The organism is Desulfoferrobacter suflitae (genome assembly GCF_022603395.1).
Classification (GTDB): Bacteria; Desulfobacterota; Syntrophobacteria; order Syntrophobacterales; family Syntrophobacteraceae; genus Desulfoferrobacter; species Desulfoferrobacter suflitae.
In genome coordinates, this window is the sequence record NZ_JAIBKA010000004.1 from 1 (window position 1) to 57,671 (window position 57,671).

Here is a 57,671-nt window from a genome sequence, read left to right on the forward strand (position 1 = left end):
AAATATCAAGGGTATTTTCGCAGCCGGTGCAGATTTCCGCAAACCCGATCAGCAAACCTCAAAAAGCTCCCGTCTCCTTTACATTGTGTAAAAAATACTGACAGAACCAGCGCCCGCCCGGTGCTCCGCACACGCTCGCAAATTTTCTTAAATTCTTTTGTTTTCATTCGGTTAGTTGGGGCAAACAGTTTTTTCCAGGTTTGGCACAGCCTTTGCCCACTCGAAGAGTTCGAACTCTTTCAAGAGAAGGATTAATGGACGGCACATTTCAAATTCTCATTGCAGATCGAAATCGCCACGTGCGGGAATTTCTTCGGCGCGAGCTCGTTTCGGAAGGCTATCGAGTGCTGTTGGCCAAGGACGACAAGGAACTGCTTGGCATCATCGACGGACAAGTGCCGGATGTGCTCATCCTTGATCTTGAGATTCCTCATGGCGGAGGCCTCGCCGTGCTGCAGTGGATCAGGGACCGCAATCTCTCGCTGCCGGTGGTGATTCACACCTTTCTGACGGAATACGCGAGTCACCCCGCTGTTCAAGGCCGCGCCTCGGTTGTGGAGAAAATGGCCAATACCGGCATATTGAAGGCAGCGATTCAGGACATCCTCAAGAAGAACTACCCTTGCAGATTCGAGTCGGCTGAACGACTGCGTGACGCCGAGGTGGAAAAAGAAAGCTAGAAGGGTGTGCCATGGACAGTCAAACGGATTTTTATAAATCGCTCACCAGGAATATGATGCTCCTCATCGCACTGGTTTCATTTACTCCCCTGGTGCTGGTGAGCGGCATTCTCGGGTATGAATTTCACACCTCCTACCAGGAGAAGGTCATTGCTCACCTGCAGGAGCTTGTACAGAAACAGAGGCAGAACATCGACGTTTTTCTGACCGAAAAACTCGCCAACATTCGGGTGCTGGCGGAAACCTTCAGCTACCAGCAACTGCAAGACGAGCTTTTCCTTAAGAGAAAGCTGGCGCTCTTTCAGGAAAACTACGGCGGCGCATTTGTTGACCTGGGTCTGGTCGATCAAAACGGGATTCAGATGTCTTATGCGGGGCCGTTTCAGTTGATGAAGGCGAATTATTCTCAGGCACAATGGTTCAAGGAAGCCATGGAAAATCCCTATTTCATCAGCGACGTGTTCCTTGGATTACGCGGTTTGCCCCACTTCATCGTGGCCGTGCAAAAGGAATCGCATGGAATGAAATACATCCTGCGATCCACCATCGACTTCGTGGCCTTTAACGATTTGGTGGAAAATATCCATATCGGCAAGACCGGTCTCGCTTTCATCGTCAATCAAAAGGGTGAATTCCAAACCAAGCCGCGCCTGGAAGCACCGATGAACAAAGAGTTTTTTCAGTCGCTCATGACGAATGTTCACAAGCAGTTCCTAGCGGTAGGCGAGGCCATCGTGGAGGTGAGTGATCACCAATGGAGGTCGTACCAATCGGAAGGCGAGGTGACGATCGTGCGCGCCCTGGATAATGCAGGTGTGCCGTTTCTGTATGTGATGACGCCCCTCAAGAACGGGGACTGGTTCCTGGTCTATCAGCAGGAAGAGAGAGATGCCTTTGCGGATCTTTACCGGGCCAGAAAAATTGCGCTCACCATCATTTTACTGGGCGGCCTGGCCATCATTTTTACCTCATACGTTCTATCCCGCAGGATGGTCCGCCACTTTGCGCAGGCGGAGCGCGAGAAGGAAATGATGAATGAACAGGTGATCGAGGCCGGCAAACTGGCTTCAGTGGGTGAGTTGGCGGCCGGGATCGCGCATGAAATCAACAATCCCGTGGCCATCATGGTGGAGGAAGCCGGATGGATTGAAGATTTGCTGGACGAGGAGGATCTGCGCGAGAGTGAGAATTTGCAGGAGTTCCAGCGAGCTCTCAAGCAGATCAAGACCCAGGGAGTCCGGTGCAAGGAAATCACCCATAAGTTGTTGAGCTTTGCAAGAAAGACCGATCCAAAGTTGAAGATGGTCTCGCTGAACGACTTGATCAACGAGGTTGTGGGGCTGTCGGAACAATCCGCCAAGTACAGCAATGTCAAAATCGTCAAGCATCTGACCCCGGACATCCCGGTCATTTCCGTGTCGCCCTCCGAGATGCAGCAGGTGCTCTTGAATTTGATCAACAACGCCATCGACGCCATGGATAGCAAGGGAGGCACACTCGAGATCACCACCCGCATGGAACAGGACATGGTGGTGATCGATGTGGCCGATACCGGTCAGGGGATCCCCAAAGCCAATCTGCAGAAAATTTTCGATCCCTTTTATACGACCAAGCCGGTCGGCAAGGGAACCGGCCTGGGGCTTTCCATCTGCTACGGCATCATCAAGAAGATGGGAGGCGAGATCACCGTCAACAGCGCTGTGGGAATCGGGACTACTTTCCACGTCATGCTGCCCGCTCCGGAGGAAGAGACGGTCGGAGAAGAGGATTTGTGAGGGGTATTTCTCTGGAAGAGGCCTGAACGGGACCTCATGCAGAACCGACCTTGAGCCATTGGTGGAAACGGTTGCAATCATCAGAGAAAAGTTTAACTGGTAAGTAAATCAGAAACTTGGAAGGAGAGGACATGACTTCAGCAGTGATTCTTTTAGTCGATGACGAAGTTCCATTCGTAGAGGCCATGATGAGACGGCTCAAAAAGAGAAATCTCAATGTTCAGGCGGCTTTCAGCGGTCATGAAGGGCTCGATAGGTTGGCTAAGGACAACGACATCGACGTGGTGGTCCTGGATGTCAAAATGCCCGGCATGGACGGAATCGAGACGCTGAGGGAGATCAAGAAGAAGTTTCCCCTGGTGGAGGTGATCATGCTGACCGGACACGCCACCGTGGAAACGGCCATCGAGGGCATGAAGCTGGGTGCCTTCGACTACCTCATGAAGCCGTGCGACATGGACGAGCTTCTGGGCAAGGTGGCGGAAGCCAAGGCAAAGAAAAGCAGACACGAGCAAAAAATAGTCGAGGCGCGGGTCAAGGAGATCGCTCTGCGCCGCGGCGACTAGGAAGCCTGCCATGACCGTTGGAGAAAAATTTTTCAAGGAGCCCAAGCGGCTGCTCCTGGTGGATGACGAGAAGGGCTACGTGGCTGTGTTGGCCAAGCGCATGGCCAAAAGAAACATACAGGTCACTCCGGCCTATTCAGGCTCCCAGGCAATTCAGGCGCTGCGCAAGCAGGACTTTGACGCAGCGGTTCTGGACCTGAAGATGGAAGACATGGACGGGATTGAAGTGCTCAAAATTTTTCAAAAAATGGTTCCGAGTATGCCGGTGATCATGCTCACGGGTCATGGTTCTGAAAAGGCCGCCAGAGAAGGAATGGAGTTTGGTGCGTTCGATTATCTGACCAAGCCGTGCGACCTGGAGGAGCTGATCGAAAAGATACGGCAGGCTTGCGAGGTCAGGAGGTGATGCAGGTGGATGCATTCAGCGTCCTTTTGGTGGATGACGAACCGGAGTTCTTGGAAACCCTTGTGAAGAGGCTGAAGAAAAGGAAGCTCACGGTTCACGGGGTGAAGAGCGGTGAAGAGGCTTTGCAGTGGTTGACCAAAGAGTCCGTCGATGTGGTGGTGCTGGATGTCAAGATGCCCGGCATGGACGGCATAGAAGCTCTGCGGCAGATCAAGCAAAACCATCCGTTGGTGGAGGTGATCATGCTCACGGGCCATGCCAGTATGGAGGTTGCCATCGAGGGCATGGAGCTCGGGGCCTTCGACTACTTGATGAAGCCAATGGACATCGATGAGCTCCTATACAAGTTGCAGGATGCTTACCAGAAACAGTCGCTGCGGCGGCAAAAGATCAAGAAGATGAAGGAGGTGGTTGAAGCGGGTGATGCCGGTAACTGAGAGGGCCGAATGAATGAGGATTTCGCGCTGACAAGGGCGGTGGATTGTTGCATTCAGACATTGGCGATTTTCCAATGAAGAGACAGGTAGGAGGTAGAATTAGATGAGCAAAATGAGGCGACTTTACAATATGTTTTTGCTGGCCTCCGTGGCCCATGCCAAATGGGACTACGAGACCTCGATGAACATCATAAACGACAAGAAGCGGCTGCGCATTCTGGGGTTGATGCTGGCCCCCGTTGTCCTGGTTTCCATAGCTCTGGCAGCCGGCGAATCAGCCGGAGAACTGCCCGCTATTCTGGGCGGCAAGCATGCCTACAGCCCTGCTTATTACACCGGATTCATTTTTGCGGTCTCCATCGCCATCGGTCTGTGTGCGGGCCTGATCACGGGAGCCATCGGGGCCGGCGGTGGATTCATCATCACACCGGCACTCATGAGCGCCGGCATTAAGGGGATTCTGGCGGTCGGCACCGATTTGTTTCACATCTTTGCCAAAGCCATCATGGGAACCGTGGTCCACAAGAAGCTGGGCAACGTGTCGGTGGGACTGGCGGTGGCCTTCCTGGTGGGTTCCGGCCTGGGGGTGACCGGTGGCGGTGTGATCAACCGAACTCTGTATGAGAGCAATCCCATATTGAGCGATACATTCATCAGCGTTGTGTACGTGGTTTTGCTTGGCTTCCTGGGTATTTATGCCATGGTTGATTTTCTTCGGCTGAGCCGGTCGGGGGAGGATGTCGGGGCCCATGCCGGTGAAAGCGCCCACGGGGCTGAAGCCGCTTCCGGCGAAAAGGGACTTCCCGCCAAGCTGCAGTCTGCCAAGCTGCCCCCGCTGATCGCCTTTGACGAAGACCTGGTGCCCGGCGGGAAGAAAATTTCCGGCGTATTCGTGGCCCTGTGCGGCGCCGTCGTCGGCTTTGTGGCTGCCATCATGGGCGTGGGCGGCGGGTTTTTGACCTTCCCCATGTTTGTCTACATTCTCGGCGTTTCCTCCTTCACTACGGTTGGAACGGACATTCTCCAGATCATCTTCACCGCCGGTTACGCCGCCATCGCCCAATACGCCATCTATGGATTCATATTTTATACTCTGGCGATGGGAATGCTGTTGGGCTCCCTCATTGGGATTCAGGTGGGGGCGCTCACCACCAAGGTGGTCAAAGGCATTTACATTAGAGGATTCTATGCCATGGCGGTGTTGGCCGGCTTCATCAACCGGCTGTTTGCCCTGCCCGGCAAGCTGGGTGAATTGGAAGTGATCAGCATTTCCAAACCGGTCGCGTCGACCCTGACCATGCTTGGAAACTGGGCTTTTTTTATTGTGGTCGGCGTGTTTGCGGTCTGGGTGATCGGCAAATTCTTCGGCAATATGAAAGTGTTGCGAGGGGAGGTATAAGTCAATGATGATTGTGGATAAAAAAGAATTTAGGAATGGTGCGCTGCTGGGCGTCAGTTTTTTTGTGGTGCTGGCGATCATGTTCATGCCCGTTTTTGGCGGGAGGAATGCGTTTGAAGCATCCGACCGGCTGTTCAATTCCATTGCCAAGGGCTCGACTTATTATATTCCCCAGGTGATGAAGCAAAATGAGGAATTTAAGGGGCGGCAGATTGACGTAGCGATCCAACTGGACAGCCCGGAGCTCATTTCCAGGGTGAGCCGCCTGTTTTTTGACGCCGGTGCGTCAGTCAGCACCGAGGGTACCCAGTTGAAGGTGCAGGGGGACCTCGGCAGGATTCTGGAGCTCACCCTCCAGCATGCGGATACCGTGTTCCACAACCGCGGCGATGAGCTGGTGCAAAAGTACGGCTTCCATCAAAAAGAAGTGCTGTATGACTGGTACAAGTCGCTGAAAGCGGTCGGCAAGAGCTTGACCCGGCAGGAGAACTTCAAGGAGGCTGCGTGGATAGATGAGGTGCTCAAGAGGGCCGTGGAGGTCTCTTACAATTTCTTCAAGATCGAGCCTCGGTCGGCGGCGTCGGCGGCGGGGATACTGACTTTTGCGCTGGTTTTCTATGTTATCTATACCATGTGGTGGGGCTACTCCATCCTTTTCATGTTTGAGGGCATGGGCCTGCAAATGAAGTCGGGCAAGAAGAAGGAAGTGTAGCTTATCCGGTCAACCTTCTTTGGGTCAAGGAGGGGGTAGGGTGAGGGTCCTAATAAACACTTTGCGGATCCTCGCCCACCACCCCGGACTTGTTATGCCTATTATCGGCTGGTAGGGCTGAGCAATGCTAAGCTTTCTCAGGAAGATCTTTGCAAGAGGAGACCACGAAGCGATTCCTCCCATGGATGTCGAGGAGCTTCGGACCACCTTCAAGGTCCGCTATCATCACTTCAAACTCCTCTTGAACGCAAACAATAAAGCTCTTGAGATGATGACCGAGATGGAGCACGCCCTGCACGGCAATCGGCCGTTCGGGATGGCATTCATCAAGGCCGCCTGCACGGCCATTTCCGCCAACGTGTTTCATATCGTCAAGAATTTGAACGAGTTGGCCCCGGGGAAATATGAAGAACTGTATGACCGGTTTAAAGAGATACAGGAAAATATAAGTCGCGAATTGTCCGTGCGTGAACACAGGATAGGGGATAAACTGGTCATCCCTCTGGCCGAAGCGGACAAGGACATGGCGGACCAGGTGGGCAGCAAGATGGCCAATCTGGGAGAAGTGCGCAATCGAATTCACTTGCCGGTACCTCCCGGTTTTGCCGTCAGTTCCCTGGGATATCATCGTTTTATGGAGCACAATAAGCTGCAGGTGGAAATCGATCGGCGTATTCAGGCTACGGTGGCCGAGCGTATGGACGAGTTGTTCAGACTGAGCGCCGACATTCAGCAGCTGATTATCCGCTCGGAAGTGCCCGCTGATCTCGAGGAGGCCATTATGGAAGCCTATCGAGAAATTGAAAAACAGGCGGGAGCGGGTGTCAGGGTTTCGCTGCGCAGCAGTGCGCTGGGGGAGGATATGGCGGGCACCTCTTTTGCCGGTCAGTATCGCTCTGAACTGAATGTCAGTGCCGAACATATCCTGCACGCCTATAAGGAAATACTGGCCAGCAAGTACAGCTTGGCCGCCATGAGCTACCGCCTCAACCGGGGTATCCGCGATGAGGATGTTTCCATGAGTGTAGGCTGCATGGCCATGGTCAACGCCGTTGCCGGCGGCGTCATGTACTCGCGCAATCCGATGGACATCAGGGATACTTCAATCCTGATCAATTCAGTGTGGGGACTGCCCAAATCGGTTGTGGACGGCAGCGTAACCCCCGATGCGTTCACGGTCTCGCGCGATGACCCCGGGGAAATTCTATCCAGGGACGTGCGCGTCAAGGATCGCAAGTTTGTGTGTTACCCGGATGAAGGTGTGTGCCGGCTGGATTTGACCGGGGAGAGCAGCGAGCTGCCTTCGATTACCGACGAACAGGCACTTGAATTGGCCAGGATGGCCGTCAGACTGGAAGAATATTATGGGGGCCCGCAGGACATCGAATGGGCTGTCGGAGACGACGGGATTATTTACCTGCTGCAATGCAGACCGTTGCAGCAGATGGAATCGACACGCCCCCCTGGCGAACAGCCTCCCGCCGGCTCGGACGACAGCGCCGCCATCATCCTCGCCGGCGGAATGACCGCCAGTCCGGGCGTCGGGTGCGGTCCCGTCTACATCGTCAGGAAGGACATGGATGCGCTGCAGTTTCCTGAAGGGGCCGTGCTGGTGGCATCCCAGTCGCTGCCCCGATGGGCTTCCATGCTGAGTCGAGCGGCCGCCGTCGTTACCGAGCAGGGCAGCGTGGCGGGACATCTTGCCAATGTGGCGCGCGAATTTTCAGTGCCTGCACTGTTCGGCGTGCTTCATGCCACACAACAATTGAAGCAGGGCGATTTGGTGACGGTCGATGCCGATGGGCTGAAAGTCTACGAGGGGCGGATCGATGCGCTGTTGGCTGCCAGATCCGAACCCAAAAAGAATCTTATGGCCGGAAGCCCGGTCTATGAGATGCTCGAAAAAGTCGCCGAACACATCGTCCCATTGAATCTTCTCGACCCCGATTCCACTGAGTTCAGGGCCAGGAATTGCACCACTTTTCATGACATCACCCGGTTTTGTCACGAAAAATCGGTTCAGGAGGTTTTCAGTTTTGGTAAGGAGCATCATTTTTCGGAGCGATCCAGCAAGCAGTTGTTTTGCAAGGTTCCCATGCAGTTCTGGATCATCAATCTGGATGACGGCTTCAAGGGGGAGGCGGGGAGAAAGTATGTCCAACTGGACAATATCGCCTCGATTCCCATGCTGGCGCTGTGGGAAGGAATGACCGCCGTTCCCTGGGGAGGACCGCCGCCGGTGGATACCAAAGGCTTCATGGCGGTGTTGATGCAGGCGACGACCAACCCTGCTTTGGATCCGACCATGAAGTCCGATTACGCGGCCCGCAACTATTTCATGATTTCCAGGAATTTCTGCAACCTGAGCTCAAGGTTCGGATTCCATTTTTCAACCGTCGAGGCTCTGGTGGGAGAGCGGCCAAGCGAAAACTACATCAGCTTCCAGTTCAAGGGCGGTGCGGCGGACTATCCGAGGAGGGTGCGGCGCGCCGTTTTTGTCAGCAGCATTTTGCAAGACTACGGCTTTCGCACCGAAGTGAAGGAAGACGCCGCCTTTGCCCGCATAGAAGGGCACGAAGAAAAATTCATGCGCGAGAGGCTGGCCATTTTAGGTTACCTGATCATCCACACTCGGCAGCTGGATATGATCATGTCGAGTAACGCAGCGGTGAATAACCACAAGAGCAAGATTGTAAGCGATATCGAATCGATTTTGCGCGGTGAATACACGGGCAAAAAATGCCCGACTGGTTCGAATTAGCTGCTATCCTGGGCGCCGTTCCCTTGTGGGAGAGGGACGGGGGTGAGTGTGTAGCACACCACCCAGCCGACCTCTCTCCCACGGAACGAGGGGAACTGCGGGAGGCGCCCGATAGAAGTGAATCAGGCATACACAACAAAGAAGAGCTGCATGCTTGTCAACAGTCGATACATCTCTGTCAAAGTCAACGAGCCTCAGTTGCGGGACCGTAACGAGGCGTTGTTCATATTGCTTGACATCAGCAACTTCCTGTCCACTCCCCACGACTTGCAGGAGATTCTCGACGGCGCCCTGAGCAAGGTTCTGGAGTTCTTTCACCTGGACGCAGGGCGCATCTATTTGATGGACGATGCGGGCGAGTCGCTCTCTCTGGCGGCCTTCAAGGGGCTTGATACGCAGGGGCTGGAGCGCGTTAAAATTAATGAAGGATTCACCGGTAGAGCCGCGCGAACCCGTTCTTTTATCGCTCAGCGCACGTCCGAGCTGGAGGACCCGGAGCGGACCCGTCTGCTGGTAGGGAAGGGATTCAAAGTGGTGATCTGTGTTCCCCTGATTGCCATGAGAAACGTCGTGGGCGTGATGAATCTGGCTGCCGGAAGCATGATCGAGTTGGACCAGGCAAAAATCGATCTGCTCATTTCGGTGGGGAATCTGATCGCTGTGGCGGCCAACAATGCAAAACTGTATGCCGATTTGAAACAATCATTGAAAGAATTGAAAACCCAGAAAGAAGCCATCGAATTTTTTGCCCACTCCATCTCGCACGACCTCAAGAGTCCGGCTGTCGGAATTCATGGGCTGACGGCACGACTGGCAAGAGACTACCATGACCGGTTGGACGACAAAGGCCGGCTCTACTGCCGGCAAATTCTGCGGGCGTCCGAGCAGATAGCCGGCCTGGTGGACAAGATCAATGCGTACATTGTGGCCAAAGAGGCACCTTTGGACTATGTATCGATCGATGTTGGAGAAGTTCTGCAAATGCTCAGAAGTGAAATAGCGGATGAGCTTGCCCGGCGCAGGATCAGATGGGTGGAGCCGGCGGAGATGCCCGAGATTGTGGCGGACAAGATTTCCTTGGTGCGGATTCTGCGCAACCTCATCGGAAACGCCCTCAAACACGGCGGTGAAGGTCTGAGTGAAATCAAGGTGGAATACCAGGACGGCGAGAAACACCACATTCTGCGCGTCAGCGACGATGGTGTGGCGTTGAGTAGAGAGGATGCCGAGAAACTCTTCCAGCTCTTTTATCGCCATGAACGTTCTCAAGGGGTGGAAGGCGCCGGACTGGGGCTTGCCATTGTCAAGGAGCTTGCCGAACGCCACGGCGGCAGGGTGTGGATAGACCTCGAGGCGAAAAAGGGCATGACTTTTTGTGTCTCGCTTGCCAAGTCTTTGTCCTAGGTGGGGGAGGAGCCCATTGCACAATGCCGATTCATAATCTCGACAAAATGTTCAAACCGGCTTCGGTCGCTGTAGTGGGGGCGAGCGAAAAAAGCGGCAGCATTGGCCGGGCGCTCATGCGAAACCTGCGCGCAGGCGGTTTCCCCGGGGAGATCTATCCGGTCAATCTGCGCCATCGAGAGATCAACGGGATCAAAGCCTATCCGAAAGTCTCCGCCATCGGCCAGGCGGTTGATCTGGCAATCATTGCCACTCCCATTACCACTGTGGCTTCTATCATCCGCGACTGCGGCCAGGCGGGCGTTGATTGTGCCGTCATCATATCAGCGGGCGGCCGAGAGATCGGGAGCAAAGGTCTGGAGATCGAGGCGAGAATTCGGGAGGAGGCCGGCGCGAGCCGGGTGCGTATCATTGGGCCCAACTGTCTTGGGGTGGCCTGCACCGAAGCTCGTTTGAACGCCAGTTTTGCCGGTCAAATGCCCATTGCCGGCAAGCTGGCTTTTGTGTCCCAGAGTGGGGCCATGTGTACCGCGATTCTTGATCTTTCCTTCAAGGAGCACATCGGCTTCAGTTATTTTGTCAGTGTCGGCAGCATGCTGGATGTGGATTTCGGGGACATGGTCAATTATCTGGGCAACGACCCCAACGTCAGCAGCATTCTGCTCTACATTGAAAGCCTGAGCGATTTCCGCAACTTCATGAGTGCCGCCAGAGCCGTCTCGCTGGTCAAGCCCATTGTCGCCCTGAAAGCCGGAAGATCCCCGGCAGGGGCGCGCGCAGCCGCTTCCCACACGGGCGCCATGGTGGGTGAAGATGCCATTTACACCGCGGCCTTCGAGCGGTGTGGCATCATGCGTGTGCAAACCATCGAGGAATTGTTCGATTGCGCGGAAATCATGGCCAAGCAACCGCGCCCCACCGACGCCGGCCTGGCGATCATCACCAATGCCGGTGGGCCCGGGGTCATGGCGACAGACGCTCTCGCCGCATACAACATGGAGCCGGTCCCTCTCGGCGACGCAACCATAACCAGGCTGGATGCATTGCTGCCGCCCTATTGGAGCCGTGCAAACCCCATCGACATCATCGGAGATGCAGACCTGGAACGGTATCGGGGAGTGATCGAGGTCTGTCTGGCCGCCAAAGAGGTCAGCGGTGTCCTGGTTATCATGGTGCCCCAGGCCCTGACCCACCCGACGGCGGTGGCCGAGGCGCTCTGTGAAACGTTGAAGGGCAACAGCAAGCCGGTCTACACGGTGTGGATGGGGGGCGAGAGCGTCGAACCGGGGAGGAGACTGTTCAACCGGATGGGTATCCCCACCTATGATGTGCCCGAGCGGGCCATCCGCGCCTTTATGACGATGTATCGCTATGCCCGCAACCTGAAGCTGTTGCAGGAAATTCCTCAAAAACTGCCGAACGAACCCGAATATCAGCAGAATGTCGCACAAAACATCATACACCAGGCCATTGCGCACGGTCGTCGGTGCCTCACCGAAATCGAATCGAAGCAGCTCTTGCTGGCCTACGGGATTCCCTGCACCCGCACGGAGGCGGCAAAATCCGTCGACGACGCTGCGCGGTTGGCCCGGGACATCGGCTTTCCAACCGTCATGAAAATCCATTCACCGGATATCACTCACAAATCGGATGCCGGAGGGGTGCTGTTGAACCTGTCGGATGAGGCGGCAGTGCGTGACGGCTTCGATCGGATCATGCACAACTGCAGGGCTCATAACCCCAGGGCCGACCTCTGGGGAGTCACGCTGCAGCCGATGATTCCACGGCCTGACTACGAACTGATTATGGGCAGTAAAATGGATGGACAATTCGGTCCGGTCATCCTTTTCGGATTGGGGGGAATCCTGACGGAGGTGCTCGAAGACAAAGCCATCGCTCTGCCACCCCTCAATCGCTTGCTGGCCCACAGGCTCATCGAGAATACCGGGGTGTATGCGCTGCTCAAGGGTTATCGCAACCAGCCGGCGGCCAACATGGTGCTGCTGGAAGAAATACTGGTGCGCCTTGCGCAGCTGGTGATCGATTTTCCGGAAATCCAGGAACTGGACATCAACCCTCTGGTTCCATTGCAGGGTGATATTCTTGCTCTGGACGCTCGAGTGGTGGTGGCCTCTTCCACCATTCCATCACCCCTGCACCTGGTCATCAGTCCCTATCCGAGCCAGTATGAACAGACGGTGGTCACCAAGTCCGGGCTGGAAATCTTCGTCAGACCCATCAAGCCGGAGGATGCGCCGTTGCTCAGCGAGCTTTTCGATTCGCTCTCTCCGACCAGCATCTATTACCGGTTTTTCCGGCCGTTGCGTTACCTGTCCCACGACATGCTGGCTCGCTTCACGCAGATCGATTACGACCGGGACATGGCGCTGGTGGCTCTGCAACGGGTGGGGGACGCGGAAAAAATGCTGGGAGTGGCTCGCATCATCAGCGATCCGGATATTACCAAAGCGGAATTCTCGGTCCTTGTGGGCGATGCCTGGCAGGGCAAAGGCGTGGGAGCCACGTTGCTCGAACAATTGGTGGAGATCGGCAGAGAGCGCGGGCTCGAGTTCCTGTGGGGAGTCGTTTTGCCGGAAAATACCAATATGCTGGCTCTTGGACGCAAGTTGGGCTTCACCATTAAGCGAGTGCCCCAGAGCAGCGATTTCGAATTGAGGATCAATCTGCAGCAGCCTTCTCAGGGTGACCGGGAAGGGGTGACATAGATCCGGCGCTTCACCTCAAACAACACTCGTCAAGGCCCGCATGCGGTGCGCACGACAAATCGGCAGAAACCCGGGCCGCCACTAACTCGTTCAGGTGTCAATGGGCTTTCACAAGGGAGGATCATCATGGTGGATTCGGCAAGAAAGAAAATTCTGTTGGCGGTGGATGGATCGGAACAGGCCATGGAGGCGGTTCGCTACGTGTCGAAGGTGTTGCCGCCCGAGCAAATGGAAATCGTTCTTTTCAATGTTATGACGAAAATTCCTGAATCGTTCTGGGATTTGCAAAAGGAGCCGGCCTTTTATCATAAGATAGCCAACATCAAGGCCTGGGAAGTTCAGCAGGAGAAGATCATCCATGAATTCATGGAGAATGCCGGTCGCCTGCTGCTGGATGCCGGATTTCCCGAAGATGCCTTCAGCGTGAATATTCAGGAGCGCCGGGACGGGATAGCCAGGGACATCGTGACCGAATCCCAAAAAGACTACAGTGCGGTGGTGCTTGGACGCACCGGCCTGAGTGACTTGAAGGATTTAATTCTCGGCAGTATCGCCAACAAGCTGATGGAGCGCCTCACGGATGTCCCCGTCTGGATCATTGGGGGTTCGCCTCAGCCCGGCAGGCTTCTCATCTCCATGGACACTTCCGAATGGGCCATGCGAGCGGTCGATTATGTGGGCTCCATGCTGGATGGCTCTCCAGCCGAAGTGCTGCTGTTCCACGCGGTAAGGGGCTTCGACATTTTTCAGCGGGGGCATGGCAAAGCGTTTGTGCCGGAGCACAACAGGGATTGGATGGAACAGGCCGAAAAGGAGCTCAATGAGGCAAGCAGGGCAATCGAGCCGATCTTTGAGAAAGCCGCACAGCGTCTTGTGAGCGCGGGTCTGTCCGCGGACCGGATTGCCACTAAAGTGGTTACGGGGGTCTCCAGCCGGGCCGGCGCCGTTGTCCTGGAGGCTCAGCGGGAGGGGTATGAAACCATCGTGGTGGGGCGCAGAGGATTATCCAAGGTGCAGGAATTCTTTATGGGTAGAGTGAGTAACAAAATCATACAGATGGCCCGCAAGATGGCGGTCTGGGTGGTGAGCTAGGAGCGGCCGGCTGCCCCGGGGCGGTTAGCCTCGGGGGCCTTGATTTTTGTGTCGACCGTCAGCTTGAGGTGATGGTCGGCCATTATCCAGGAAGAGCGGTGATGATGGTGGGGGCTTTGACCATCTCGCGGATCTGTCTTTTGGCGACTTTGTAACGCTCAAAATACAACTGAGCAAACTTTTTCATCAGCTTGTAGCCCATGTCGGGGTCCTTCTCGCAGAGATCGAAAAGCTTGTCCGCATCGACTTCAATCAATTCTGAATCCTCCAGACAAACGGCGGTCAGGGTGTATTCCTGCGGTTTCATGAAACATGCGGCGCCGAATAATTCGCCGCGTTCGCGCATCTCAAATCCAATGCCGACCTGGTCTCCCGGTTGCAACTCTCTCAAACTGACCAGACCCTTGAGGACCACATAGATATGTCTGGCCCTTTCACCTTTTTCGTAGACATGGGAAAACGTCTTGTAGTTCTTTTTTTCAGTAATCTTTGCCAGTTCACTTAATTGCGAATCTGCGAAGATGCCAAATAGCTCGAACTTCCTGAGTTCAGCGACGTCAACCATGGTGGGCCTCCTTTCATAAAGATCACCCCCCTCGCACCATACATGCAATGCGTGGATGACCGTGACGCCATGCATTCCGGCGAATCCTGGATCCCGTTCCGGGATTCGTCGGAATGACGGGCTCGACAACTTGTCGGATAGCTCCCTACGGTTCGTAGTGAATGGGGTTTCCCATGTCCGCAAACGAAAAGTTCAAGAAAATGTGATGTCCGTTGTAGTCCAAGACGCGCAGATCATCTGTTTCGCTCAAGTCACCCATGACCACCGAAAAGTGCACCCCGTATTTTTCTTTCACCTTGTCGAATGGAAGCTCATAAGCGATGAATTTCTTGATTCCCTTGGCACTCAATTTTTCTACAAATTTCTTGTCCGTAAATGATTCGTAAGAAGTGAGTATCAGAATTGGGCCCGTTCCTGTAAAAACAATACCTGCTTTCATCGTACCGACTCCTCCTTCGCGAAAAACAATACTGGTTGGTTGAAAGATCACAACGTACGGGGTCAAACCCGGAGGGTGACAAGCCGTCCAATCCTCATTCTCCGAGCTCGGCCTCTGCCATGTCAGTACCTGATGAGCAAGGTGCATGCCAAAGAAGGGGGCATTGATGATTTGTCGAAATACGTGGGAGGGAGCTTTTGCGTGCACCTATCCGGCGCAAAAATCAGTGAAGATCCCGGGGCGTGTGTCAGCATTTTTTACATAGTGTAAAGATTGCCGTGCTGAGCTGCCCCCTTTGTGAGTGGAGGCAGCGGGGCATCGGGTGAGGCTTGTATGACGGGTTTCACTGGCTTACCCAGAGGGCGGCTTTTTCCAGCTCTTCCAGCAGCTTCATACTGCGGGAGCCGACCATCCAACCTTTGAGCAGGCCCTTTTTCATCCCGGCGCGGCCTACCGCGACCACCGCGTAGGCCTTCTTTTCAGTCTCGCGCACGATGGTCTTGACTACGCCGCTGGAGGGTGCCACCTGAACAGTGATGCGCTCTTTTTCCACCCCATTGTTCAACAGCACCCGGCTTGCCTCCGCAAGCATTCGGTCTATGTCCTTGGCCCCACCGGTATCGGCGTGGAACAGTGTCACGTTATGGTCCTGCTCATGCTGCAGCATGAAGCCGACATGGTCCGTGATGCGCAGGCTCGGCTCAGATCCATCGACACAAAGCAGTACGTTCCTGCGGTTTTCTTCCGGCTGCCGGCAAATCCACAGGGGAAACTCGATGTTACGTTCCATTAGCGCTCTGGTGACGCTATCCTGCAGGACCTTTTCGAATATGGCATAGCCCCTTTTGCCAAGCACCACCGCGTCATAGGAGCCGCCTTTTGCTTCTCGAGCAATGTCCTTTATGGTGCCAAACTGTTTGAACATCAATTTGGCGGTGATATTTTCCCCTGGAAATCCCCGGTCAATGAGCATACTCCTGGCGATTTCAAGTGCTCTTTCACCCTTTTGGCGATAAATTTCAGTGTTCTTTTTATCGATGCTGCGCTGAACCTTGTCGCCGCTGCCGACCTCTGCACGTGGTGACACGTAGAGAAGGGTCAGTTCCACATCCGCTTTGTTGCTGAAAAATGAGCCCACAAAGCGGACTCCCTGCATGAGCCTCACGTCTTCGCTTATGGTAATCAAAAGATGTTTCTGCATGGTTTCCTCTCCGTTGCATTGACACCTGTACGGGCACCCCATGGAAGCGATGCAGGGGCGGATCGATGTATCTACGATCATTATCAAAGGGATTCCAAAGGGGCAAGTGGTATGGTGAACCGAACTTACCCTTGACAGTGTATTCACTTTAAAGTATTTCATTAGCCGAACAAGGCGGCATACCCAAGTGGTAAGGGAGCGGTCTGCAAAACCGTTATTCACCGGTTCAAATCCGGTTGCCGCCTCCAAGGAAAATCAAGGACCCAGCCGATTCGGTCGGGTCCTTTCTTCCTTTGGTGCGATGCAGGTATCATCTGAAGCGAAGAACATCCTTGCAGTTCATATGCGGGTTATTGCGTGTCCCGAAAAATGAGGCCCGGGCGTGGTCGACCGAACCACGCTGAGAGTTCTGCACCAGCCCTTAGATAGCGCGGTTCGCCACGCCCATTTTCCAAACTGCCCGAGCAGCTGCCTTGCAGCTTCCAGGGCTTGCATGGCAAGCCGGCCACGGGCGATACTCAAACAAGCGCGGCCGCTCCCTACTTCAACAGCATCAACTCGGCGTCTTTCATCATCTTTTCGCCGTCGTTCATGAACTGCTCGCCTTGAGAAGGTGCACCTTCCTCGATCATTTTGTTCTGAACCAGGTCGTCCAGCATCTTCTTTTTGGCGTCCGTCATCATTTTTGCGCCGTCCAGCATCCTTTTCTTGCCATCGGCAATCTGCTCTTCTTGAACCAGCCTGTCGCCGTCCACCATCATTTCATAGCCCTCGGACATGGACATTTCCCCTTCCAGAGCGTCCCCTTCTTTGATGCTCCCTTGCTTGACCAGTTCTTCTTTCAGCGCTTTTTTGCCATCCAGCATCTTCTTGGCGCCATTCATCATCTCCGTGCGGCCTTCGACCTGCTTTTTGACTCCAAGCATCTCCATGGCGCTCTCTTTGGCGGTGTCTTTAGCGGTGTCTTTGACCACGTCTTTCAGCGACACCTGGGAAAAGCCCGGTGCTGCAAGCATCACGATAAAAAATCCGGTGATCAGGGAACAGACGGTTGACTTCATCAGTCTCGAGGACAAACTTTGCATGACTCACTCCTTGGGAAACCTGAATTTTAATTGGAAAAGCTAAAAACAGTAGCGACCTGGGACTCCACAAATTTGTGTCGCTTTACGTATGCATCGGCTTCACCCCCTCACGACTCGGTGTCCTGGTTTTGCGCACCATCACCTCTGCATATTAGCAAATGACATGCCAAACACTCAAGTGATTCCGATATATATGCTAACCAGATAAAAACATTAAAAAACATTAGATATCAGGCGAACCAACCGGTGATCAAGGCGAGGCAGGGACCCGCTGTGCTCAAGATGCAATGAGAGGCAAATGTACCAAATTTTTCACCTTGCTCGTACCGCTGTGCAAAAAATGGGGCGTTTCCTGGCCGTGACAGAATCGTTTCCTTTGTTGATCAAGTCACAGCCTGATTTTTCCGTCTCACAGCCACCAGGTTGTCGCCCGCAGAATACCTTGATGTCCCTTGGCTGATGCATTTCGATGGGTACCATGATCTGATCTTTGCAGAACTTGTCGGTATCCCTTGCATACGCAACGGCAATGAGCAAAAATAAGATTGTGACAATCTGGTATTAATATTTCTTCTCATGTAAATGTTTATCTAACAAATCATATAAGGAGGTAGGTGTGTTTAATGAATTTGCTTCAGGACTGGATGTCTTTATGGGTGACTGGAAAGAGACTCCTGAAAGAAACAAGGAGATGTTTGTGCATTTCAAGGAATACCTCGGCAACAAGGAGAAAGTAAGGCTTGAATTCGTACCGCGACCCGGTCTCACCTACTCACTGAGAGCCGTTCATGCCGAACAGAAAAGAAGAGGGCTGTTTGTCATGGTTGATGTGATTGAGGATTCCCCGCGCTGGCTGTCCATATGCTTCTACGCACAAATGATTAGAGATCCGGAGGAACGAGGCGACTTTGTACCCCAGGGTCTGCTTGGGGAAGATGCCGTCTGTTTTGACATCCAGGAATATGATGAGGAATTCATCCGATATATTGAAGGCCGGCTCGATGAAGCCTGCCGCAACGCCTCCAGGGAATAGCCCGGCAGCTTCAGCTGCCAATACTTGTTTCTGCTCTGTCTGCATCCCGTATTCGACCTTTTGCGTTCGATGCTGCCCGTCCGGCTTTTTTTATTGTGCGTTGTGTCAGAATTGCTATAATGGGCAAATGTCTGGAAGGGATGCGGGTTTTGATGAACGGCGGTGGCCGTTGGCGGGCACCGCAATGCAAAAAGGAGGTCGTGTATGACGAGAACGAAACAAGTATTGGCGGTGGCATTGATGTTTGTTGCGGTGACCGGTTTCATTGCGCCGGCCGGGGCCGAAAATCAGGTGTTGAAGATGGCAACCACCACAAGCACCGACAATACCGGGCTTCTGGATTATCTGGCGCCGCGCTTCAAACAGGATACCGGTGTGGAGCTGCAATGGGTTTCGGTCGGCACCGGCAAGGCCCTGGAGCTTGGCAGGAACTGCGATGTGGACGTGCTCCTGGTGCATGCTCCCGCGGCGGAGAAGAAGTTTGTGGAGGAAGGCCATGGGGTTGACCGGCGCCAAGTGATGTACAACGATTTTGTCGTCATCGGACCCAGGACCGATCCCGCCCAGGTCAGAGGTCTTGCGGTAGCGGATGCTATGAAAAAGATGGCTCGGGACAAAGCTATCTTTGTCAGCCGCGGAGACGACTCGGGGACCAACAAGAAGGAGATCGGACTTTGGAAGAAGGCGGGTATCGAAGGAATAGACAAGGAAGCCTGGTATGTCCAGACGGGTCAGGGCATGATGGCAACCATCAATGTTGCGGCTGAACGCAACGGCTACACCCTCACGGACCGCGGGACCTACATCACTTATGAAAACAATCAAAAGGGGAATCCGCCCCTGGTGATCCTGGTCGAAGGAGATCCCGGCCTGTTCAATCAATACAGTGTGATTCCCATCAATCCTGCCAAATGCCCTGATACCAAATTTGACCTGGCAAAGAAGTATTCCGATTGGATGGCTTCCGAGCCGATCCAGCAGTTTATCGGTGACTTCAAGCTGCTCGATAAGCAGCTGTTTATCCCAAACGCAAAATAATGGACTTATAACCGGTACCCATGAACTACATTCTGGAAGGGCTGGTCAAAGCCTTTCAGCTGCTGCTGAGGGGTGATCCCGAAACCTACTCCGCTATTCGCGTAACCGTGCAGGTGTCCACCTATTCCATGCTGGCGAGCCTGTGCCTGGGACTCCCTCTGGGTTTTCTGCTGGGCTATGGCACGTTCCCGCTGAAAAAAATGGTTCGAACTCTTGTGGACACCTTGCTCTCCCTGCCCACAGTTTTGATCGGTTTGATCGTGTATGCTTTTGTGTCCTACCGGGGCCCGTTGGGAGAGTATGGTCTGCTGTTCACGCTGCCTGCCATAGCCATCGGGCAGACCATTCTGGCTCTGCCCGTGGTGGTCGCCCTTGCGGCCACAGCCGTGGAGAGCCTGGACCAGAGGCTGCATACAACGCTGTTGACGCTGGGTGCCAATCCACGACAATTTCTCTTATCCAATCTATGGGAAGCGCGTTTTGGACTGCTTGCCGCAGGAGTGGCGGCGTACGGCAGAGTCCTCACCGAGGTGGGAATTTCCATGATGGTGGGAGGTAATATCAAGTGGCATACGCGCACCATCACCACTGCCGTTGCCCTGGAGACGGGCAAAGGGCAGTTCGGTATGGGTATCGCCCTGGGGTTGGTGCTCATGGCCATTGCCTTGACGGTTAATCTGTCTCTTTTCTTTCTGCGCAAGAGGACGCGTCATTGACCGAGAGCATCTATGCCTTGAAGGGGATTCGGCACTGTTACGGAGACCTGGTGGCCCTGAGCATTGATGATTTTGCAGTTGCTCCGGGCAGCATTATTGGTTTGGTCGGCCCCAACGGCAGCGGAAAAAGCACCTTGCTGCGGATGCTTTCCTTCCTGGAAAAACCTTCCCAGGGGGAAATTCTGTTCAGCGGCAGCAGCGAGGAATCGTCTACCCGATCCGCCCGGCTGCATGTCACTTTGCTCGATCAGGAGCCCTACCTTCTGAAACGCTCCGTGATGGAGAATGTGGCTTACGGGCTAAAGGTGCGGGGAATGCGGCAGGGGTATGCCATACGGGTGAAGGAAGCCTTGTCCTGGGTGGGCCTGGCCCCCGAGGAGTTCGCCCGGAGGCAGTGGTATGAGCTTTCCGGCGGTGAGGCTCAGAGGGTCGCCCTGGCTTGCCGTCTGGTGCTGCATCCGCGCGTCTTGTTGTTGGATGAGCCCACCTCGAGCGTCGATGCCACCAGCGCCGCTCTCATCAAGGAAGCGTCATTGCGCGCCCGGCAGGAGTGGGGAACCACCCTGGTCATAGCGAGCCATGATTGGCCGTGGCTGCATGAGGTGTGTGATGAGGTATTCCACCTGTTTCGCGGGAGCATCATCGGGTCGGGCATGGGCAACGTGCTGTTCGGTCCGTGGACCATCCGTGCGGACGGACTTGCGGAAAAACACCTGGCAGACGGGACAGCCATCCTGGTGAGCGCTGCACCGAACGAAAAGTCGATGGCCGTCATCGATCCCCGATCCGTTTCGGTCCATAAGGCTCCTGCCGCAACGGAGGGCCGGGCCAATACCCTCGCCGGTACCATATCGGCCCTGGCCCTGCAGAAGCACAGCGGCAGGGTGCTGGTGACCGCAACGGTCGATTCCATTCATTTTCACGCTGAGCTGTCCAGCACAGAGGTACGTGCGCGCGGTGTTTTCCCGGGAGAGCAGGCATGGGTCTGCTTTCGACCTGAGGACGTCCGCTGGATCTAGTCCGCATCCATCACATTTTCATCGGTACATTGGCGGGCAATCATCCGATGAGCGGGCGACTTTTTCCATCCCTGCCTTGATTTCCGTCTGCAATCCACACGAACATTAGAGAAAAGAATCATTAAGCTGAACGGCAAAGTATGGTAAAAGAACAGCCGACTGCAGAGCAAGGCTGTGGGGCCCGCACAAGCAGGCCGTTTCCATCCGCTGGCTGCACGATTCCTCTCCCTTAGGGGAAAGAGGGGAGTTTCGGATGGAGACCGGGTGCGTGTCTGCCCTGGGGTGATACCGACTGGGCTGCGGGATCCCAGCGGCTGCGGCCGGAAAACAACCATAGAGGGGAGTTGAGCAAAGATGGCCGATGCGAGTGTTTCTCCTCAGGCTCAACCCAGGCGGGGCAGGAACAAGAGGATCAAGTGGTCCTGGCTGCTTGGAGCAGTGCTGGTGGGAACAGCGCTGATCAGTGCTTACTGGTGGTTTTTCATGCGCAACCGCGTGACTACCGACGACGCCTACGTTAAGGCGGACAGTGCTACGGTGAGCACTCGAGTGCCCGGAACCATAACGCGGCTGCTGGTTGACAACGATCAGTTTGTGGCCAAAGGCACCGTTTTGCTGGAGCTGGATCCGACCGACTATCAGGCGGAAGTGGATAAGAGACGTGCCGCCCTGGAGCGAACGGAAGCGGATGTCAAGGTGTCGCGGCTCACCGTTGAGCTCACCGATTCCGTCACCCAGGCCCGGGTCGAAATGGCTGAGGCGGCCCTCAAGTCGGTTCAGGACAAAGAAAGGGAAGCCCGCCATCGGTTGGACGAGCTGCAGCAGCACCGCGCCTTTGCCGAGGCGGAATTTATTCAGACGCGGCGCGATAATGAACGCTACTCGAATCTGCATAGATCCGGCGCCGGGTCGCAGCAGCAGCGGGATAAAGCGAGCACCGCCTTCAAAAAGGCGGCGGCCCAGCTGGAGGCCACGGAAGCGCAAATTGCTGCAGCCAAGGCTTCGCTGGCGGCAACCCTGCAAGATATCAAACGCGCCCGGGCGGAGCTGCAGAGCGCCCTGGCAGATCGCCTGCAAGTCCATGTGGAAAAGAACAGACTGGCTTCTCTGATAGCCAGGCGCGCGGAGATGCAGGCGGACCTGCAAATGGCCCAGCTCAACGTGTCCTACTGTAGCGTTGCAGCGCCCATTGCGGGCTACATCGCGCAGAAGCGCATTCAGCTTGGAGACCGAGTGCAGCCGGGCCAGGCGCTCCTGGCGGTGGTGCCTTTGCAGGCCGCCTATGTGGAAGCCAATTATAAGGAAACCGAGTTGGAGCATGTGCGTCTGGGGCAGCCGGCGGAGGTGCGTGCGGATATCTACCCCGGCCACGTCTATCACGGCAAGGTGGTCGGAATTCGTGCAGGTACCGGGGCCGCCTTTTCGTTGCTGCCGCCCGAAAACGCGACGGGCAACTGGATCAAGGTAGTCCAGCGGGTGCCGGTCAAGATCGAGCTGGATCCGCGCCCTCCTGCGGAATATCCACTGCGCGTGGGGCTTTCCCTGGTGGTGACCATATCCACTGCCGACCGGAGTGGACCGCGGCTCATTGCCGAGCACACATTAACCAGTTCAGCCGGAATGCTTCCCATTGAATCCGCAAACCGTTCCACAGACCAATAAGTGGCTGGTTGCTCTGGCGGTCATCCTGCCAACCTTCATAGAGGTCATGGACACCAGCGTGGTGAACGTCTCGCTGCCCCATATCCAGGGGAGCCTGAGCGCGGGGGTGGATGAAGTCACCTGGGTGTTGACGTCGTACCTCGTTTCCAATGCCATCATCATACCCATCACCGGATGGCTGTCGAGCGTTTTCGGCCGCAAACGTTATCTAATTTTTTCTGTGTCGTTATTCACGTTGAGTTCGCTTGCCTGCGGAGCGGCGCCAACGCTGCCCATACTGGTGGTGGCACGCATCTTCCAAGGGTTGGGCGGCGGCGGTTTGCAGCCACTGTCCCAGGCAATTCTGCTGGAAGCCTTCCCCGTGGCCGAGCATGGCATGGCGATGGCGGTGTTCGGCATGGGAGTGGTGTTTGCCCCCATCCTCGGTCCGGTCATTGGAGGCTGGATTACGGACAACTGGAACTGGCGCTGGGTATTTTACATCAATCTGCCGGTGGGAGCGTTGGCCATTTTCCTCGCCATTCTGCTGATCCACGATCCCCACTACATCCGCCGTGCCAGGTTTCACATCGATAAATGGGGTCTTTTCCTCATTGCGGTTGGCCTTGGCTGTCTGCAGATTGTTCTCGACAAGGGCCAGCGGGAAGACTGGTTCGATTCTCATCTTATCGTCGTGCTGAGCCTCATTGCTGTGATCTCTTTGATCGCCTTCATTATTGTTGAGCTGCGCGCCGAGCACCCGGTGGTCAACCTGCGGGTATTCCTCGATCGAACCTTTGCCGCCGGGAATGTGATCATGTTCATGGGGTTTTTCTGCCTGTTTGGCGGAATTGTCATGCTGCCGCTCTATGCCCAGACGCTGATGGGCTATACCGCGTTGTGGGCGGGTCTTCTGCTGGGACCGGGAGGTGTGGCCAGTCTGGTCATCATGCCGATCGCGGGCATCTTGATGAAAAAGGGGGTCAGTGCGCGCCTGCTGCTTGGCATCGGGTTGAGCATCATGGCCTATTCGCTGTGGTTGATGTCGGGCTTCAACCTGCAGGCCGATTTTTTCTCCATCGCCTGGCCGCGCATTGTCCAGGGGCTTGGCATGGGACTTTTTTTTGTGCCGCTTTCCGCTTCCACCTACGTCAATATTCCCAGAGAAGAAATGGGGAACGCGTCCGGGATTTTTAACCTGCTGCGCAATCTCGGGGGCAGTTTTGGAGTCGCTTTCAGCGCCACTCTCCTGGTCCAAAGGGCGCAGCTGCATCAAACCTTTCTGGTGGAAAACGTCACTCCGTTCAGCCCGCAGCTGCGCGACTATGTGAATCGGCTACTGGAGGCCCTGCCCGGTCATATGGGGGCATTTGCCGATTCCTCCCGGCTGCTTGCCGCCATCTACCGGGAAGTGCTGAGGCAGGCCAATATGCTCGCGTTCAACGATATCTTCTGGCTGTTTGCCTGGTTTACCGCCGTGCTGGTGCCGCTCACTTTCCTGATGCGGCCGCCAAAGGGAGACGCGGCCGGGCGGGCGCCGGGCGGTGTGCACTGAGAACCCAGTGAGGAAGGAGCATCCGTGCAAGATACTATGCGCATCCTGATCGCAGTCGACGGGTCAAATCATTCCCTCAATGCTGTCCGGTATGTCGGCCGTTATTGTTCGCACGGCGTGTTTGTCAATTTCATTCACATTCTGCCCAAGAAGCCCGAGCAGGTCTTCTGGCAGGTGAATCTGGATGAGGCTTTCATTGCCACCATGAAGGCCAGGTATCAGAGGTGGGAGCAGGAACAGCGACGAGCGGGCCGGGCGGTGCTCGAATCGGCCAGACATCATCTGGTACGCTGCGGCTTCCGGGAAAATCGCCTGCACACCATGCTGTGCGAACGACAAACGGGAACCGCTGCCGACATCGTTGCCGAGGCGCAAAACGACTACCAGGCCCTGGTGATTGGTCGGCGCGGATTGAATAAAATGGACAGCCTTTTTCTGGGGAGCGTATCCAATAGGATCGTCGAGCTTTTGAAAGACACCCCGGTGTGGCTCATTGGAGGAGATGTTCGTTCCATGAGGATATTGGTGGCCGTTGATGGTTCGCATAACTCCGCCAAGGCGGTGGAATATCTGGCCGGTTGTGCACTGAGCGGAACCGCTGAAATCGCTCTCTGCCATGTGGTCCGGGGCCTGGATTCTTTTGGTGCTCCCGTCTTTGAGCTCGATCAAGACATGGCAACGCGGCTGGAAGCATCACTGAGAGCAGGGCTGACCAAAATGTTTGACGATTACAGGGAGCGCCTGGTCAAAGCCGGCATCAGCGCGCAGCGCATTTCCACAAAATACCTGCCCCACAGCTTCAGCCGGGCGGGCGATCTTCTGCGCGCTGCGCGCCAAGGCGGGTACGGCACCATCGTTATGGGCAGGCGGGGCATCTCAAAGGTTCGACAGTTTTTGTTGGGGCGGGTTACCGTTAAAGTCCTCAATGGTGCCGACGATTTGGCGGTTTGGATTGTGCCCTGAGCAATGCCGGCATCGGATCGTGGCCCATCTTGACTCGAGAGGTATGAGAACATTAGGGAGGAGACAGCATGAGAGCGATTTTAGCAGCCGTTATAGTGGGTTTTTCAGTATTTGCCCATCTTCCTTGTGCAGGGGTGTCGCTCGAGGAGGCGAGCAAGTCCGACCTGTGGCTGGAAGCCCAATTGGTGACCACCTATGCGTTGAACGACAGCTTGAACCCATTCAAATTAGATGTGAAGGTGAAAGATGGAGTGGCAGAGCTGAGCGGTGTCGTGGATACTCCCGTGGAACGTGAACTGGCCGTTGAGATCGCGCGCGGGGTGGATGGCATTCGAGAGGTTCGGGACAATATCACGGTGCACCTCCAGCCGCAGCAGGGCAGTCAGGCAAGCCCGCAACGCTCCTCCTGGTACCGGGAGATCGAAGATATGACCATCACCGCCAAAGTCAAAACGAAGCTCATGTGGAACCGCTATACCAATGGGCTCAATATGGATGTGAGCACAAATGCCGGGGTGGTGACCCTCAAGGGCCGGGTCGAAACCCGGGCCGTGCGCGATCTGGCCGGCCAGATCGCGCAAAATACCGAGGGGGTCCGCAGGGTGGACAACCAGCTGAGGGTACCCACGGACACGGCTCAACCGCAGTCGGAAAGTACCGGTGCGGGCGACCCCGTTGACCAATTGAGCGAAATGGCCGAACGGTTCAAAGGGACGGTCAGCAAGAGCCTGGAGGGGGCGGGCCGGAGCGCCGGCGATGCCTGGATCACGGCCAAGGTCAAGACCGTACTCATGTTCAGCAGGGATGCCGAAGGGTCCGACATCCAGGTGAGCACCAAGGAGGGCGTGGTCACTCTCAGCGGAACCGTGACGAGTCAGGCTCAGGCAAGCCGTATCGTGCAAATCGCACGCGATGTACAGGATGTCAAGGAAGTGAACTCGGCGCTGATAGTGGAAGAGAGCATCTGACCGTTCCATCAGGGGTAGTATGATTCATCGTCCCGGCTATCTGGAGCTTGCCCAAAAGGGAGTGCTTTGGGAGCGTGCCCGTGTGCTGGAAGATCTGCTCAACGCGTGCGCTTTGTGCCCGAGGCGCTGCAGGGTCAACCGCAACCAGGGGGAACTTGGCGCGTGCGGCGTAGATTTCAGGCCCAAAGTCGCCGCCATGACCATTCATCCCTGGGAGGAACCCCCCATTTCCGGAACCGCAGGCTCCGGGGCCATCTTTTTTTCCGGCTGCACGCTGCAATGCCTCTTCTGCCAGAATTACCCCATCAGCCAAATGGGGGTCGGCCGCAGGGTGAGCGTGCAACATCTGGCCGAGGGGATGCTCAGGCTGCAACAGCGCGGGGCTCACAACCTTAACCTGGTCACCGCCACTCACCAGCTGCCCGCCGTGCTGAGCGCCCTTTGCCTGGCAGTGCCACGCGGGCTCCATCTGCCCATCGTGTACAACACCAGCGGGTATGAGCGCGGGGAAATTTTGCGGCTGCTCGAGGGGATCGTGGATATCTACCTGCCCGATGTCAAATATGACGATGCGGCGGCGGCGCAATTTTGCTCGGGCAGGGATGATTATGTGCACTACAACCGGTCTGCGCTGGTGGAAATGTGGAGGCAGGTGGGCCCCTTGCAGATGGATAAACAGGGGGTTGGGGTGCGCGGCCTGCTGGTGCGTCACATGGTATTGCCCAACAACCTGTCCGGAACCCGTGGCTGCCTCACTTTTCTGCATCGGCGGATGGGGCCGAACGTGTGGGTGAGCTTGATGAATCAATACTTTCCCGCGCACAAGGCGTTGTTCGTGCCGTTGCTGCAGCGCAAGGTGAGCTCGCAGGAATACCGGCAGGCGTTGGACATCCTGTTTGAACTGGGACTGGTAAACGGGTTTGTGCAGGAGTGCCCGACGAGCGACGCAGCCGAGGGCGCCTGAGGTGCTGGATCAATTTGAAACGATTCATGAAATTTTGAAACATTTGTTTTGACAGCCTGCGGCACTTCTTCTAGACTCCCAAAACGGACGGCTGCCAGAGCGGCGCCGGCAGGCGGTCCGATGATGGGAAATTCCTCTCAAAGAGGTGTGGGTAACCGGCGGTTCAAGGGAGAGGGAGTTCGCGGACAGGCTCCCGGGGCTGCGCCCGGCCTGCTGAGACGAACCCGCCGCCGGCCGGTGCTCTCGGTTAAGCCGCAGGTAACAGTAGCCGAACGAATAGGTGTTTCCTCCTGGTCATGCATGATGAATTTTGCCTGCAACTCGCATATCAGTGGACTTTTCGATCGACCGGTTGCGCTTGCCCCGCTGTTGGATGAAATCCCCGTTGCCATTGCGCTACTCGATCCCAATCGGCGCATCGTTTTTGTCAATAGAGCTCTGGAAGCGCTGACCGGTTTTGCCTATCCCGACCCGGCGGGAATTCCCTGCGCCCAGGTCATGCGCAGCGACATCTGCCTGCAACGCTGCCCCGCCGCGCGACTCGATGACCCGCTGGACCCCCTGTGCCTCGAGGGTGATATTTTAAATCGTGATCGGCAGAAGATACCGGTGCGGGTGACCTTTGCCCCGATTCGGGACGTCCATGGCTGCCTCATCGGATTCCTGGAAACACTGGAAGACGTTAGACTGCTGCGCGAACTGGACGGAAAAATCGGCAGCGCTTACGGCTTTGGTAAATTGATTGGGCGCAGCCCCGAGATGGAGCGGATTTTCCGCATCCTTCCGGTAATCGCCCAGTCGGATTCCTCGGTTCTGATCACGGGTGAAACGGGGACCGGCAAGGATTTTGTCGCCGAAGCCATTCATCAGTCCTCGCAGCGTGCCAAGGGTCCCTTCGTCAAGGTCAACTGCGGGGCTTTACCGGAAACGCTGCTGGAATCGGAGTTGTTCGGACACCAGAAAGGCGCCTTCACGGGTGCCATGGAAAACAAGCCGGGCCGTTTCCGCCTGGCCCACAACGGCAGCTTATACCTCACCGAAATCGGCGATCTGCCGCTTTCCCTGCAGGTGAAGCTGCTGACCTTCCTGGACGACAAGGTGGTCTATCCTTTGGGAAGCACCAAGGGATTTCATGTCAATGTGCGGGTCATCGCCGCCACCCACCGCAACCTTGAGCAGATGGTTCAGGCCGGGGATTTCAGGGAGGATCTGCTGTTTCGGTTGAACGTGGTGCGCCAGCACCTGCCCCCGCTGCGCGAACGGGGTGATGATCCTCGCCTGCTGCTGGATCACTTTCTCAACAAGCTGTCATCCCAGTTCAAGAAGCCCATCAAAGGCTTTTCCCCCAAATCGCTGCGGATTCTGCAAGGTTATTCCTATCCCGGCAACGTGCGCGAGCTGCGCAACATTGTGGAATATGCCGTCAATTTTTGTCAGGAAGATCAAATCCAGCCGCGCCATCTGCCTGCCTATCTCACCCAGGCCAAGCATGCGCCGCCCCCCGCGGAACGGGCAGCGACGGGCGTTGGCGCCGTGTCCACGCTGTTGTTGAACGGCAAAGAGGCAGATCTGAATTGGCAAGACCTGGAACGTAAGATGATCATGGAAGCGCTTTTGAAGGCCAAGGGACGACGCAGCCAGGCCGCCCGAATTCTGGGTTGGGGAAGAAGCACCTTGTGGAGGAAGATGAAGCACTACGGACTTGCTTCGTGAGGGAGGCGCCGGTTACCGGGAGAGCGCAAACGACAGTGGAATGACGCTGGGGAAAGGCACATTGTGCAGATGAAGCAGCTGCAGGGCAGGTCGCATGCCCAATAAGGTCCTGGTCACCCTTTACGGGAATGATGTGGCGCCGCGTTTCGATCTGGCCACCGAGGTGCTGATCGCCGCGGTGGACGACGCGGGAGCGGTGCACGAGGAAAAAACCATGGTTCTGCCCCAGGCGTCCGCTGAAAAGCTCTGCCATATGGTGCTCACCGAAGAGGTCAGGGCGGTCATTTGTGGAGGTATTGAACAGGAATATTACGACTATTTGACGTGGAAGCGCGTTGTTGTCATAGAATCGGTGGTGGGATCGTACCGCCGGGTTCTGGAGGAATTTGCACGGGGCCGGCTGAAAAGTGGGGACATCCTGTTTGACGCAACGGTAGAGGAAGCAAATGGCGGTTAAAAAATGGTTTAAGATGGCAAATCTTTTACACGTGCCGGAGGAAGGGGATGCCCATGCCCGCTACAATATCCTGCGGCGCAACATGATCATCATCATGATTCTGGTGACGCTCATTCCACTTCTGTTGATGGCCTTTGTGAATTACCATCAGTATCGCACCGCATTGCGGGACGAAATTGTCAATCCCCTGCGCGTCCTGGTGAACAAGACCAAGCACTCGTTCGAGCTGTTCCTTGCGGAACGTCTTTCTACGGTGAGCTTCATTGCTTCGGCCTATTCGTATCAGGAACTCGCCGATGAGAACACGCTCAACCGTATTTTTCAGGTGATGAAGCGCGAGTTTGGCGGCTTTGTCGACCTTGGACTGATTGATTCCAATGGGATTCAGGTGAGTTATGTCGGCCCCTACGATCTCAAAGGAAAGGATTACGCCGAACAGAGCTGGTTTCATGAGGTGCAGGTGCGGGGCAGTTATATCAGCGACGTATTCATGGGTTACCGCAAATTTCCGCACATCGTCATGGCCGTTCAGCATCGCAGCCTGACCGGCCAGACCTGGATTTTACGGGCCACCGTCAATACGGAAAAATTCGATGATCTGATCGCATCCATGGGGCTCGACCCGGAAAGCGACGCGTTTGTGCTCAACCGCAGCGGGGTTTTCCAGACGCCTTCCCGGTTTTATGGCGGCGTCCTCGAACAATTTCCTCCTCCCCTGCCTCCGGTCAGCTACGAAGCCAACGTGATCGAGGACAAGGGACCGCGAGGGCGGGACGTGTTCCTGGCCTATGCCTATTTTGTGCATCCGGCCTACATTCTGGTTGTGGTCAAACCCAAGGCCGAGGTGCTCAAGACCTGGTATACGCTCAAGAGCGAACTGGCTATCCTGCTGGCGGTGAGCAGCGGCATCATCATCCTGGTGGTGTACAGGATTGCCGGTATTTTGGTGCGACGCATCCGGGAATCCGATGAAAAACGCGAGGCGGCCTTCAACGAGATGCAGCAGACTCACAAGCTTTCTTCCATCGGCCGACTGGCGGCGGGGGTGGCGCACGAAATCAACAATCCGATGGCCATTGTCAATGAAAAGGCCGGATTGATGAAGGACTTGATCGAATACAAGGAGAACTTTCCGGACAAGGAAAAGTTCCTTTCACTGGTCAATGTGATCCTGCAGTCAGTGCAGCGCTGCCGTTCCATCACCCATCGGTTGCTGGGCTTTGCCCGCCGCATGGAAATCCAGATTGAGGTGCTGGATCTCAATGAAGTGGTCAAGGAGACCCTCACCTTTCTGGAAAAAGAGGCCCTTTACCGGAACCTGGATTTGCGCCTCAACCTGGCGCCAGATCTCCCTCGAATCGCCTCGGATCGAGGGCAGTTGCAGCAAGTCTTTTTGAATTTTCTGAACAATGCCTTTGCTGCCGTGGAAGACGGCGGCATGGTGGCCATCACTACGTGGGAGCAGGATCTGGATACCGTGGGCGTTTCCATCACGGACAATGGGGTCGGCATGTCGGAGGAAACCTTGAAGCATATCTTCGAGCCCTTTTTCACCACCAAGAAGGACAAGGGTACCGGGCTTGGTCTACCCATCACCTATGGGATCATAAAGAAGCTTGGCGGCGAAATTGAAGTGCAGAGCAAGGAGGGGCAGGGGACAACCATGACCGTATATTTGCCGAAGAAGCCCAAAGAAGGCCTGGGAGGGTAGCATGCAGGACTGGAACGTGATCCTGGTGGATGATGAAGAAGAGTTTGTGTCAACTCTCGCTGAGCGGCTTCGGTTGCGTGGAATTCCCGTGCGCGTGACAACCGACGGGGAGGAGGCGCTGCGCATGATGGAAACGGATCCTCCCCAGGTGGTCGTCCTGGATGTCCTCATGCCGGGACTTGGCGGGCTTGAAGTTTTGAAGCGGATCCAGGCGGACTATCCTGAAGTCAAGGTGATTCTTCTGACCGGCCAGGGTTCCACCTGGGACGGGATTCAGGGAATGCGCATGGGCGTTTTCGATTACCTGATGAAACCACTGAACATAGACGATTTGATAGGTAAAATCCGCGAGGCCGTCGGTGGCGGTTGATCGAGTCTGGAGGGCAAGCGTTGAACCGCTTTTGGGCGACCTGGACGGTGAACAGGGCGGCTGCCCGGCACCTTTTTTCGAACGGGAGCAGAAAATGAACCAAACCACCGCAAGAGAACTGGCCTTTTTCGGCAGAATCACCGCTGGGTTTACCCACGAAATCAAGAACATTCTGGCCATCATCAAAGAGTCTTCAGGGCTCATGGAGGATCTGCTGTCCCTCACGAAGGACGAGCCGTTTCCCCACTGGGAGCGCTTTTCGCATCGTGTTGAGGTCATCAAGCAGCAGGTGCAGCGCGGCGTGGAACTGGCAACCCATCTCAATCGCTTCGCCCACAGCCCGGATGAGCCCGTCAGCCCTATCGATCTCAATGATCTGACCGATCAGCTGGTACGACTCTCGGAGCGTTTCGCCCGCCTGAAAGAAGTGGGTCTCACGCGGAGCGGATCGAATGCTTCGATCGTCCTGGTCACCTCGCCGGTGGCATTGCAGATGACGGTTTTTCTTTTGCTGGAAAGCTGTTGGAATCAGATGCCGGCCGGCAGTGCAATGGAGCTGCGGGCCGAGTGGCGGGAGCGGCATCCCTGCCTGCTCGTTCGGATGACTGTGCCGGTCGATGATCTGGGCGCGGTCAAGCAGCACATTGCGACTTCGGAAGGCTTTACGGTGGCCCGGCAGTCGGCGCATGAGCTGGGAGGCCAAATGCTTGACGACATTCCGGACGGCTTTGCTCTGTTGTTTACCGAGACCCGTGTGGATCAGCAGGCGGGCTGACTTTTTAGACACCCGGCGGGAGTGGGCGCGATGGAACCATGCAAAGTTTTGTTGGTTGACGACGAGGTGGAATTTGTACTTGCTCTCGCAGAAAGGTTAACCATAAGAGGCCTGCATACGCAGGTGGCACACAACGGGGAACAGGCCCTGTTTGTGCTGCAGGATTATGCACCCGATGCCGTCCTGCTCGACCTCAAGATGCCCGGAATGGACGGGTTGGAAGTGTTGCGCCGCGTAAAAAAAATAAACCCGCAGGTCAAGGTGGTCATCCTCACCGGACACGGTTCCGAACAGGATGCCGAGATTGCTCAGCGACTGGGTGCTTCCGGCTATCTGCAAAAGCCCGCCGACATTGGCGTGATTGTGGATACGATCAAGCGCGCGTGCTCGGGCTTTGCCGACTGAACGGGGAGCGCCGCTTGGCCGCTTGCCCTGTAGGGCGCTCTGCTGTGCGCGGCAGAGGGTTTGCAGGGGGTTCCCGAGGGGGTCTGCCGGCACCCTTATGTGGCAATATGTTTCAAATTTAAACGAAGCGTTTGTGCCAAAACGTTTCAATATGTATTGCAAAGCCTGTCATTCTCCCACCTTCATATATAATTTAGCGTAATCGTTATAAAAATAATCTGGCATGGAACTTGCCGTGATCTCTGCCGGGGTTGCACACGGGCGGCCGTCGGCTGCGTCGGCCGTAACCACGGCGCCGAAATTTTTTCCTTTGAGTCGAACTATGCCCATACGCGTGTTGCTCATAGATACCGATGAGAATTTCTGCCAGAATCTGTCGCAGCGCCTGCTGATGGAAAAGTACAAGGTGCTGGTCACGGCGGATGTGGCGGAAGCCAAGAAAATAGTCCAAAGGGAAAAAATTGATGTAGTATTGTTGGGGTTGAAGGGGTTGCGGCAGCGGGGCCTGGCGTTGCTCGCCAACATCAAAAAGATGCGGCCCGCCACCGAGGTGATCTTGATGCTGCCCGACGGACACCTTGCCCTTTCCATTGAGGGCATGCGATTGGGGGCCTTTGATGATTTGTTGATGCCGTTTGACATCGAAACTCTGCTGAGCAGAATCACCGCCGCCTATCACCACGGGCAGGCACAAAAGCGCATCAGGCGCGGGCCCCTCGACAAACAGCACAACAGGGTCCTCGATTACGCCAAGGGCGGGCGTTGCGGCCTCGATCAACTGCGCCGGGGGGAAGGCGCCTCCCCCGGTCCGGGCGATTCTGAAGAGAAGGAAGGGTAGCCACCAGGCGGGATCTGATGACGTCGTCCGGCCGGCAGGCTGCGCCTGGGGCAGTGCAATTTTGCAACACGGAAAAAGGGAAGCAGTAGTTGACAGATTCAATCGAAAACCGGGGGCCGAGTCGAGCGAGGAGGCATTGGAATGAAAATCAGAGTGTTGTTGGTCGATGATGAGAAAGAATTTGTGGAAGTTTTGGCGGAGAGGCTGGAGACAAGAGACTTTGCGGTGAGCATGGCGTTCAGTGGTGATGAAGCGCTGCAGGTCATTGCTCAGCAGGAAATCGATGTGGTTGTTCTGGATGTCCTGATGCCGGGCAAGGACGGCATCGACACGCTGCGTGAGATCAAGCAGCAGAAGCCCATCTTGGAGGTCATCATGCTCACCGGCAACGCCACGGTGGAATCGGCGGTCGAAGGGCTCAAGCTCGGCGCTTTCGATTACCTCATGAAACCCACCGAGACCAAGGATCTGGTGGCAAAGATTGTCAAGGCATACAAGCGCAAGGCGGAGCAGGAGGAGCGCATCCGCAATGCGGAAATCGAGCGTATTATGCTGACCAAAGGGTGGGGCTAGCGAATCCTGGAAAACTCGCAGCAGGGGTTGACAATCGGGGCGACGCGTGGGGATGGGGTTCGGGGCCTCGTTTTTTGGCTTTGACCTTGTGAGACCATTCACACGGCCCAGCGGACGGACACTGAGTCAGAGAAGGGAGATACATGAAATCGATTATGGTCAAGGAGTTGATGGTGCCTCTCAGCGAGTACGCAACGGTCGCTGAGGAAGCCAGTTTATATGAAGCGGTGGTGGCGTTGGAGGTGGCACAGGAAAAATTCGACAAGTCCGCCGAGAGGGACAAGCATCGGGCCGTATTGGTGTTTGACAAGGATCAGCAAATCATTGGCAAGGTCAGCCAGTTGGACGTGCTGCGCAGCCTCGAGCCAAAATACGAAGAAATGGGGGACATGAAGGCGATTTCACGCTTCGGCTGGAGCGCCGATTTCGTCAAGTCGATGCTGAGCAACTACGGGCTTTGGGAAAAACCGCTGCAGGATATCTGCAAGAAGGCGGCTCAAAAAAAAGTGAAAGACCTCATGGTCACCTACAGCGAGGGGGAATATGTGGCGGAAAATGCCACCCTGGATGAGGCGATTCATCTTCTGGTCATGGGCAATCATCAGTCTCTGCTGGTGACCCGCGATAAGTCCATCATTGGCATTCTCAGATTGACCGATGTTTTCCGGGAAGTGTGCGGGATGATCAAGGCGTGTGCCCTCTAGCGGTTCTATGATGGGAAATCGTTTGAGCAGCAAAACGAATGAGAAAATCAAGATGATTACAATCCTAAGGAGCATTTTATGAGCGCTGATGTGAAAGCTTCCGGACCCAAGATAAGCAGCCGCATTATTTTTATTTTGCTTGGAGTAGCTCTTTTCCTGGTCGTCTATTATTCGCCTTCCTGGCCGGATGCCATCGATCCCATGGGCAAGCACTTTCCCCTGACCCGCGAGGGCAAGGGGGCGTTGGCGGTATTTCTGCTGGCAGGCACCTGGTGGGTTTTCGAGGTGGTGCCGATCGGCGTCACCAGTCTGGCCATCGGTGTGCTGCAGGCCCTCTTTTTGATCCGCCCGGCCAGTGTGGCCTTCAAGGATTTCATGGACCCCTCGGTTCTCTTCATTTTCGGTTCCATCGTCATCGGTATGGTCTTCACCAAGACGGGTTTGACCAAGCGGCTGGCCTACCGGATGCTCATGGTGGTGGGGGAGAAAACCAGCATGATCATGCTGGGAACCTTTGTGGTGACTGCAGCGTTGACCCATATCATGGCTCACACGGCCGTGGCGGCAACCGTCTACCCGCTGCTGCTGGCCATTTACGCGCTGTATGGCGAGGGCAATAAGCCGACCAAGTTCGGCAAGGCCCTTTTCATCGGCATGGCTTACGTGGCCGGAGCAGGCAGCATCATCACGCTGCTTGGAGCGGCGCGCGGCGCTGTTGCCATAGGTTTTTACAAGGAGATCGTGGGCACCGAGATCACGTTTTTTCAGATTACCTATTACATGTTCCTGGTGGGCTGGTTGATGGTGTTCGTCCTGTGGGGATTTTTCATGCTGGTTCTAAGGCCCGAGAAGAAAACCATTCCGGGCCTCAAGGAGCGGGCCAGGGAACTGAACGCCGAGCTGGGATCCATCACCTCGCAGGAGAAATTGGCTGCGGTCATCATTTTCGGCGTGATTTTTATCATGTCGCTGCAGTCCTTTGTGCCCGAGTTGAAAGTCTTGAACAAGGCGGCCATCCTGTTGGTCTCCACCATCCTGTTCTTCATCCTGCGCATCCTCGACATTGAAGATCTGGAAAACATACCCTGGAATATTATTCTGTTGTTCAGCGGCGCCATGAGCATCGGCTTTTGCCTGTGGGAAACCGAGGCCGCCAAATGGCTTGCCGTCAACTGGCTGGTCATGTTCCAGAAGGCCAACTGGTTCGTGTTTGTGATGGGCATCGCATTTTTTGTCATGATCATGACCAACTTCATCATGAACGTCGCGGCCATCGCCATTTCCCTGCCGGTTGCCCTGGTCATCGCCCCCTACCTGGGGGTGGCCCCGCAGGTGATCCTGTTTTCCTCGCTGGTGGTTGCAGGCATGCCCTTCCTGCTGCTGGTGGGTGCCGCACCCAATGCCATTGCCTATGATTCAAAGCAGTTCAGCAGTGGAGAATTTTTCATGTACGGGGTTCCCGCCAGCATCTTACTGATGCTGCTGGTGGGCTTTGCCGCCTTGGTCATCTGGCCGCTCCTGGGGATGCCGGTAACCGTCACGGCGGCAGGCTGACTACGGCGCCACACAATCAAGTGGCCGAATTCCGCAGGTTGGGTGGAGTCACGCGCTACGCGTGACGAAACCCAACATGGGCTGAGCCGACTAAGGTAGTGGTTGGTTTTCACTGCCCTCACCCCAACCCTGCAAGTCCGCTGCATTTCGGACACTCTCCTGTGTCGAGCTTTACCAAGAGCTTATCCGGGAGGAGAGGGGCGGGGTGAAGGGGGGTGAGCAACCGATGCGTCCGATCCCCCCCACCCTGACCTTCATTTGTCCTGCCTGCCTTTACACACTGTAAAGAATATCGACAGCCGGTGAATTCCCTGTGCACCCAGATCCTCATGGCCGACGAGAAATGTCTTGTTCTTATAATGGCTTAAGTCTTGAGCGGCGGTTTCAATGGCTTTGGCACGACCGTTGCCTATTGTTAATTGTCAACTTTTTTAGGCGCGGCCTAAATTGAGCGATCTTTGTTGGCACCACTACCGTGATGATTGCGCCGAACGGCGGAATCCAGAGCGTCAGCCAGACCCGCTGAATACCTGCCGGCATGGCGGTATTTTGTCGGTATGACAAAGGGATACGGGTGAGACTGCAACATTTGGATGTGGATCAACGGGCGACCAAGGTGGCTGAATGGAACGAACCGATTATCGCAAGCTTTACTGGAAGATCATCACGACCACTCTGACCTTTTCATTAGTGCCCCTGTTTGCCTTGGGCGCAACCATCTATTATCAATTTCGCGTGTCCTATACGGCCAAGATCATGGAGAGTCTGCGAACGCTCACCGAAAACAGACGGAATGCCATCGATCTGTTTTTCGAAGAACGTGTGTCGCAGCTCTACACCTTGGCTTATACACAGTCCCTCGATCAGTTGCGCGATGAAAAGTATTTGGACCAGGTTTTTACCCTGATGCAATCGCGCTCCAAGTCGTTTGTGGATATCGGCATCATTGACCGCGACGGCACCCACGTCACCTATGTCGGTCCGTACAATCTGGCAGGGGTCAACTACAAGAATGAGAGTTGGTTTCATGAGGTGATGCTGCGCGGAGTCTACATAAGCGATGTCTTTATGGGCTTCAGAAAATATCCTCATTTCATCATCGCCGTGCTGCGTCGCGAGGGGGACCGGAGCTGGATTTTGCGGGCCACCATCGATACCGAGATTTTCGATGCCATGGTCAAGGCGGCTCAGGTGGGCAAGCGGGGCGATGCCTATGTAGTCAACAGGGAGGGCATATTGCAGACGGCGCCGCGGTTTGCCGGGCACCTGCTGGGAAAGATCGAGTCGCCTCATACCTCCCAGTTTTCCGGCATCCACGTGGAAGAAATGCAAATGAATGGAGAAACGGCCCTGTTTTCAACCACCTGGCTCAAGAATAAGGACTGGATGCTGGTCATCAAGGAGGATCCCAGTCAGGAACTGACTCCCTTGTTCGAGGCGCGATATATGATGATCGGCATCATCGGACTGGGTGTTCTGGTGATTGTGCTTGGCACCGTCTTTGTTTCCCGGGCCACCGTGGGCCAGCTCATCCAGTCCGACCGTGAAAAGGCAATGCTCGATGCCAGTCTGGTCCAGTCGGGCAAGATGGCTGCCCTGGGAAAACTGGCAGCCGGAATAGCCCACGAAGTGAATAATCCGCTGGCGGTCATCAAAGAAAAAGTTGGCTGGATGATGGACCTTTTGAGTGAAGAAGATATCTCCCAAAGCGAAAATTTTAAGGAATTTGATGATGCGGTGCACAAGATCGACCAGCATGTGGAGCGGGCCAAGAAGGTGACGCATCGATTATTGGGTTTTGCTCGCCGTATGGAGCCCATCAAAGATAAGGTCGATGTCAATAAGCTCGTGGACGAAACGATTGATTTCCTTGAAAATGAAGCCCATTACCGCAACATTGTCATTCAACCCGAATATCATGCGGATTTACCGACCACCCTCAGCGATTCGTCGCAGTTGCAGCAGGTGGTGTTGAACATTCTGAACAATGCCATAGACGCCATCGGTAAAAACGGCCAAATCGATGTCAAAACCGATTACAGCGTCAAAGACGAACAGATTGTCATCACCATATCCGACAACGGCCCGGGAATTCCCAACGATCAACTGGACAGGATCTTTGATCCGTTCTTTACAACCAAGGAGGTGGGCATGGGGACCGGGCTGGGTCTATCCATCAGTTACACGATTGTGGATAAGCTGGGGGGGAGAATTCTGGTTTCCAGTGAGGTGGGTAAGGGCACGACCTTTACCATCTATCTTCCGGTCATCAGGCAGGAAAAGGCATGATCAACGAAGGCTGCAGGCAACAGGCTCCATTTTTCGTGTGGCCCGCCGCCCGTCGGTTGAGAAAGGGAGAATAGCAACCAATGGAAGGATTCAGGGTTTTGGTGGTGGACGATGAGCTGGACTTCTTGGAAACCATTGTAAAACGGCTGCAGCGCAGGAAGGTCGATGTCATTGGCGTTGAGAGCGGCAAAGCCGCCCTCGAACTGCTGGAGCAACAGCAGTTTGACGTGGTCATACTGGATGTGCGCATGCCGGGAATGGACGGCCTCGATACTCTCAAGGAAATGAAGCGCAAGGCACCTCTCATGGAGGTCATCATGCTCACCGGGCACGCCTCGGTGGAATCGGGAATGCAGGGCATGCAGCTGGGAGCTTTTGACTATGTAATGAAGCCGGCTTCCATCAACGACCTGCTGGAAAAAATAAAGCAGGCGTACGAAAGGAAACGGTTGCACGAAAAAAAGGTGCGGGACGTGCCGTAGGAGGCTGCAGGGTGAACGGTTACGGCGTTGTAACGAGACATCCGGCAGGCATTCTTGGGCAAGCGCATAACATGAACAGGGCGCCATGAGAACAGGGGCAGACATCCCACATCGGTTTTTCCACCAATACCTGGTCGGCAGTTTGACGGTGGCGCTGGCTGTCGCTCTCTGGGTCAAAAAGGAATATGGCCTTTCAGCGTTTGCCCTGCTGCTGGCCGGCATCATATTCTATGCGGCTCGCTATCTGCTGCAGCTTGTGCACGCAAGCACCAAGCAAAAGAGCTTCCTCAACGAGCAATTGATCCAATCACAGAAGCTGGCAGCCATTGGCGAGCTGTCCTCCGGCATTGCCCATGAAATCAACAATCCTCTGGCCATTATCGGGCAGGAAGTCCAATGGATGCGGCATCTTTTGAAAGAAAACGGCGGTGCCGGGAGCCGGTCGCAGGAAGATTTGCAGGATTCGCTGCGGGAAATCGGACAACAGGTTGATCGGTGCCGCGATATCACTCATAAGCTGCTCGATTTTGCCAGAAAAAAAGATCCGCTGATGCAATCAACCGATGTCAACAAACTGGTCGAGGATATGGTACGATTGGTGGAAAAAGAGGCGGTTCACAAGGGCATCACCATCGTTCGAAAATATACGCGGGAACTGCCGCCGGTGGTCACCGACCCGCCCTTGTTGCGGCAGGTGATTCTTAACCTGTTGAACAATGCCGTCTATGCCGTAGAAAGGGATGGTAGCGTGACCGTCGTCAGCCGGAGGGGCCAAAACGATTCGGTTGTTTTGGAGGTATCGGACACGGGATGCGGCATCCCCAAGGAGCATCTCGCCAAGATTTTCGATCCTTTTTTTACCACCAAGCCGCAGGGCAAAGGGACCGGTCTCGGCTTGTCCATTTGCCACGGGATCGTGGTGAGGCTGGGCGGTCTGATTTCGGTGGAGAGTGTGGTGGGGAAGGGAACGACATTTTTTATTGATCTTCCGTTCAAACCAAGACAAGGAGAAGAATAGCCATGTCTTCCGGACCAAGAGTGCTGATCGTCGATGATGAAGAGCGCTTCCGCAATACCCTCAGAAAACTGCTCGCCGTCTCCGGTGTGGACGCGGCCACTGCCGGCAGCGGCGAGGAAGCTCTTAAGGAACTGGGCAGCAGGGATTATGATGTTATTCTGCTCGATGTTAAAATGCCGGGCATGAGCGGCATTGAGGCGCTGGCAAGAATCAAGAAGATCGCGCCGGGCATAGAGGTAATTGTTCTGACCGGCCACGCATGCGTCGACGTGGCTGTGGAGATCATGAAACTGGGCGGGTACGAGTACTTGCTGAAACCCTGCCCACTGGACGATTTGCTGTTGAAAATCGATGCCGCCTTCGAACGTAAACAGGCGCGCCTGGGGAAGCCTCGCCGAGCGACAGCTCCTGCTGAGACCGGCAAGTAGCGGCAAGAACTGATTTGGCCGATCTGTGCAGACCCCGGGAGTTTTTTGCCTGATCCTTGCTCCCCTGCAGACGCTACACATCCGCGTGTTTTCCCCGCTCCAGTCCGACCGGGTATTCCACCACAGCACCGCCCTCAATGATTTGTCTTGGGTAACCTTTGCATTTTACCATCGATGCCAATATATAATGGCAATCAGACACAAGTGTGGATCGAGGCGGAATGAGATGGGCATGAACGAACATGGGACGACTCTCCAGCGGGAGGGCACATTTTCCGGTTTGAGCGAGGCTGAACGACTGCAGCGGGAGCAGATAAAGCTCCTCTATGCGCAGGCTCCGGCTGGACTGCTCGCAACCCTTGTGAACTCCCTGGTGCTGACCCTGGTCCTGTGGCAAGTCACCCCCTACTGGAAACTGCTGCTTTGGCTGGTCCTGGTGCTGCTGGGGGCCTGGCTGACGCATCGGCTGATTAAATCTTACCGCAATGCTCCTGCGGAGGAGATGCATGACAGTCGCTGGAGTCTCTTTTTCCTGATCGGGCTGGGAACGTGCGGCTGCTTGATGGGCTTGGCGGGAATCTTTCTGTTTCCCTATGAATCTCTTGCCCATGCACTCTTCCTTGCTTTCCTGCTGGGGGGGATGGTCGCCGGCGCTACCGGGACCTACTCGGTCATGATGAGGGCGTTTCTCATCTACACTCTGCCGATCATAACGCCCCTTTGTTTCCAGCTGCTGCGCCGGGGAAGCGAGCTGGAAGTGGCCATAGGCGGGCTGCTGGTGGTTTTTTACGGTATCATGCTGCATACCGCCTATTACGTGCACAGGACAACCATCCAGTCTCTGCGCTTGCGATTTGAGAACAGCGGACTGCTGGCCGAGCTCATGGTGAGCCAATCCAGATCGGAACAGGCCATTGCAACTCTGCAACATGAAATAGCCGAGAGAAAGAATGTTGAACGAGCACTGCGCGAGTCTGAAGAGAAATACCGAATGATTTTTGAGAATTCGCCGCTCGGCATTGTGCACTTTGAACGGGACGGAACCATCACCGCTTACAATGAAAACCTTGCCGACATGAGCGACACTTCCAGAGAAGAGTTCATCGGCCTCAATCCACTCACTTACCTGCAGGATGAGGAGTTGAAGGGGGCTATTGCCGCCTGTCTCAAGGGCGAGCGGGCGCACTACGCAGGTTGCTATCGTTCCCGCAGAACGGGCAGAGTCACGCCCATCAAGGCGGATTTCAGTCCTATTGTTGGGGACCAGGGTGTGGTTTTGGGGGGTACGGGGATCATCCAGAACATATCCGAACAGAAAAGAGTCGAGAAGAAGCTGGAAGATCAGCTCCATTTTCTGCAAACGCTCATCGACACCATCCCCAATCCCATTTTCTATAAGGACACCGGGGGCATTTATGTGGGCTGCAACAGGGCCTTTGAAATTCGCCTGGGACTGGACCGCCGGCAAATCGTGGGCAAGACGGTATACGATCTGCTGCCGCGGGATCTGGCCGATGAGTATCATCGGATGGATTTGGCGCTTCTGCGAAATCCCGGCGAGCAGGTGTACGAAACCTCCCTGGTGTATTCCGACGGCCAACGCCGCGACATCATTCTCAACAAGGCGACTTATTTCAATGTGGAAGGGGAGCTGGCGGGTCTGGTGGGGGTCAGTGTGGACATTACCGACCGCAAGCGCGCCGAGGCGGCGTTGAAGCGGGCGCATGACGAACTCGAACAGCGGGTGCAGGAGAGAACTTCCGCCCTGGCTGCGGCGGTGGAGGAGCTGCAGAACGAAATTGCCGAGCGCAGGAAGGCCGAAGAGGCGCTGCGCAACAGCTCTGAAAAGCTCAAGTTGTTCGCCTATTCCGTGATCCACGACTTGAAGAGTCCCGCCATCGGCATTTATGGTGTGGCCAACCTGTTGTCCAAGCGCTATGAAAATGCTCTTGACGAAAAGGGGCGCATGTACTGTGATCAGATACTCAAAGCCTCCGAGCACGTGGCGCTTCTGGTGGAGCAGATCAATGTATATATGGCGGCCAAAGAGGCGCCGGTGGTCATCGAGAAAATCAATGTAAACGATATCCTGCAGATGGTGTACGATGAGTTTTCCGCTCAGTTCAGTCTGCGTCGCGTGCAGTGGTTCGGCCTCCAGGAGCGGGTCCAGATCCATGCAGATCGATTGTGCATCCATCGGGTTTTCCGCAATCTTGTCGATAATGCTCTGAAGTACGGCGGTGAAAAATTGAGTGAAATCAGGATAGGATATCGGGAAGAGCGGGACTTTTTTGTTTTTTCCGTGACGGATAATGGAATCGGCGTATCGAAAGAAGATTCAGAGAGGATTTTCGGCATCTTCGAACGTGACAAGGCCGCCCGGGGAATCTCTGGAACCGGCTTGGGGCTGGCTATTGTCAAAGAAATTTCCGAAAAGCACGGCGGTGACGTCTGGATCGAGCCGGGGGTGGACGGGGGTACCACATTCTACGTTTCCATCGCCAAGCACCCTGGTGCTGTTGCGCCGGCATGACGCTGAAGGCTTGCTCTCGTAAAGCCGTCAAGATCAGGGGATAACAGCTCACTACAGCTGCATACCATAGAGTGCCCGAAAGGCAGAATACTTGCTAGGGCGTAGGCGTAGGTTGGGCCACTTGATGGTGTGGCGCTGCACTTGAACAGGGAAGCGCAATGATTGACTTCATCAGGGATTTTTTCAATAAGATTTCAGAGCAGGGCTTCTCCGACAATGAACAGGAAAAATTTCAGCAAATACGCATAGCCACCTGCGCGCTTTTGCTGGAAATGGCGACCATCGACGGAGAATTCAGTGAAGCCGAAAAAACCAATATCATCAACATACTCAAACGGGAATACGAATTGTCTGAAGAAGATGTCGACTTCCTCATCCACGCGGCCACCGAACAGCTTGAAGGGAGCATCGACCTGTGGCGTTTCACCAATCTCATTAATCAACACTCGAGCATGGAGCAAAAACTGCAAATCATCGAAATGGTCTGGCAGATCGCCTACACCGACGGCAAGCTGGACCAGCATGAAGATTATTTGGTACACAAGCTTGCTACGCTCTTGCGCCTCACCCATCACGAGCTCATTCAGGCGAAATTGAAGGTCATTCTGCCCCGCTGAAGGCGCCTCGGCCCAACGCGGGATCGAGCAAGAATGGATTGACAGCGAGAGAGGCAGACAGGTATCTTTTTGCGGGCTTGCGGCGAGTCATTGGCAAGCGACTCTATCCATGCTGCTCAGTACAGCTCCACACAATCGAGTGACCGGATTCGGTAGGGCTGGGCGGACTAACGTGGTCGTTGGGTTTCGTCACGCGAAACGCGTGACTCAACCCAACCTTCTACAGCCTTTGGGATGGCCGCACAGACCAGGTGATGAGGCAGGATGGGTGGAGCGCAGCGAAACCCGTCGGCGGCGGCAGGCATAGAAATGAAAGTTCCTTTCGCTAACCGGTATATCTGTTGTTCCTGGTCCGGGACAAAGGTACTGCAGGAGGATGAACATGGGTTGTTTCAGATACTTGATGGCCGTTTTGCTGGTTTTGACCAGCGCAGCAACCGCGGTTGCCCAGGAGGAAAAAAAGGTTGTCATCGGCATCAGCCAGATCGTCGAGCATCCGGCGCTGGATGCGGCCCGCAAGGGTTTCATGGACAGCTTGAGCGAACATGGCTACGTGGAAGGGAACAATGTCGCCTACGACATTCAGATAGCCCAGGGCAACATGGCGACCGCAAACAGTATTGCCAAAGCCCTGGTGGGTCAGCAGGTGGATTTGATCCACAGCATCGCCACACCCACTTCCCAGGCCTGTGTCAATGCGACCAAGACCATTCCCATCGTCATCTCGTCCGTCACTGATCCGGTGGGCGCGGGTTTGGTGAAGAGCCTCGAGCGTCCGGGCGGCAACGTTACCGGCACCACCGATCGCAGTCCGGTCGATCGGCAGTTGGATCTCATCCTGGAAATTGTGCCCACGGCCAAGCGCATAGGGTTCATGTACAATTCGGGTGAGGACAATTCCATTTCGTCTCTCCGGCAACTCCAGGAGGAAGCCGCCAAAAGGGGTATGGAAGTGGTGGAGGCGACCGTCAGCAATTCCAGTGGAGTGTACCTGGCTGCCAAGAGCCTGGCGGGAAAAGTGGACGTCATGCACATCCCGACCGACAATACGGTGGTATCAGCCTTCGAGTCGGTGGTGAAGGTCTGTGAAGAAAATAAGATTCCTCTGTTTGCTGCGGATATCGATTCGGTTCCGCGCGGTGCCGTTGGCGCATTGGCCATCGATTACTACCGTCTGGGCCGACAGAGCGGCGACATGGCCGCGCGCATTCTGCAGGGCGCCGATCCCGCCGACATGCCGGTAGAGACCTTGAAAGATCTCAAGCTCGTTATCAACCGGAACGCGGCCCAAAGGATGGGCGTTGCCATCCCTCAGGCCGTGGCAGAGCGGGCCGATAAGGTCCTCTAGAGAAACCAACCATGTCCCTTTATATCTTGGTAGGCGCTGTGGAGCAGGGACTGGTCTATGCTTTAATGGTTCTCGGCGTCTATCTGACTTTCCGCGTACTGGACTTCCCGGACCTCACCGTGGATGGTTCACTGCCGCTGGGCGCAGCCGTCAGTGGGGCGCTCATAGTGCGCGGCATGGACCCGTTTTTGAGCCTGTTGCTGGCCATGTGCGCAGGCGCAGCCGCCGGCTGCGTGACCGCCTTGCTGGCGACCAGGCTGCGTATCATGAGCCTGCTTGCCAGCATCATCACCATGACCGCCCTGTATTCCATCAACATACGAATCATGGGACGTCCCAATTTAACGCTGCTCAACCAACCCACTGTGCTGGACGCGCTGTCGTTCATCGGTCTGCCTCGTTACCTGCTGACCCCACTGATTTTCTTGGGCATTATCATCGGCTGCAAAGTCCTGCTGGACCTGTTCCTGCACACCCAGCTGGGCACCGCGTTGCGCGCCACCGGCGACAACCCTCAGATGATACGCTCCCAGGGCGTCAATACGGACATGATGGTGATACTCGGTGTCAGCCTGTCCAATGCCCTGGTGGCCCTCGCGGGGGGTCTGGTGGCGCAAAGCCAGGGATTTGCCGATGTCGGGATGGGGATTGGTACCATTGTGGCCGGTCTCGCCTCGGTGATCCTGGGAGAAAGTCTGGTTGGTGCTCAAACGGTGTTCCGCCAGACGCTCAACGCTATCTGCGGTTCACTGCTGTATCGCTTGACCATCGCCGTAGCACTTTCCTACCGGGTGGGCTTTCTGCGCCTGACGCCCAGCGATCTCAACCTGATAACGGCGGTTCTGGTGGTCATCTGTCTGACGGTTCCTCTGCTGCGGACCCGGCTGGTGATGTGGAAAAGAGCGCAGGGCGATTGACGTCGAGAATCTGCAGAGATTATAAGTGCTTGAAATCAAGAAACTGAAGAAAATTTTTAATCGCGGCGGCATCAATCAAGTGACCGCCATTCACTCGCTGAGTGCTTTCATCCGCAACGGCGATTTTGTTACCGTGATCGGCAGCAATGGGGCGGGCAAGTCCACTTTACTGAACCTCATAGCCGGTACCTATCTGCCGGATTCGGGCGAATTGCTGCTGGCCGGGGAAAATGCCACGCGCTGGCCGGAGCATCGACGCGCGGCCTATGTCGGTCGTGTTTTCCAGAATCCGTTGCTGGGCACCTGTGCCACCATGAGTGTGGAAGAAAATTTCGCGCTGGCAAGCCGGAGGGGTTTGCGGCCGGGATTCCGCTGGGGAGTGACCAACTCGCAGCGCGAGCTGTTTCGCGAAAAATTGAAGCTCCTTGGTCTGGGATTGGAATATCGGCTGAAAGACAAAGTCGGTCTGCTCTCGGGAGGGCAGCGCCAGTCCCTCACCCTGCTCATGGCCACCTTGCGACGTCCGCGTTTGCTGCTGCTCGATGAGCACACCGCCGCCCTGGATCCCAAAACCGCCGAACAGGTGTTGAACCTGACCCGGGAATTGATCCAGGAAATGGGGCTGACCGCTCTGATGGTCACGCATAACATGAAACATGCTCTGGAACTGGGCAATCGTCTCATCATGATGCATCAGGGAAGAGTCATCCTGGATGTGGATGGACCGACCAAAGCTCATCTCACGATCCAGGACCTGCTCAACGAATTTTCCAAACTGAAAGGCCAGGACCTGACCGACGATAAGATGCTGCTCATTTAAGGGGCGCGGCTGGCGCCAAGTTCATGCGCGGCGCGCCGGCCTCTACGCCGCTTCCGGGTCGGCCAACGGCTTGCGAGCTTGCACCAGGCTGTCCATGCCCTTGCCGGCCCTGGCTAAAGTGATCTGCTCGAAGCCGACCTCCCGCAGCGATTGTTCGATTTGCGAAAAGGTGTAGGTTGTTCCTCCGCGCGTCGCAACCAGCATGTTGATGTCGAAAAGCGCCCCCGCAGGGGGTTGAGTGCGCGACTCATCCATCACGTAGTCGCGAATCAGGATGGTCCCGCCAGGCTCCAGGGCCCGCCAGACTTTGCGGTAAAGATTGATATTTTCTTCACTGTTGTTCTGGTGAATGATGGCCGAGAGCAGTGTCAGGTCGCATCCCGAGGGCAGTTCGTCCGTGTAAAAATCGCCGGCTACAAGTTGCACCCGGTCGAGCAGCCCTTCCTTCTCAATTCGCTCGCGGGCTATCGGGATGACCCGTTCCAGATCAAACAGCACAGCGTTCAATTGCGGATTTTTCCGTAGAAAAGCAACCGTGTACGTTCCCGAAGCGCCGCCCACATCGAGCAGGCGCCGAAAACGGCTAAGGTCATAGCTCCGGGCGATCTTTTCGGAAACTTCCCGGCCCACCACGTGCATGGCGCCGATGAAGGAAGTCCATTCCTCTTCATCCATCTGTATGCCGGGTTTGGTTTCCGGATCCATGCCGATTTGCACAATGGATGTGAGCTTGCTCCAGAGATCCCAGAGGTGGTTGAAGTGCCTGATCATCGGCAGGATGGATTGCGGGTGCCGCTCCGAATAAAGGCTTCCCTCGTCTGTCAGGCGGTACTGACCATCCTCTTTTTTCAGCAGATGGAAGCCCGCCAGGCAGTCCAAAACTCTGGTTGTGGCGCGTGCGTCCAAATCCAGTTGAGCAGCCAGTTTTGTCGCGGTGGTTGCAGCCCCATCCAGATGGGTGAAAAGATTGAGTTCGGCAGCCGTCAAAATGACTCGACTCTTCATGAATGCTCTGGCGTCCGCCATCACCTGTTCTTGCTGTCCCGTCATTGGATTCCTTTCCCGCATGCGCACTACGCGCCATGCGTCAGATGATTAGACCCGTCAAGATTGATAGGTTGCCTTAGAACCACGGAGCTACACGTCTCAGCGCCACCACGCGATTGTTATTGAGCGCCACAGTTGTCCTCGCAGCAAAGCGTCATTTGCCGGTTTGGAAACAAGCATAACACAGCAGTTTGATGGCGCTGCCGACCACATGCGGGTGCACCCGCGTTATGGTGCAACCGCAGTTCTCGCACGCCAGAGGATCGAGTGCCCGCGTCACCGGGTTCCAGATAAGGCGCAACGAGCGCTGGTATTTGCGGTAGCTCAGTTCGATGAAGACCTGCACCACATCAATGAGGAACCGCAAGGCGGCGCGCGCGGTGAGAGTTACCTGAACTTTGTATTTTTGTTCCAGATCAACGATCTTGCGCTCCATTTCGGCGGGCAGGTCGGCGATTTTAGCTTTCCTTTCCGCCTGCTGCTGTTCGGTCAGGTGCGGGTGAGCCAGGCTCGACTGCATCTCGCTGCGCAGTGCTTCGTAGTATTCGCGGGTGCTTTTCACGTCGCGTCGGAGACGCCGCTCCATGCTTTTGAAAAAATCGGCCAGTTCCTTTTCGGCGGCCGATCTGGCCGTCAGCATAGCGGCCGAGAGCGCTGATTCGATCCGCACCGGGAAATGCGGAGGAACTTCTCCCGGCGCGAAAAAAAGCGTTTGAAAATCCTGCCACCTATCAGCCAGCCCGGGAATGAATGCGCCGTTCACTTCATTGATGCCTACCTCTATCAGACCTTCTTTGCGCTCGTCACTCATGGCCAGGTAGTGGCACACGAGGGACATATAGGTGCTGCGTGCCTCGGCGCGGTTGCTGATGCGCAACCGGCCGTCCAAAAAGACGATATCCTGGCCGATCAACTGTTCAAAGCCGGCTTTTTTCAGGTAGGGCACTTCGATTTGTGCATAAACCACGGGCACATCCCGGGTTGCCAGAGCGATCAGGCGGTCGAGCAATGGACTGCCGTAGATCAGCGGCGCCTGTTCATCGCCGAGCACCGCTTCTTCCGGAAGTTGCAGCTGTTTTTTCAGTTCCTGGGTGAGCAAAGCGATCACGCGGTCCGGCTTGACCTCCACGGCTGCACCCTGCCGTTCGAGGGTTTGTGCGGCAAAGGAGAGCAGTTCCTGGTCCGTGCCCTGGTTCATATACCGAAGTCCTCCTGAAACAGCTTTTCATCCAATTCCTTGCTCTTGACATGGGCGCTTTGGGCGCGCTTCAATTTGGCTGCCAGGGCAGCGAACGCCTTCTGCTTTTCGGCTTCGTCGGGATGCTGCAGCCAAATCTCATAGACCATGTCGCTGAATTCCTCCTCGCCGCGGATACGTCCGAGAATCATGTCAATTTCTCCCACCACCAGTTCAAACATGTTGATTTTGCGGTCCAGGACCTCGAGAATGTGGTCCTCGATGCTCCCGGCGGCGCAGAAGTTGTAAATGTGCACCTCTTTTTCCTGTCCGATCCGATGAATTCGGCCGATGCGCTGCTCGATGGCCATCGGATTCCAGGGCAGGTCGAAATTGATCATGGTCTGGCAGAACTGCAGATTGAAGCCTTCTCCCCCCGTACCCGTCGCCAGCAGCACCTGGCAGCCCTCTTCAAAAGCCTTGATGACGGACTGCTTCTGCCCCGTGCCCAAACTGCCGTGGAACACTACATGCTGAATTTTTTCTCTTTCCAGAATCTGCTGGAGGTGCTCCAGGGTTCCAATGTGATTGACGAATAGAATCTTTTGCTCGACCGAGGCGCGCAACAGTTCGACAACCTTCCGGGTCTTGTTGCCCGGCCCAATGGCTTTGCCGATCTCGACGAGTTCCTCGATTTGCCGGCCAGCTCCATTCCAACCGGCGGCCGTGGTATTGTCAATCATTTTGAGCGCCGCGGCATGGGACGATCCCGCTGTTTCCAGGAGTTTCCTCAGCCTGAGCTTGGACGCGCCCGTGGCACGAGGCGCCTGCTGGATGACCAATTGGCTGATTTTGCTGTAGAATAACTCTTCTGCCGGGGTGGGCGTGACGCGCACGGTATAGGCGTAGCGCGGGGGCAGTTGCAGTTGGGTGACCGAGCGCGTGTTGCGCACCATGACTTCCTTGAGCAGGGTTTTCAGCCTTTCGCGGTTTTGCGGGTCCGTCGGATTGCCGCGGGCGACATATTCTTCCTTGAAAGCCTTCACCGTCTTTAAATGTCCCGGGCGCAGCAGCGTGACCAGATTGTAGAGCTCCTCGAGGCTGTTCTGGACGGGAGTTGCCGTCAGCATGAGTAGAAAGGTCTTTTGAATGGCATTGACCAGTTTCCAGTTGAGCGTCGTCCGATTCTTCAGATGGTGCGCCTCGTCGACGATCACCATGTCGTAGCTGCGCCGGGTGACCGAATCGAAATGCCGCTTGGTCTTCGCCGTGTGGATAGAGGCGATGATGAACGGTTGATTCCAGAAAGACTCCGCGTCCTGGCGGCAAAGGGGGTCGTTGGAAGAGATGAACTGGAGATCGAACTTGTTGGCCATCTCGTCCTGCCACTGGTTGACCAGAGAGCTTGGGGTGAGGATCAGGGTCGAGCGGACCAGACCTCGCATGACGTATTCTTTGACAATGAGACCGGCTTCGATGGTCTTGCCGAGCCCCACTTCATCCGCCAGGATGGCCCTGCCGCGGAAAGTCTTCATGACCTTGCGCGCGGTTTCCTGCTGGTACCAGAGCGACTGGACATTGCGCAGGCCGGGCAGGCAAATGAGCTGGTCGTAGGAAGAGCGAAAGGACAGCCGGTAGCCGCTCAAAGCCAGTTGAAACTTGTGGTAGTCGGTTCTCTGCTGGTCTTGTATGGCCTGCGCCAGCAAGGCCTGGTCGAGCCGGAAGGCGATGTTCAGTTGCGGCAGGTTCTCTTCGCATGCGGTTTTCGGCTGGGCTGCCCTGTCCTGTTTCTGGGGCGGTTTGGAATCCTGCCGGGGCTGAGGCTGCTGCTGGTGATGGGCGGAGTCCAGGGCGGCTCTCATGGCTTCGGCCTGGAGCATGCTCTCGGCATAGAGCATATATTTCTTTGCTTCCTTGATGTCCTTTTTGAACACGTAGCCGAGTGCTCTGCGGTCCCCCTCGATAATGCTCTGGAACACGTCTCGAGCCAGCTCAAAATCTCTACGGCTCATGGCCATGTGCCCAAGAGCGAAGAAATTCTGCTTGTTGCTCAGCTGTTTCTGTTGCCAGGACTGTTGCAGCAGGGTGTAGAGGGCTTCTCGATCGTTCACTTGATCGGCGCAATAGATGGCCACTTCTCTGGCCCGGCTGTCCGCCGGAGTCAGCTTGAGCCGTTTGATGGCACATTTCAGAGCCGTTGCATAATCTCTTTCATGATAGGCATCGACCATGTTCCAGTAGAAGTCATCGGCTTTTTCGGCTCTGACAGCGCGCTGCTCCGATTGGCGTTGGAGCTTTTTCTTTTCTTCGCGCTTTTTTTTCTTCTTCACTTTTCGATCAGTCGCCATGATTGATCTCTACCCGTTCAGCATGTCAACTTATGCGCCATGAGCCGGCAAGGCACCTCAGTGCCCTTGTGCCTGTGTGAATCCAATGCATGACCGCAGCCACCGTGACCAATCCCATCACCAACCCCTGGCAGGAATGTGACGTTTTATCCTGTACCCGCACGACGTCACGCCGACAGCATGCAGAAGCCGGCAAAAATACTGCATTGCGGCGTTAACCCGAAGAGTATGACAGCGTGCTGCCGGGCAAATTGAGAGTGTTTGTACATACCATGCATTGATATTCTCATCAACAACGGCGAGGTCCTCAACAGCAATTCTCATTTTGGACTCTGATGGTCTGCAGGGGTGGGTGGAGACGCAGTCTTTTCGCGCCGCAGCCCACCCAAAGCTTCCTCCAGCCGCCGCAATTCGGCCACTTCATTGTGTGTCGCCGGGCGAGGATGGGAGATTCCTTGCCCCCGCTCGAGGGCGGACAGTTCCACACCACCGGCCCTGCGGCGGGCTGGCGCACCCCCTCTCCCCTGCGGGGGGAGAGGGAGTTTGCGGACAAGCTCCGAGCAGTTTTGGAGAGAGGGGGAAAAACGGGGGAATGGGGCCCTGGTTCGGGTTAGGCCGCCTACTTTTTGCGTATTCTACAGGGCAGGTTTTTCAGGTTTGGTGTGGCAAATTCCCTGCCCAGTTTCTCGACGGAAGTCAACATGTTGAGGTTGGATTTGCGCCATTCGTACTGCGTTTGGGGGTCTCCTTCCGGAAACCACCAGCCTATGGCGGCGTTTATTACGCTGGGATGGACGGCGTCAGTGAGCTTGGCCCATTGGCATATTTCACCGAACCTGGTTGCGATCGCCACCTGGTCACCGTCGCTGATTCCGTGAGCGGCCGCCGTTTCAGGGTGAATTTCAACCAGCGGCCGTGGTTCCTTGTCGCGCAACCGCTGGAGCCAGCGGTAGGATGAATGCAGATAGTTCTTGCTCTTGGCGCTGATCATGAGCAGCGGGTAGGCGGGATCTTCCTCTTCGGGCAACCCGGGGAATTCGGGCAGCGGCTTCAGTTTGAATTTGTCGGCAGTGCTCAGTTTCAGTTCCACCTTGCCCGTGGGAGTGCGGAACCCTTTTTCCTCATAAAGCTTGAAACGTTCGGGCCCCTTGAGATAGCCTGCTGCAACGAATTCAGCATAAGTGAGAGCGGACGGTTTCAGTACGTCTGCCAGGAACTGCTCGTGATCATCAGGCCAGTATTCCGGGGGTGAAATGCGCTTGCCCAGCTCGTTCATCACTTTCATGTCAGGCCAGCATTCGCCCGGCGGGTCCACCACCTTGGGGCGCGCCAGTATCATGCCGTGACCGATGCCGTAGTGGCCTATGTCGTTCATTTCAAACTGGTGGGCGACGGGAAAGACCAGGTCCGCCATGCAGACGGTGGGTGTCATGAACAGGTCTGCAACGGCGACAAATTCCAGGTCCGTGAAAGCCCTGTAGGTCAGCCTGCTGTCAGCCCATGTCACCAGCGGGTTGCTGCAGATGCCGAAATAGCCGCGCACGGGGTAAGGGATGCCTTCCAACACCGCCTTTCTGAAATAGGCGGGGGCAATGGTCATCAACCTCGGGATGACTTTATGATAGGCGCTGATCATCTCCTTGCGCTTGTTGGGAATGAGGTCCGCCCGCACGAATTCCCCCAACCCCATGATCCGGGGGTCGTGAGCGTTGATGTTGCCGCCCGCTGTCTCCAGATATCCGCATAGCGCCATCAGGCAGATCAGGCTGCGGCTCACATCGAAGGTGTTGATGTCACGCTCGATGGCGTTTCCCCATTGCAGGGCGGCCGGTTTAGCTGCGGCGTACATGCGCGCCGCCCTGCGAATCAAATCCGCCGGCACCCAGGTAATGTCCGCGGCCGCTTCAGGAGAAGAGTGCTTCACGTGCTCCGCCAGATCCTCGAAACCGTAGGTGTAGTTTTCGACGAACTGGGCGTCGTACAGCGATTCCTGGATAATGACGTGCAACATGGCCAGCGCCAGTGCGGCCGATGTCCCCGGCCGCAGTTGCAGCCACAGATCGGCTTTTTCCGCCAGAAGCGTGCGGCGCGGATCGACCACAATCAACTTGGCCCCGTTTTTCAGCTGCTGCAGGGCCAGACTGTTGATCTGCCCTTCCTCGTTGGAAGAGGTGAGGTTGCTGGCCCAGACGAGCATGAGATTGGTGGGGTTGTGCAGGTCCGCCACCGGATAAAACCCGCAGGTGTGAACGCCGGTTATTTCCCGCGGGGCGTGGCAGACATCCTGGGAAGCGATGACGTTGGGGGAGCCGAAGATATTGGCCAGTCGAATCTGTACGAAATGCTCCAATCCCTTGGGCATTCCGACGCCGAACCCGACGGCCCGGGCTCCATACTGGTCTTTTATGCGCAGCAGGGCTTCGGCGGTTTCATCGAGAGCCTGATCCCAGGTGATGCGCTGCCATTTTCCCTCACCGCGCCCGCCCGCGCGTTTCAAAGGATACTTCAAGCGGTCCGGATGGGTGAGGCGATCCGCTGAGACCCGGCCTTTGTGGCAGGTGTATCCCTTGTTCAGAAAGCCCTCCGGATCTCCTTTCACCTGTACGATCCGGTTCTCCTTGACCCCCACCAGGAGGGAACAGCCGCCGTGATCCATTCGCGCGCAATGGGTCTTGACCCAGCGTGTAGCTTCACTCATCGAGTATCCTCCGTTTGATCCACATCACAAAGAACAGGGCATATGATCTGACAATATGAGTTGGCGCAGTCCTGCAATAGCACAAATGGTGCGAAAAGCCAATGCGGTTTGTCCCAGGATGGAGCAGTCGGGAAGTCAGGGCTTAGAATAAGAGACCCCAATGAAATCCGTTATATCCGCAATATTTTCACCCTCCTGCGGCCCCACGGGCAGCCTGCCCGGGAACGCACAGGGCACCGCTTCAGCTTTGCCCGGAGTTGTTAAAGATCAATACAAATACCGGCTCATCTTCATCATCAGCTGATGTTTGTCCAAGCCGCCGGGAAGTTCTTCCATCAGTTCTCCCCGGTCAAAAATGAGCAGATACGGGACGCTCATCAGATTGAATCTCGAAGCCAGCTGGGGATTGAACTGAATATTGAGCTTTCCCACCCGCACTTTTCCTTTGCTTTCCCTGGCGAAGGCGTCGATGTGGGGCGCCGCCATCGTGCAGGACGGACACGCAGGCGACATGGCGAATATCAGCACGGGAAGCGGTGATTTTTCTACTTTATCACGAAAGTTCATGTCCGAAATCATGATGGGCTGGGGTTCGAACAGTTCTCTTGTGCGCAGCACGGCTCCACATTTCCCGCATTTCGCTGCATTGTTGAAATGGTCCGGGCGAATGCGGTTCTTGGTATGACATTCGCTGCAGCGCAGCACCAGGGTTTCTCCCGTGCCGCCCGCATCTTCCGCGGGCAGCGGCTGATGGCATTTACCGCAGCGCGGTGCGGCCCCAGATTTGTCGGCAGGAACTCGATTCTTGGTCCCGCAATGGTGACAGCGGATGATTTCATGAGCAAGTTCATTCATGGCTTTTATGGCAACTCCTTCCGTGTGCGAAAATCGAACAATGCATCGATAAAATAGCCATAGTTGGTGCAACTGCAAGAGGCTGAGGCATGTTCCCGGGCGACTGGTTTTGCTTTCTCGCGGTTACGTCCTACCATCATTTGGATTGATTTGTCGGAGCAGAAGTGCTTGATTAGATGCCGCAACGAACTTCAAAGGATGCCGGTGACAAGCGGCCGATCCAGGTCTGATCCGTGCCGGCCCGTATTTGGCCCAACCCAGGAGTCGTAATGGCAAATGCGCATCAATCCCCCAAAGGTCTTGTCTGTGCCACCTCGGCCTTCCTCATCTGGGGAGCCAGCCCCGTCTACTGGAAGACTCTGACGGCTATCCCGGCATTTGAAATCCTGATGCATCGCATTGTCTGGTCCTTTTTGTTTGTGCTTCCCCTGGTGCTCCTGCAACAGCGCGCCGGCGAGTTCAAACAAGTGCTGCGCACGCCTCGAATCCTGCTCATCCTGGTGGCAACGACGTTCTTTGTGTCCTGTAACTGGCTCATTTTCATCTGGGCTGTCAATAGCGGGTACGTGCTGCAGACAAGCCTTGGCTACTATATCAATCCCCTTTTTAGTGTGCTGCTGGGAATGGTGTTTTTGCGCGAGCGGTTGCGGCCTTTGCAAATCCTGGCGCTGCTGCTGGCGGCTGCGGGCGTTGCCTACATGACTCTGAGCCTTGGAGTTTTTCCATGGATCGCCTTATCCCTCGCCGCCTGTTTCGGCCTTTATGGTTTGATTCGTAAAGTGGCCCCGGTTGGCCCGCTTATTGGTTTGACCGTGGAAACCCTGATTTTGACTCCCTTTGCCCTGGGCTATCTCATCTACCTATATCATCTCGGGGGCGGAGCGTTCTTGCGGCTCGGCCTCACAATCGACCTCCTGCTCATGGCTTCCGCTCTCGTTACGGCCCTTCCCCTGCTTCTTTTCAACCTCGGCGCCAAGGAGCTCCATCTGTCCACATTGGGCTTTTTGCAGTACATTGTGCCGAGTTGCTTCTTTCTGTTTGCGGTTTTCGTTTTCCTGGAGCCTATCTCGGGCGCCCAGGTGTGGACGTTTATTTTCATCTGGACGGCACTCGCAATGTATTCGGCAGATTCGGTGATATCCTATAAAATCCGTGTCCGAACCGGTATGGCAAGAATATCCTCGAGAAAGGCATGAGCAGTGTGCCTGCCGGTGACAGTGTGACAGTACCGCAGGCCGTCAAACAAGGGAGGGAAAAGAGTAATGGAAGCTCCGGTTGAAGTCGGGCGTCGTGGGGAAATTGCCGAGGTGGTGTTGAACCGGCCTGAAGCTTACAATGCACTCAACGCCGAACTGGTGGTGCAGCTCTGCGATCATCTGACGGCGCTTGCAACGGACGATGGCGTCAAGGGCATTGTGCTGACCGGCAGAGGCAAAGCGTTTTGTTCGGGTGGAGACCTCAAATGGGCGGCACATTCCACCAGGGGTGTCAGCTCGTCGTTTCACAGCCTGGCAGCGCGCTTTCATCTGGCTGTCGTTGAAATCAGGCGCATGTCAAAGCCCGTTGTGGCCGCCATTAACGGTGTGGCGGCCGGCGCGGGATTTTCGCTGGCGCTGGCGTGCGATTTCAGGGTTATGGCCCGATCGGCTGTCTTGAAGCAGGCCTATACCTCCAGCGGTTTATCCATCGATGGAGGGGGCACCTTTACCCTGCCCAGGATGGTCGGCCTGGCCCGGGCCATGGAAATCGCAGCCTTTGATCATCCCATCAGCGCTGAGCAGGCATTGAGCTGGGGATTGGTCACCCACATTGCGGAGGATGGGAAAGCGGTTGATGCTGCCATGGAAATGCTCAAGGAACTGACCGGGAAATCTCTCAATTCCTTCGGCTGGTCCAAGCGATTGCTCAACGATGCCTTCAACAACAGTCTGGAAACCCAATTGGAGCTTGAACGGGAAGGGATCGCCCGGTGTGCCGCTCACCCGGATGGGCGGGAAGGGGTCGCGGCCTTCCTGGAAAAACGCAAACCGGTTTTTGAGAAGTAGCTGGGCGAGGTGCAGCGGGTGTTGACCAAGATAGCTCTGGTCATGATTGGAGGAAGTCTCGGGGCGTTGTGCCGCTACGGCATGGGGCTGATGGCGGCGGGATTGTGGGGGGCCGGCTTTCCCTGGGGCACCCTGATGGCTAATTTGACAGGCTGTTTTCTGATCGGTGTTTCCTTCGCCCTGGCAGAACGCACCAGCCTCCTCGGCCCAGCGGCCAGACTGTTCTTCATGACGGGTTTTCTGGGAGCCTTGACGACCTTTTCTACGTACGCCCTGGAAACGGTGAATTCGATTCGCAGCGAGGCGCCCATCGTAGCTTTGACCAATGTTGCGGTCAACAACGTTACGGGGATTTTGCTGGTTCTGGCCGGTATATGGCTGGTGCGCTTTCTGCGGCCTTAACGACTTGTCCGGGACTGGAGGATTCCTCACCTCCCTCAGCCCGAGCCTCTCCCCCCCGCGGGGATAGGAAGTGTGCATCGAGTGCCGCGGGGCCGCGTTTGCGTAATTGTCAGCTTAAGGGAGAGGAAGTTCCCGCACGGGCTCCCCGGCTGCCGGACTTGGCAGCAGGTGTCTCCGCGGCCTTTTCAGCGAACGACGGGGTAGTCCCAAAAATCATAGGACCCGCCGGCGCCTTCACCACCGCCCATGGATTGTCCGGTATAGGTGAATCCAAATGCCATCGTGGTGGCCTGGGTGGGGAGCTTCAATGTTCTGTCGAAAGTAATCGGCCCGCCGTAGCCGGCACTTGTGAGGGATGTGCTGCCAATGATATTGTTTTCGCCGTCGGCGAAGAGAAGGCTC

Annotated in this window: 52 protein-coding genes and 1 tRNA gene (1 of these 53 running past the window's edge); 43 read left to right on the plus strand and 10 right to left on the minus strand. The window is 55.8% G+C overall.

Annotated elements, in window-relative coordinates:
* Nucleotides 1-254: 254 nt before the first annotated feature.
* The 11 genes from K1V27_RS07670 to K1V27_RS07720 all read left to right on the plus strand — a co-directional run bounded on the left by K1V27_RS07670 (nt 255) and on the right by K1V27_RS07720 (nt 13,958).
* A complete protein-coding gene (locus K1V27_RS07670) occupies nt 255-680 on the plus strand; it encodes a response regulator (RefSeq protein ID WP_258929066.1) in 426 nt (141 codons plus the stop codon).
* Between the two features lie 11 nt (nt 681-691).
* The gene (locus K1V27_RS07675; protein ID WP_258929067.1) at nt 692-2,455 is read left to right on the plus strand and encodes a sensor histidine kinase; all 1,764 of its coding nucleotides are present in this window, start codon (nt 692-694) and stop codon (nt 2,453-2,455) included.
* 131 nt (nt 2,456-2,586) lie between these two features.
* Complete coding sequence (locus K1V27_RS07680; protein WP_258929068.1) at nt 2,587-3,021, plus strand: response regulator; 435 nt, start codon at nt 2,587-2,589, stop codon at nt 3,019-3,021.
* Between the two features lie 10 nt (nt 3,022-3,031).
* On the plus strand, nt 3,032-3,427 hold the full coding sequence (locus tag K1V27_RS07685) for a response regulator (RefSeq protein WP_258929070.1): 396 nt from the start codon (nt 3,032-3,034) through the stop codon (nt 3,425-3,427).
* Between the two features lie 5 nt (nt 3,428-3,432).
* Entirely contained in the window at nt 3,433-3,864 is a 432-nt protein-coding gene (locus K1V27_RS07690; protein ID WP_309574001.1) for a sigma-54-dependent transcriptional regulator, read from the plus strand.
* 103 nt (nt 3,865-3,967) lie between these two features.
* Nucleotides 3,968-5,263 (plus strand): sulfite exporter TauE/SafE family protein, encoded by a 1,296-nt coding sequence (locus tag K1V27_RS07695; RefSeq protein ID WP_258929073.1) that lies wholly within the window; start codon nt 3,968-3,970, stop codon nt 5,261-5,263.
* A gap of 4 nt (nt 5,264-5,267) precedes the next feature.
* Nucleotides 5,268-5,975 (plus strand): hypothetical protein, encoded by a 708-nt coding sequence (locus K1V27_RS07700; protein ID WP_258929074.1) that lies wholly within the window; start codon nt 5,268-5,270, stop codon nt 5,973-5,975.
* 124 nt (nt 5,976-6,099) lie between these two features.
* Nucleotides 6,100-8,736: a PEP/pyruvate-binding domain-containing protein gene (locus K1V27_RS07705; RefSeq protein ID WP_258929075.1), complete on the plus strand. Its 2,637-nt coding sequence runs from the start codon at nt 6,100-6,102 to the stop codon at nt 8,734-8,736.
* A gap of 150 nt (nt 8,737-8,886) precedes the next feature.
* Complete coding sequence (locus K1V27_RS07710; protein ID WP_258929076.1) at nt 8,887-10,140, plus strand: sensor histidine kinase; 1,254 nt, start codon at nt 8,887-8,889, stop codon at nt 10,138-10,140.
* A gap of 23 nt (nt 10,141-10,163) precedes the next feature.
* Nucleotides 10,164-12,866 (plus strand): bifunctional acetate--CoA ligase family protein/GNAT family N-acetyltransferase, encoded by a 2,703-nt coding sequence (locus K1V27_RS07715; RefSeq protein WP_258929077.1) that lies wholly within the window; start codon nt 10,164-10,166, stop codon nt 12,864-12,866.
* Between the two features lie 126 nt (nt 12,867-12,992).
* Nucleotides 12,993-13,958 (plus strand): universal stress protein, encoded by a 966-nt coding sequence (locus tag K1V27_RS07720; protein ID WP_258929078.1) that lies wholly within the window; start codon nt 12,993-12,995, stop codon nt 13,956-13,958.
* 82 nt (nt 13,959-14,040) lie between these two features.
* On the opposite strand, the gene K1V27_RS07725 is transcribed toward K1V27_RS07720, so the two are convergent.
* The 3 genes from K1V27_RS07725 to K1V27_RS07735 all read right to left on the minus strand — a co-directional run bounded on the left by K1V27_RS07725 (nt 14,041) and on the right by K1V27_RS07735 (nt 16,163).
* Entirely contained in the window at nt 14,041-14,523 is a 483-nt protein-coding gene (locus K1V27_RS07725) for a Crp/Fnr family transcriptional regulator (RefSeq protein ID WP_258929079.1), read from the minus strand.
* 145 nt (nt 14,524-14,668) lie between these two features.
* Nucleotides 14,669-14,962, minus strand: coding sequence for a hypothetical protein (locus K1V27_RS07730; RefSeq protein ID WP_258929080.1), 294 nt, complete (start codon nt 14,960-14,962; stop codon nt 14,669-14,671).
* 343 nt (nt 14,963-15,305) lie between these two features.
* The gene (locus K1V27_RS07735) at nt 15,306-16,163 is read right to left on the minus strand and encodes a universal stress protein (RefSeq protein WP_258929081.1); all 858 of its coding nucleotides are present in this window, start codon (nt 16,161-16,163) and stop codon (nt 15,306-15,308) included.
* Nucleotides 16,164-16,336: 173 nt separating this feature from the next.
* Between K1V27_RS07735 and K1V27_RS07740 the strand changes: the two genes are divergently transcribed.
* Nucleotides 16,337-16,411, plus strand: a tRNA-Cys gene (locus K1V27_RS07740).
* A 291-nt stretch (nt 16,412-16,702) separates the two neighbouring features.
* On the opposite strand, the gene K1V27_RS07745 is transcribed toward K1V27_RS07740, so the two are convergent.
* Nucleotides 16,703-17,248 carry a hypothetical protein gene (locus K1V27_RS07745; RefSeq protein WP_258929082.1) on the minus strand — a complete coding sequence of 182 codons (546 nt, stop codon included), beginning with the start codon at nt 17,246-17,248 and terminating at the stop codon, nt 16,703-16,705.
* A 616-nt stretch (nt 17,249-17,864) separates the two neighbouring features.
* Here K1V27_RS07745 and K1V27_RS07750 point away from each other — a divergent pair.
* From K1V27_RS07750 to K1V27_RS07885, 28 genes are all read left to right on the plus strand, one after another.
* On the plus strand, nt 17,865-18,281 hold the full coding sequence (locus tag K1V27_RS07750) for a hypothetical protein (RefSeq protein ID WP_258929083.1): 417 nt from the start codon (nt 17,865-17,867) through the stop codon (nt 18,279-18,281).
* 204 nt (nt 18,282-18,485) lie between these two features.
* Nucleotides 18,486-19,319, plus strand: coding sequence for an ABC transporter substrate-binding protein (locus K1V27_RS07755; protein ID WP_258929084.1), 834 nt, complete (start codon nt 18,486-18,488; stop codon nt 19,317-19,319).
* A 20-nt stretch (nt 19,320-19,339) separates the two neighbouring features.
* Nucleotides 19,340-20,035, plus strand: a complete 696-nt coding sequence (locus K1V27_RS07760; protein ID WP_258929086.1) for an ABC transporter permease — start codon at nt 19,340-19,342, stop codon at nt 20,033-20,035.
* On the plus strand, nt 20,032-21,054 hold the full coding sequence (locus tag K1V27_RS07765) for an energy-coupling factor ABC transporter ATP-binding protein (RefSeq protein WP_258929087.1): 1,023 nt from the start codon (nt 20,032-20,034) through the stop codon (nt 21,052-21,054). Before K1V27_RS07760 ends, K1V27_RS07765 begins: the two co-directional genes overlap by 4 nt.
* 354 nt (nt 21,055-21,408) lie before the next feature.
* Nucleotides 21,409-22,716: an HlyD family secretion protein gene (locus K1V27_RS07770; RefSeq protein WP_258929088.1), complete on the plus strand. Its 1,308-nt coding sequence runs from the start codon at nt 21,409-21,411 to the stop codon at nt 22,714-22,716.
* Nucleotides 22,685-24,250 carry a DHA2 family efflux MFS transporter permease subunit gene (locus K1V27_RS07775; RefSeq protein ID WP_258929089.1) on the plus strand — a complete coding sequence of 522 codons (1,566 nt, stop codon included), beginning with the start codon at nt 22,685-22,687 and terminating at the stop codon, nt 24,248-24,250. The genes K1V27_RS07770 and K1V27_RS07775 overlap by 32 nt, the downstream gene beginning before the upstream one ends.
* Before the next feature lie 24 nt (nt 24,251-24,274).
* Nucleotides 24,275-25,213 (plus strand): universal stress protein, encoded by a 939-nt coding sequence (locus tag K1V27_RS07780; protein ID WP_258929090.1) that lies wholly within the window; start codon nt 24,275-24,277, stop codon nt 25,211-25,213.
* Between the two features lie 68 nt (nt 25,214-25,281).
* The gene (locus K1V27_RS07785) at nt 25,282-26,181 is read left to right on the plus strand and encodes a BON domain-containing protein (RefSeq protein ID WP_258929091.1); all 900 of its coding nucleotides are present in this window, start codon (nt 25,282-25,284) and stop codon (nt 26,179-26,181) included.
* 19 nt (nt 26,182-26,200) lie between these two features.
* Nucleotides 26,201-27,145, plus strand: a complete 945-nt coding sequence (locus tag K1V27_RS07790) for a radical SAM protein (RefSeq protein ID WP_258929092.1) — start codon at nt 26,201-26,203, stop codon at nt 27,143-27,145.
* Between the two features lie 120 nt (nt 27,146-27,265).
* Nucleotides 27,266-28,858 (plus strand): sigma-54 interaction domain-containing protein, encoded by a 1,593-nt coding sequence (locus K1V27_RS07795; protein WP_258929093.1) that lies wholly within the window; start codon nt 27,266-27,268, stop codon nt 28,856-28,858.
* 94 nt (nt 28,859-28,952) lie between these two features.
* The gene (locus tag K1V27_RS07800; protein WP_258929094.1) at nt 28,953-29,315 is read left to right on the plus strand and encodes a NifB/NifX family molybdenum-iron cluster-binding protein; all 363 of its coding nucleotides are present in this window, start codon (nt 28,953-28,955) and stop codon (nt 29,313-29,315) included.
* Nucleotides 29,305-31,026: a sensor histidine kinase gene (locus K1V27_RS07805; protein WP_258929095.1), complete on the plus strand. Its 1,722-nt coding sequence runs from the start codon at nt 29,305-29,307 to the stop codon at nt 31,024-31,026. The genes K1V27_RS07800 and K1V27_RS07805 overlap by 11 nt, the downstream gene beginning before the upstream one ends.
* A 1-nt stretch (nt 31,027) precedes the next feature.
* Nucleotides 31,028-31,396, plus strand: coding sequence for a response regulator (locus K1V27_RS07810; RefSeq protein ID WP_258929096.1), 369 nt, complete (start codon nt 31,028-31,030; stop codon nt 31,394-31,396).
* Nucleotides 31,386-32,171, plus strand: a complete 786-nt coding sequence (locus K1V27_RS07815; RefSeq protein ID WP_258929097.1) for a sensor histidine kinase — start codon at nt 31,386-31,388, stop codon at nt 32,169-32,171. Before K1V27_RS07810 ends, K1V27_RS07815 begins: the two co-directional genes overlap by 11 nt.
* 30 nt (nt 32,172-32,201) lie before the next feature.
* Nucleotides 32,202-32,576: a response regulator gene (locus K1V27_RS07820; RefSeq protein ID WP_258929098.1), complete on the plus strand. Its 375-nt coding sequence runs from the start codon at nt 32,202-32,204 to the stop codon at nt 32,574-32,576.
* Nucleotides 32,577-32,898: 322 nt separating this feature from the next.
* Nucleotides 32,899-33,414 carry a response regulator gene (locus K1V27_RS07825; RefSeq protein WP_258929099.1) on the plus strand — a complete coding sequence of 172 codons (516 nt, stop codon included), beginning with the start codon at nt 32,899-32,901 and terminating at the stop codon, nt 33,412-33,414.
* A 141-nt stretch (nt 33,415-33,555) separates the two neighbouring features.
* Nucleotides 33,556-33,987, plus strand: a complete 432-nt coding sequence (locus K1V27_RS07830; protein WP_258929100.1) for a response regulator — start codon at nt 33,556-33,558, stop codon at nt 33,985-33,987.
* Between the two features lie 143 nt (nt 33,988-34,130).
* Nucleotides 34,131-34,691: a CBS domain-containing protein gene (locus tag K1V27_RS07835; RefSeq protein WP_258929101.1), complete on the plus strand. Its 561-nt coding sequence runs from the start codon at nt 34,131-34,133 to the stop codon at nt 34,689-34,691.
* Between the two features lie 78 nt (nt 34,692-34,769).
* Nucleotides 34,770-36,245, plus strand: a complete 1,476-nt coding sequence (locus K1V27_RS07840; RefSeq protein ID WP_258929102.1) for an SLC13 family permease — start codon at nt 34,770-34,772, stop codon at nt 36,243-36,245.
* Between the two features lie 624 nt (nt 36,246-36,869).
* Complete coding sequence (locus K1V27_RS07845) at nt 36,870-38,534, plus strand: sensor histidine kinase (RefSeq protein ID WP_258929103.1); 1,665 nt, start codon at nt 36,870-36,872, stop codon at nt 38,532-38,534.
* A gap of 80 nt (nt 38,535-38,614) precedes the next feature.
* The gene (locus K1V27_RS07850) at nt 38,615-39,016 is read left to right on the plus strand and encodes a response regulator (RefSeq protein WP_258929104.1); all 402 of its coding nucleotides are present in this window, start codon (nt 38,615-38,617) and stop codon (nt 39,014-39,016) included.
* An 85-nt stretch (nt 39,017-39,101) separates the two neighbouring features.
* Nucleotides 39,102-40,034, plus strand: coding sequence for a sensor histidine kinase (locus tag K1V27_RS07855; RefSeq protein WP_258929105.1), 933 nt, complete (start codon nt 39,102-39,104; stop codon nt 40,032-40,034).
* A 2-nt stretch (nt 40,035-40,036) separates the two neighbouring features.
* On the plus strand, nt 40,037-40,462 hold the full coding sequence (locus K1V27_RS07860; RefSeq protein WP_258929106.1) for a response regulator: 426 nt from the start codon (nt 40,037-40,039) through the stop codon (nt 40,460-40,462).
* A gap of 232 nt (nt 40,463-40,694) precedes the next feature.
* A complete protein-coding gene (locus K1V27_RS07865; protein WP_258929107.1) occupies nt 40,695-42,995 on the plus strand; it encodes a sensor histidine kinase in 2,301 nt (766 codons plus the stop codon).
* A 158-nt stretch (nt 42,996-43,153) separates the two neighbouring features.
* Complete coding sequence (locus K1V27_RS07870) at nt 43,154-43,612, plus strand: tellurite resistance TerB family protein (RefSeq protein ID WP_258929108.1); 459 nt, start codon at nt 43,154-43,156, stop codon at nt 43,610-43,612.
* Nucleotides 43,613-43,994: 382 nt separating this feature from the next.
* Nucleotides 43,995-44,960 carry an ABC transporter substrate-binding protein gene (locus K1V27_RS07875; RefSeq protein WP_258929109.1) on the plus strand — a complete coding sequence of 322 codons (966 nt, stop codon included), beginning with the start codon at nt 43,995-43,997 and terminating at the stop codon, nt 44,958-44,960.
* Nucleotides 44,961-44,971: 11 nt separating this feature from the next.
* Entirely contained in the window at nt 44,972-45,877 is a 906-nt protein-coding gene (locus K1V27_RS07880) for an ABC transporter permease (protein WP_258929110.1), read from the plus strand.
* Between the two features lie 25 nt (nt 45,878-45,902).
* A complete protein-coding gene (locus K1V27_RS07885) occupies nt 45,903-46,697 on the plus strand; it encodes an ABC transporter ATP-binding protein (protein ID WP_258929111.1) in 795 nt (264 codons plus the stop codon).
* A gap of 42 nt (nt 46,698-46,739) precedes the next feature.
* On the opposite strand, the gene K1V27_RS07890 is transcribed toward K1V27_RS07885, so the two are convergent.
* The 5 genes from K1V27_RS07890 to K1V27_RS07910 all read right to left on the minus strand — a co-directional run bounded on the left by K1V27_RS07890 (nt 46,740) and on the right by K1V27_RS07910 (nt 54,822).
* The gene (locus K1V27_RS07890) at nt 46,740-47,747 is read right to left on the minus strand and encodes a methyltransferase (RefSeq protein WP_258929112.1); all 1,008 of its coding nucleotides are present in this window, start codon (nt 47,745-47,747) and stop codon (nt 46,740-46,742) included.
* A gap of 151 nt (nt 47,748-47,898) precedes the next feature.
* Entirely contained in the window at nt 47,899-48,942 is a 1,044-nt protein-coding gene (locus K1V27_RS07895; protein ID WP_258929113.1) for a hypothetical protein, read from the minus strand.
* The gene (locus tag K1V27_RS07900; RefSeq protein ID WP_258929114.1) at nt 48,939-51,269 is read right to left on the minus strand and encodes a DEAD/DEAH box helicase; all 2,331 of its coding nucleotides are present in this window, start codon (nt 51,267-51,269) and stop codon (nt 48,939-48,941) included. Before K1V27_RS07900 ends, K1V27_RS07895 begins: the two co-directional genes overlap by 4 nt.
* 619 nt (nt 51,270-51,888) lie before the next feature.
* Nucleotides 51,889-53,967 carry a molybdopterin-containing oxidoreductase family protein gene (locus K1V27_RS07905; protein WP_258929115.1) on the minus strand — a complete coding sequence of 693 codons (2,079 nt, stop codon included), beginning with the start codon at nt 53,965-53,967 and terminating at the stop codon, nt 51,889-51,891.
* Nucleotides 53,968-54,234: 267 nt separating this feature from the next.
* A complete protein-coding gene (locus K1V27_RS07910; RefSeq protein ID WP_258929116.1) occupies nt 54,235-54,822 on the minus strand; it encodes a thioredoxin family protein in 588 nt (195 codons plus the stop codon).
* A gap of 269 nt (nt 54,823-55,091) precedes the next feature.
* Between K1V27_RS07910 and rarD the strand changes: the two genes are divergently transcribed.
* The 3 genes from rarD (at nt 55,092) to crcB (ending at nt 57,269) form a co-directional block, all read left to right on the plus strand.
* Nucleotides 55,092-56,018, plus strand: a complete 927-nt coding sequence (rarD, locus tag K1V27_RS07915; RefSeq protein WP_258929117.1) for an EamA family transporter RarD — start codon at nt 55,092-55,094, stop codon at nt 56,016-56,018.
* 66 nt (nt 56,019-56,084) lie between these two features.
* Nucleotides 56,085-56,867 carry an enoyl-CoA hydratase/isomerase family protein gene (locus tag K1V27_RS07920; protein WP_258929118.1) on the plus strand — a complete coding sequence of 261 codons (783 nt, stop codon included), beginning with the start codon at nt 56,085-56,087 and terminating at the stop codon, nt 56,865-56,867.
* Nucleotides 56,868-56,885: 18 nt separating this feature from the next.
* Nucleotides 56,886-57,269, plus strand: coding sequence for a fluoride efflux transporter CrcB (gene crcB / locus K1V27_RS07925; protein WP_258929119.1), 384 nt, complete (start codon nt 56,886-56,888; stop codon nt 57,267-57,269).
* 185 nt (nt 57,270-57,454) lie between these two features.
* Here the strand turns inward: crcB and K1V27_RS07930 are convergent, their stop codons facing one another.
* On the minus strand, nt 57,455-57,671 hold the end of the coding sequence (locus K1V27_RS07930; protein ID WP_258929120.1) for a hypothetical protein. It continues 305 nt past the right edge of the window; 217 of the gene's 522 nt are visible here — the last part of the coding sequence; its start codon lies off the right edge, out of view — the gene reads right to left on this strand; it ends in the stop codon at nt 57,455-57,457.

Coding starts and splice junctions, on each gene's coding strand:
- K1V27_RS07685 (WP_258929070.1), top strand. CDS start 3,032: ATGACCGTTGGAGAAAAATTTTTCAAGGAGCCCAAGCGGCTGCTCCTG.
- K1V27_RS07715 (WP_258929077.1), top strand. CDS start 10,164: ATGCCGATTCATAATCTCGACAAAATGTTCAAACCGGCTTCGGTCGCT.
- K1V27_RS07805 (WP_258929095.1), top strand. CDS start 29,305: ATGGCGGTTAAAAAATGGTTTAAGATGGCAAATCTTTTACACGTGCCG.
- K1V27_RS07705 (WP_258929075.1), top strand. CDS start 6,100: ATGCTAAGCTTTCTCAGGAAGATCTTTGCAAGAGGAGACCACGAAGCG.
- K1V27_RS07745 (WP_258929082.1), bottom strand. CDS start 17,248: ATGCAAAGTTTGTCCTCGAGACTGATGAAGTCAACCGTCTGTTCCCTG.
- K1V27_RS07675 (WP_258929067.1), top strand. CDS start 692: ATGGACAGTCAAACGGATTTTTATAAATCGCTCACCAGGAATATGATG.
- K1V27_RS07830 (WP_258929100.1), top strand. CDS start 33,556: ATGAAAATCAGAGTGTTGTTGGTCGATGATGAGAAAGAATTTGTGGAA.
- K1V27_RS07700 (WP_258929074.1), top strand. CDS start 5,268: ATGATGATTGTGGATAAAAAAGAATTTAGGAATGGTGCGCTGCTGGGC.
- K1V27_RS07680 (WP_258929068.1), top strand. CDS start 2,587: ATGACTTCAGCAGTGATTCTTTTAGTCGATGACGAAGTTCCATTCGTA.
- K1V27_RS07870 (WP_258929108.1), top strand. CDS start 43,154: ATGATTGACTTCATCAGGGATTTTTTCAATAAGATTTCAGAGCAGGGC.
- K1V27_RS07695 (WP_258929073.1), top strand. CDS start 3,968: ATGAGCAAAATGAGGCGACTTTACAATATGTTTTTGCTGGCCTCCGTG.
- K1V27_RS07840 (WP_258929102.1), top strand. CDS start 34,770: ATGAGCGCTGATGTGAAAGCTTCCGGACCCAAGATAAGCAGCCGCATT.
- K1V27_RS07725 (WP_258929079.1), bottom strand. CDS start 14,523: ATGGTTGACGTCGCTGAACTCAGGAAGTTCGAGCTATTTGGCATCTTC.
- K1V27_RS07880 (WP_258929110.1), top strand. CDS start 44,972: ATGTCCCTTTATATCTTGGTAGGCGCTGTGGAGCAGGGACTGGTCTAT.
- K1V27_RS07890 (WP_258929112.1), bottom strand. CDS start 47,747: ATGACGGGACAGCAAGAACAGGTGATGGCGGACGCCAGAGCATTCATG.
- K1V27_RS07895 (WP_258929113.1), bottom strand. CDS start 48,942: ATGAACCAGGGCACGGACCAGGAACTGCTCTCCTTTGCCGCACAAACC.
- K1V27_RS07670 (WP_258929066.1), top strand. CDS start 255: ATGGACGGCACATTTCAAATTCTCATTGCAGATCGAAATCGCCACGTG.
- K1V27_RS07820 (WP_258929098.1), top strand. CDS start 32,202: ATGGAACCATGCAAAGTTTTGTTGGTTGACGACGAGGTGGAATTTGTA.
- K1V27_RS07860 (WP_258929106.1), top strand. CDS start 40,037: ATGTCTTCCGGACCAAGAGTGCTGATCGTCGATGATGAAGAGCGCTTC.
- K1V27_RS07825 (WP_258929099.1), top strand. CDS start 32,899: ATGCCCATACGCGTGTTGCTCATAGATACCGATGAGAATTTCTGCCAG.
- K1V27_RS07910 (WP_258929116.1), bottom strand. CDS start 54,822: ATGAATGAACTTGCTCATGAAATCATCCGCTGTCACCATTGCGGGACC.
- K1V27_RS07855 (WP_258929105.1), top strand. CDS start 39,102: ATGAGAACAGGGGCAGACATCCCACATCGGTTTTTCCACCAATACCTG.
- K1V27_RS07785 (WP_258929091.1), top strand. CDS start 25,282: ATGAGAGCGATTTTAGCAGCCGTTATAGTGGGTTTTTCAGTATTTGCC.
- K1V27_RS07770 (WP_258929088.1), top strand. CDS start 21,409: ATGGCCGATGCGAGTGTTTCTCCTCAGGCTCAACCCAGGCGGGGCAGG.
- K1V27_RS07920 (WP_258929118.1), top strand. CDS start 56,085: ATGGAAGCTCCGGTTGAAGTCGGGCGTCGTGGGGAAATTGCCGAGGTG.
- K1V27_RS07900 (WP_258929114.1), bottom strand. CDS start 51,269: ATGGCGACTGATCGAAAAGTGAAGAAGAAAAAAAAGCGCGAAGAAAAG.
- K1V27_RS07735 (WP_258929081.1), bottom strand. CDS start 16,163: ATGCAGAAACATCTTTTGATTACCATAAGCGAAGACGTGAGGCTCATG.
- K1V27_RS07730 (WP_258929080.1), bottom strand. CDS start 14,962: ATGAAAGCAGGTATTGTTTTTACAGGAACGGGCCCAATTCTGATACTC.
- K1V27_RS07720 (WP_258929078.1), top strand. CDS start 12,993: ATGGTGGATTCGGCAAGAAAGAAAATTCTGTTGGCGGTGGATGGATCG.
- K1V27_RS07865 (WP_258929107.1), top strand. CDS start 40,695: ATGAACGAACATGGGACGACTCTCCAGCGGGAGGGCACATTTTCCGGT.
- K1V27_RS07905 (WP_258929115.1), bottom strand. CDS start 53,967: ATGAGTGAAGCTACACGCTGGGTCAAGACCCATTGCGCGCGAATGGAT.
- K1V27_RS07835 (WP_258929101.1), top strand. CDS start 34,131: ATGAAATCGATTATGGTCAAGGAGTTGATGGTGCCTCTCAGCGAGTAC.
- K1V27_RS07710 (WP_258929076.1), top strand. CDS start 8,887: ATGCTTGTCAACAGTCGATACATCTCTGTCAAAGTCAACGAGCCTCAG.
- K1V27_RS07875 (WP_258929109.1), top strand. CDS start 43,995: ATGGGTTGTTTCAGATACTTGATGGCCGTTTTGCTGGTTTTGACCAGC.
- K1V27_RS07795 (WP_258929093.1), top strand. CDS start 27,266: ATGATGGGAAATTCCTCTCAAAGAGGTGTGGGTAACCGGCGGTTCAAG.
- K1V27_RS07760 (WP_258929086.1), top strand. CDS start 19,340: ATGAACTACATTCTGGAAGGGCTGGTCAAAGCCTTTCAGCTGCTGCTG.
- rarD (WP_258929117.1), top strand. CDS start 55,092: ATGGCAAATGCGCATCAATCCCCCAAAGGTCTTGTCTGTGCCACCTCG.
- K1V27_RS07845 (WP_258929103.1), top strand. CDS start 36,870: ATGGAACGAACCGATTATCGCAAGCTTTACTGGAAGATCATCACGACC.
- K1V27_RS07850 (WP_258929104.1), top strand. CDS start 38,615: ATGGAAGGATTCAGGGTTTTGGTGGTGGACGATGAGCTGGACTTCTTG.
- K1V27_RS07810 (WP_258929096.1), top strand. CDS start 31,028: ATGCAGGACTGGAACGTGATCCTGGTGGATGATGAAGAAGAGTTTGTG.
- K1V27_RS07790 (WP_258929092.1), top strand. CDS start 26,201: ATGATTCATCGTCCCGGCTATCTGGAGCTTGCCCAAAAGGGAGTGCTT.
- K1V27_RS07800 (WP_258929094.1), top strand. CDS start 28,953: ATGCCCAATAAGGTCCTGGTCACCCTTTACGGGAATGATGTGGCGCCG.
- K1V27_RS07755 (WP_258929084.1), top strand. CDS start 18,486: ATGACGAGAACGAAACAAGTATTGGCGGTGGCATTGATGTTTGTTGCG.